General features: G+C 60.1%; 39 protein-coding genes and 4 pseudogenes. 14 read left to right on the top strand and 29 right to left on the bottom strand.

Annotated elements, in window-relative coordinates:
- Positions 1 to 716 precede the first annotated feature (716 nt).
- The 3 genes from AC0L2U_RS31215 to AC0L2U_RS31205 form a co-directional block, all read right to left on the bottom strand.
- Entirely contained in the window at positions 717 to 1,478 is a 762-nt protein-coding gene (locus tag AC0L2U_RS31215) for an enoyl-CoA hydratase/isomerase family protein (protein WP_473603227.1), read from the bottom strand.
- A gap of 246 nt (positions 1,479 to 1,724) precedes the next feature.
- On the bottom strand, positions 1,725 to 2,987 hold the full coding sequence (locus tag AC0L2U_RS31210) for a D-amino acid dehydrogenase (RefSeq protein WP_473603226.1): 1,263 nt from the start codon (positions 2,985 to 2,987) through the stop codon (positions 1,725 to 1,727).
- Positions 2,988 to 3,091: 104 nt separating this feature from the next.
- Entirely contained in the window at positions 3,092 to 6,673 is a 3,582-nt protein-coding gene (locus tag AC0L2U_RS31205) for a hydantoinase B/oxoprolinase family protein (protein ID WP_473603225.1), read from the bottom strand.
- Between the two features lie 1,395 nt (positions 6,674 to 8,068).
- Between AC0L2U_RS31205 and AC0L2U_RS31200 the strand changes: the two genes are divergently transcribed.
- The 7 genes from AC0L2U_RS31200 (at position 8,069) to AC0L2U_RS31170 (ending at position 15,217) form a co-directional block, all read left to right on the top strand.
- Positions 8,069 to 8,902 carry an ABC transporter permease gene (locus AC0L2U_RS31200; protein ID WP_473603224.1) on the top strand — a complete coding sequence of 278 codons (834 nt, stop codon included), beginning with the start codon at positions 8,069 to 8,071 and terminating at the stop codon, positions 8,900 to 8,902.
- Entirely contained in the window at positions 8,899 to 9,711 is an 813-nt protein-coding gene (locus AC0L2U_RS31195) for an ABC transporter permease (protein WP_473603223.1), read from the top strand. The genes AC0L2U_RS31200 and AC0L2U_RS31195 overlap by 4 nt, the downstream gene beginning before the upstream one ends.
- Before the next feature lie 35 nt (positions 9,712 to 9,746).
- Positions 9,747 to 10,826 carry a hypothetical protein gene (locus AC0L2U_RS31190; protein ID WP_473603221.1) on the top strand — a complete coding sequence of 360 codons (1,080 nt, stop codon included), beginning with the start codon at positions 9,747 to 9,749 and terminating at the stop codon, positions 10,824 to 10,826.
- Entirely contained in the window at positions 10,814 to 12,415 is a 1,602-nt protein-coding gene (locus AC0L2U_RS31185) for an AMP-binding protein (protein WP_473603220.1), read from the top strand. Before AC0L2U_RS31190 ends, AC0L2U_RS31185 begins: the two co-directional genes overlap by 13 nt.
- Positions 12,412 to 13,200, top strand: a complete 789-nt coding sequence (locus AC0L2U_RS31180) for an SDR family NAD(P)-dependent oxidoreductase (RefSeq protein WP_473603219.1) — start codon at positions 12,412 to 12,414, stop codon at positions 13,198 to 13,200. The genes AC0L2U_RS31185 and AC0L2U_RS31180 overlap by 4 nt, the downstream gene beginning before the upstream one ends.
- Entirely contained in the window at positions 13,193 to 14,290 is a 1,098-nt protein-coding gene (locus AC0L2U_RS31175) for an ABC transporter ATP-binding protein (protein ID WP_473603218.1), read from the top strand. Before AC0L2U_RS31180 ends, AC0L2U_RS31175 begins: the two co-directional genes overlap by 8 nt.
- A 126-nt stretch (positions 14,291 to 14,416) precedes the next feature.
- Positions 14,417 to 15,217 carry a GntR family transcriptional regulator gene (locus AC0L2U_RS31170; protein WP_473603217.1) on the top strand — a complete coding sequence of 267 codons (801 nt, stop codon included), beginning with the start codon at positions 14,417 to 14,419 and terminating at the stop codon, positions 15,215 to 15,217.
- On the opposite strand, the gene AC0L2U_RS31165 is transcribed toward AC0L2U_RS31170, so the two are convergent.
- From AC0L2U_RS31165 to AC0L2U_RS31100, 14 genes and pseudogenes are all read right to left on the bottom strand, one after another.
- Positions 15,180 to 16,592, bottom strand: coding sequence for an FAD-dependent oxidoreductase (locus AC0L2U_RS31165; RefSeq protein ID WP_473603216.1), 1,413 nt, complete (start codon positions 16,590 to 16,592; stop codon positions 15,180 to 15,182). The genes AC0L2U_RS31170 and AC0L2U_RS31165 overlap by 38 nt on opposite strands.
- 11 nt (positions 16,593 to 16,603) lie before the next feature.
- Positions 16,604 to 17,536: a hypothetical protein gene (locus AC0L2U_RS31160; RefSeq protein WP_473603214.1), complete on the bottom strand. Its 933-nt coding sequence runs from the start codon at positions 17,534 to 17,536 to the stop codon at positions 16,604 to 16,606.
- 96 nt (positions 17,537 to 17,632) lie between these two features.
- On the bottom strand, positions 17,633 to 18,688 hold the full coding sequence (locus AC0L2U_RS31155) for an ABC transporter substrate-binding protein (RefSeq protein ID WP_473603213.1): 1,056 nt from the start codon (positions 18,686 to 18,688) through the stop codon (positions 17,633 to 17,635).
- Positions 18,689 to 19,547: 859 nt separating this feature from the next.
- On the bottom strand, positions 19,548 to 19,913 hold the full coding sequence (locus AC0L2U_RS31150) for a TOBE domain-containing protein (RefSeq protein ID WP_473603212.1): 366 nt from the start codon (positions 19,911 to 19,913) through the stop codon (positions 19,548 to 19,550).
- A gap of 97 nt (positions 19,914 to 20,010) precedes the next feature.
- Positions 20,011 to 20,664: an ABC transporter ATP-binding protein gene (locus tag AC0L2U_RS31145; RefSeq protein WP_473603211.1), complete on the bottom strand. Its 654-nt coding sequence runs from the start codon at positions 20,662 to 20,664 to the stop codon at positions 20,011 to 20,013.
- Positions 20,657 to 21,058, bottom strand: coding sequence for an extracellular solute-binding protein (locus AC0L2U_RS31140; protein WP_473603210.1), 402 nt, complete (start codon positions 21,056 to 21,058; stop codon positions 20,657 to 20,659). Before AC0L2U_RS31140 ends, AC0L2U_RS31145 begins: the two co-directional genes overlap by 8 nt.
- A complete protein-coding gene (locus tag AC0L2U_RS31135) occupies positions 21,058 to 21,798 on the bottom strand; it encodes a twin-arginine translocation signal domain-containing protein (protein ID WP_473603208.1) in 741 nt (246 codons plus the stop codon). The genes AC0L2U_RS31140 and AC0L2U_RS31135 overlap by 1 nt, the downstream gene beginning before the upstream one ends.
- Positions 21,799 to 21,897: 99 nt before the next feature.
- Positions 21,898 to 22,650 (bottom strand): ABC transporter permease, encoded by a 753-nt coding sequence (locus AC0L2U_RS31130; RefSeq protein WP_473603207.1) that lies wholly within the window; start codon positions 22,648 to 22,650, stop codon positions 21,898 to 21,900.
- An 837-nt stretch (positions 22,651 to 23,487) separates the two neighbouring features.
- On the bottom strand, positions 23,488 to 24,372 hold the full coding sequence (gene purU / locus AC0L2U_RS31125; RefSeq protein WP_473603206.1) for a formyltetrahydrofolate deformylase: 885 nt from the start codon (positions 24,370 to 24,372) through the stop codon (positions 23,488 to 23,490).
- Positions 24,373 to 24,441: 69 nt separating this feature from the next.
- Positions 24,442 to 25,329, bottom strand: a pseudogene (locus AC0L2U_RS31120) (bifunctional methylenetetrahydrofolate dehydrogenase/methenyltetrahydrofolate cyclohydrolase).
- Complete coding sequence (locus tag AC0L2U_RS31115) at positions 25,326 to 25,919, bottom strand: sarcosine oxidase subunit gamma (RefSeq protein WP_473603205.1); 594 nt, start codon at positions 25,917 to 25,919, stop codon at positions 25,326 to 25,328. The pseudogene AC0L2U_RS31120 and the gene AC0L2U_RS31115 overlap by 4 nt, the downstream one beginning before the upstream one ends.
- On the bottom strand, positions 25,885 to 28,818 hold the full coding sequence (locus AC0L2U_RS31110; RefSeq protein ID WP_473603204.1) for a sarcosine oxidase subunit alpha family protein: 2,934 nt from the start codon (positions 28,816 to 28,818) through the stop codon (positions 25,885 to 25,887). Before AC0L2U_RS31110 ends, AC0L2U_RS31115 begins: the two co-directional genes overlap by 35 nt.
- The gene (locus tag AC0L2U_RS31105; RefSeq protein ID WP_473603203.1) at positions 28,815 to 29,105 is read right to left on the bottom strand and encodes a sarcosine oxidase subunit delta; all 291 of its coding nucleotides are present in this window, start codon (positions 29,103 to 29,105) and stop codon (positions 28,815 to 28,817) included. Before AC0L2U_RS31105 ends, AC0L2U_RS31110 begins: the two co-directional genes overlap by 4 nt.
- 9 nt (positions 29,106 to 29,114) lie before the next feature.
- Positions 29,115 to 30,365 carry a sarcosine oxidase subunit beta family protein gene (locus AC0L2U_RS31100; RefSeq protein WP_473603202.1) on the bottom strand — a complete coding sequence of 417 codons (1,251 nt, stop codon included), beginning with the start codon at positions 30,363 to 30,365 and terminating at the stop codon, positions 29,115 to 29,117.
- Between the two features lie 125 nt (positions 30,366 to 30,490).
- On the opposite strand from AC0L2U_RS31100, the gene AC0L2U_RS31095 reads away from it, so the two are divergent.
- Positions 30,491 to 31,453, top strand: a complete 963-nt coding sequence (locus AC0L2U_RS31095) for a GlxA family transcriptional regulator (RefSeq protein ID WP_473603201.1) — start codon at positions 30,491 to 30,493, stop codon at positions 31,451 to 31,453.
- A 74-nt stretch (positions 31,454 to 31,527) separates the two neighbouring features.
- Here the strand turns inward: AC0L2U_RS31095 and AC0L2U_RS31090 are convergent, their stop codons facing one another.
- Positions 31,528 to 31,785, bottom strand: a complete 258-nt coding sequence (locus AC0L2U_RS31090) for a hypothetical protein (protein WP_473603200.1) — start codon at positions 31,783 to 31,785, stop codon at positions 31,528 to 31,530.
- Between the two features lie 129 nt (positions 31,786 to 31,914).
- Positions 31,915 to 33,048, bottom strand: coding sequence for a KamA family radical SAM protein (locus tag AC0L2U_RS31085; RefSeq protein ID WP_473603199.1), 1,134 nt, complete (start codon positions 33,046 to 33,048; stop codon positions 31,915 to 31,917).
- Between the two features lie 1,477 nt (positions 33,049 to 34,525).
- Between AC0L2U_RS31085 and AC0L2U_RS31080 the strand changes: the two genes are divergently transcribed.
- Together AC0L2U_RS31080 and AC0L2U_RS31075 are read left to right on the top strand one after the other, a co-directional pair.
- A complete protein-coding gene (locus tag AC0L2U_RS31080) occupies positions 34,526 to 34,930 on the top strand; it encodes a hypothetical protein (protein WP_473603198.1) in 405 nt (134 codons plus the stop codon).
- Between the two features lie 580 nt (positions 34,931 to 35,510).
- On the top strand, positions 35,511 to 36,260 hold the full coding sequence (locus AC0L2U_RS31075; protein ID WP_473603197.1) for a class I SAM-dependent methyltransferase: 750 nt from the start codon (positions 35,511 to 35,513) through the stop codon (positions 36,258 to 36,260).
- A gap of 183 nt (positions 36,261 to 36,443) precedes the next feature.
- Here AC0L2U_RS31075 and AC0L2U_RS31070 read toward each other — a convergent pair whose 3' ends face one another.
- The 7 genes from AC0L2U_RS31070 to AC0L2U_RS31040 form a co-directional block, all read right to left on the bottom strand.
- The gene (locus AC0L2U_RS31070; RefSeq protein ID WP_473603196.1) at positions 36,444 to 37,934 is read right to left on the bottom strand and encodes a M81 family metallopeptidase; all 1,491 of its coding nucleotides are present in this window, start codon (positions 37,932 to 37,934) and stop codon (positions 36,444 to 36,446) included.
- 141 nt (positions 37,935 to 38,075) lie between these two features.
- Positions 38,076 to 39,119 carry a C45 family autoproteolytic acyltransferase/hydolase gene (locus AC0L2U_RS31065; RefSeq protein WP_473603195.1) on the bottom strand — a complete coding sequence of 348 codons (1,044 nt, stop codon included), beginning with the start codon at positions 39,117 to 39,119 and terminating at the stop codon, positions 38,076 to 38,078.
- Between the two features lie 117 nt (positions 39,120 to 39,236).
- Positions 39,237 to 40,277 carry an ABC transporter ATP-binding protein gene (locus AC0L2U_RS31060; RefSeq protein WP_473603194.1) on the bottom strand — a complete coding sequence of 347 codons (1,041 nt, stop codon included), beginning with the start codon at positions 40,275 to 40,277 and terminating at the stop codon, positions 39,237 to 39,239.
- The gene (locus AC0L2U_RS31055; RefSeq protein WP_473603193.1) at positions 40,274 to 41,296 is read right to left on the bottom strand and encodes an ABC transporter ATP-binding protein; all 1,023 of its coding nucleotides are present in this window, start codon (positions 41,294 to 41,296) and stop codon (positions 40,274 to 40,276) included. The genes AC0L2U_RS31060 and AC0L2U_RS31055 overlap by 4 nt, the downstream gene beginning before the upstream one ends.
- A gap of 1 nt (position 41,297) precedes the next feature.
- Positions 41,298 to 42,179, bottom strand: a complete 882-nt coding sequence (locus AC0L2U_RS31050) for an ABC transporter permease (RefSeq protein WP_473603192.1) — start codon at positions 42,177 to 42,179, stop codon at positions 41,298 to 41,300.
- Between the two features lies 1 nt (position 42,180).
- On the bottom strand, positions 42,181 to 43,122 hold the full coding sequence (locus AC0L2U_RS31045; RefSeq protein ID WP_473603191.1) for an ABC transporter permease: 942 nt from the start codon (positions 43,120 to 43,122) through the stop codon (positions 42,181 to 42,183).
- Positions 43,122 to 44,735, bottom strand: a complete 1,614-nt coding sequence (locus AC0L2U_RS31040; protein WP_473603190.1) for an ABC transporter substrate-binding protein — start codon at positions 44,733 to 44,735, stop codon at positions 43,122 to 43,124. The genes AC0L2U_RS31045 and AC0L2U_RS31040 overlap by 1 nt, the downstream gene beginning before the upstream one ends.
- Before the next feature lie 419 nt (positions 44,736 to 45,154).
- Between AC0L2U_RS31040 and AC0L2U_RS31035 the strand changes: the two genes are divergently transcribed.
- Positions 45,155 to 46,174 (top strand): D-alanine--D-alanine ligase family protein, encoded by a 1,020-nt coding sequence (locus AC0L2U_RS31035; RefSeq protein ID WP_473603189.1) that lies wholly within the window; start codon positions 45,155 to 45,157, stop codon positions 46,172 to 46,174.
- A gap of 854 nt (positions 46,175 to 47,028) precedes the next feature.
- Here the strand turns inward: AC0L2U_RS31035 and AC0L2U_RS31030 are convergent.
- A pseudogene (locus AC0L2U_RS31030) lies at positions 47,029 to 47,607 on the bottom strand (DDE-type integrase/transposase/recombinase); the annotation flags it as partial.
- A 387-nt stretch (positions 47,608 to 47,994) separates the two neighbouring features.
- On the opposite strand from AC0L2U_RS31030, the gene AC0L2U_RS31025 reads away from it, so the two are divergent.
- Positions 47,995 to 49,017: a D-alanine--D-alanine ligase family protein gene (locus AC0L2U_RS31025; RefSeq protein ID WP_473603188.1), complete on the top strand. Its 1,023-nt coding sequence runs from the start codon at positions 47,995 to 47,997 to the stop codon at positions 49,015 to 49,017.
- A 191-nt stretch (positions 49,018 to 49,208) separates the two neighbouring features.
- A complete protein-coding gene (locus tag AC0L2U_RS31020; protein ID WP_473603187.1) occupies positions 49,209 to 49,613 on the top strand; it encodes a hypothetical protein in 405 nt (134 codons plus the stop codon).
- A gap of 307 nt (positions 49,614 to 49,920) precedes the next feature.
- On the opposite strand, the pseudogene AC0L2U_RS31015 reads toward AC0L2U_RS31020, so the two are convergent.
- Positions 49,921 to 50,105: pseudogene (locus tag AC0L2U_RS31015) on the bottom strand (transposase); the annotation flags it as partial.
- A gap of 293 nt (positions 50,106 to 50,398) precedes the next feature.
- Between AC0L2U_RS31015 and AC0L2U_RS31010 the strand changes: the two are divergent.
- Positions 50,399 to 50,677, top strand: a pseudogene (locus AC0L2U_RS31010) (transposase); the annotation flags it as partial.
- Here AC0L2U_RS31010 and AC0L2U_RS31005 read toward each other — a convergent pair.
- Positions 50,653 to 50,778, bottom strand: a 126-nt coding sequence (locus AC0L2U_RS31005) for a transposase domain-containing protein (RefSeq protein WP_473603228.1), incomplete at its 5' end; no start/stop codon positions are given. The pseudogene AC0L2U_RS31010 and the gene AC0L2U_RS31005 overlap by 25 nt on opposite strands.

Raw genomic sequence — 50,778 nt, 5'->3', positions numbered from 1 at the left:
ACGTATGACTCCAAGGGCGTGAAGGTCGTGGGCGGCCACATCAAACTGCCGGAAGGCCCCGGCCTTGGGGTCGTGCCCGAAGATGGGATTTTTGGCGAGTCTGAACTTTCCTTCAGCTGAGTTTGCCAACGCTTCAAATTGAAGTTCGGCAGAGTACGGGCAAGCCGGGCCGGGTGTCACGCGGTCGAGGCCTTCTCTCGAAGCGGCTGAGCCGGGCGAAGGTGCTCGACTCCTTCGCTGCGCAGCGCCATGCACCGTGGCTATGGAAGCCTGCGGCCGTGCGCATCTTTGGGGCCGTCGGCCGCGTACAGGGTTCGGGACAGTTCCTCTGCACGCCGCAGCCCGTCTGAGCCATTGGCTCGCCTTACTTGCTGGATTCGCGATCAGCTTCTTTTGGTGCAAGCGATGCAGAGGAGCAGAGGATCCCAATCGGCCCATTCCAGCGCTTTCGGGCGCGCCCTTTCTCCATGCAGCGTTAGCCAAAGAAGGCCCCAGAACGGCACTGTCAGGCGCTTCTACTGTGAGAGCCACGACCAACTCCGGCAGCACCTTCCCGCGCGGTCGGATGGTAAGGAAACAAATCTCATCTTAAGGGCCGGTTCACTCCTGCAGATAGTCCCCCCGGTGAGGAGACACCGGCAAGACGTGCCGCGAAAGGCCGGCGGCGAAGGGACCGGACAGCGGGCAAGGATATCCATGGCTAAATGGTCGTTTTCTCACGACGCATCCTGGGACAAAAACCTTTCTATCATCTGTCGCGATTCACCGGAGCCATAGGCTTCACGATGAATGCGCACCGCGGCCTCAAGGCACTCACGGAATCCAACCTCGGTCATTTCTCGCAGCCTCTGCTTATTCAAACGCATAGCTGTCGGAGGCTTAGCCGCGAGCTCTCGCGCTAACGAGAGGGACACCTCCATTACCTTTTCCTCTGGAACAATCTTGTTGATGATCCCAATTGAATGACATTCAGTTGCATCCATTAGACGGCCGCTCAGGGTCAAATCTGTCGTTCGGGCAAGCCCAAGGATTTCCCTCATGATCCACGGCCCTGTCACACTCGCTATGCCGGAGTTGACTTCGGGTTGACCCATTCGGACTCGTTCATGGCCAATTCGGAAGTCACAAAGGAGCGCCACTTGAAATGCTGAACCAGCAGCGACTCCGTTCAGGGCCGCGATGAGCGGCTTAGTGAGCGAGCGAATTACACCATACAAGCGTTTCCACTCACCGATCCATGCGGCCCCCTTGTCGCCGTCAAAAGCCATGGCTTCATTGAGATCTTGGCCAGAGCTGAATGCGCGACTGCCAGCTCCTGTTAATATAATGGCGCGCACTGTTTCGTCTCGCTCCAGTTCACTGAAAGCATCAACCAATTGACTCCGCATTGGTGTATGCCAAGCGTTCAGGATCTCCGGCCTGTTTAGAGTAATCACAGCGATGTTGTCATGCCTTTCGAGGAGAATGTAATTGTCCATCTCTGTCCTGTTCTATTTGAATCGCAATGCAGCACGTTCTTGGTCGGCCGGCCGTTCAGGCCAACCGTCATTCCCCGCTCGATAGCTGATGTCCCGGTTTATCGCGCTATCGCGCGCTTGAAATGAAATCGAGAGGCGGGTAGGCTTCCGATTGCCGATCGCCAGTAGCCACCCGGTCTCGACGGGTCGTCGCTTCCCAATTGCCTTCGCGTTGTATGTTGCCGCGCCCAATGCGTGTCGCAATAGCTAAAGCACATAGTTCGCTGGATCGACTCGATTGTTCAATACACGGCCGTGCGTGATGAAATCCGTAATCAACTTTGCTGATCCGCAGGCCATCGTCCATCCCAGTGGTCCGTGACCGGTATTCAGGAAAAGGTTAGTGTAAAGCGTTGGTCCAACGAGAGGTGGGCCGCCAGGCGTCATCGGGCGTAAGCCGGACCAGTTAAGCACGGCATCTGCGTCGATGTGGGAGGCCAAGGCAGGCAAGATTTTTAGAACGTCATTCAGAACGCGCCATCCTTCTTTGGCATCGACGCGCGTATTGTATCTAGCAAATTCGGCTCGGCCACCCATGCGTAGCCGATCACCCATCGGCACCATCATCGCATGATACCCATCATCCATGACTGGTCGCGTTGGTCCGCCTCGCCAGCCGTTTAATGCCACTGTAACAGAGTACCCTTTAACGGGGAGGATCGGTAGCTTGATACCGAGAGGTCGGGCTAAGAACGGACTGTAGCTACCAAGCGAAAGAACAAACGCATCGGCGCGGATGTCTCCCTGTGAGGTGACAACATGTGAGATCTTCGTAGAAGAAGCTTTGGCGATCCGGAGAACACTGGTGTTCATCAAGAACTCGGCGCCCAATTCGGTTGCCAGGCGAGCCATTTCGTTCGTGAACTTGTGTGCGTCCCCACTTTCGTCGTTGGGAAAGAATACGGCACCAGCGTAGCGATCGATAACGGGACCAAGACAGGGTTCTTTCTCAAGGATTTGACCTTGATCGAGGGTTTCGAATTGAACGCCCCATTCCTGCATGTCGCGGCATTTTTGAACGAACTCAGACTTCCGCCCACCGCGCGGAAATAAACGCATTGTGCCTCGTGTCGTCTGATCATAGTTAATGCGAGTTGTTTCGCGAATACTGCGGAGCGTATCCAAACTCAGGCTGGCAAGCCTGATGATTGCAATCATATTGCTTTTGTGGCGGTCATAAGTTGAGTTAGCCAGAAATCTAAAGCCCCAGCCGACCATAGAGGGTACCGCCCCCGGATTGATTTTGAGGGGCGAACTGCTGTCAAAAAGCATTTTTCCCAGACGCTTCACTGTCCCTGGGGAATTCCAAGGACTAGCGTCGCTTGGGGTCATCAAACCGCCATTTGCGAAACTCGTTTCCATTCCTGGTCGACCACAGCGATCAATCACTGTTACGTCATATCCATCTTTCGCAAGCATATAAGCCGTTGCACTACCTACTACGCCGGCACCGAGCACAACAACTTTCATCTCTTTGAGACCTTAAGCTTTCTTCTGGTCCGAGCAGTACCCGGAACTACTGACGAGTTGTGGCGGCACGTCATCGGAGCCCAAGCCGCCGGGAGAGGCGGCGCTCAAGGCGCGCCGTAGCCGCCGCCACCAGGCGTCTTAATGATGCAAATATCGCCCGCGCGGACTTCGCAGGAATCGTTGCCGGCAAGGATTTGCGTTTCACCGGAGGCACGCTGAACCAGATTCTCGCCCGGCTGGCCGGGCTCGCCGCCGGCAAGGCCAAAGGCACGTGTGCGCCGGTGAGATGACAGCACCGTCACCGTCATCGGCTCCAAGAAGCGCAGCCTGCGAACCGCGCCGTCGCCGCCGCGATAGAGGCCTTGGCCCCCCGAGTCTCGGCGTACGGAAAACTCCTCGACACGCACCGGGTAACGGGTCTCTAGCACCTCGGGATCGGTCATTCGGGTGTTCGTCATATGCGATTGGACCGCGCTCGCGCCGTCGAAACCATTGCCCGCGCCGGTGCCGCCACAGATTGTTTCGTAGTTCTGATGCACGTCGTTGCCATAAACGAAATTGTTCATTGTGCCCTGCGAACCGGCGAGAACGCCAAGGGCCCCGTATAGTGTTTCGGTGATCCCCTGGCTGACCTCGGTATTGCCGGCGATAACCGCCGCTGGATAGCGCGGGTTGATCATTGTGCCTTCCGGCACATTCAGGCTAATCGGCTTCAGGCATCCCTCATTCATGGGAATATCCGACCCTACCAGCGTGCGAAAGACATAGAGGACGGCCGCCTTGCAGATCGCCAGTGGTGCGTTGTAGTTGCCATCGTCCTGAGCTGAGGTTCCGCTGAAATCGATGCTCGCGGAGCGTTTCTCGCGGTCGATCCGAATGGCGACGCGGATGACCGCACCGCCATCGAGTTCATAGGCGAACTCGCTGTCGGTGAGGACCTCTATGACCCGCCGCACGCATTCCTCGGCATTGTCCTGCACGTGCTTCATGTAGGCGTGCATGACGTCGCGGCCGAACTTGGCGAGCATCTTTTGCAATTCGCGCACGCCCGTAGCGTTCGCCGCCACCTGGGCGGCGAGGTCGGCGATATTCTGGTCTATGTTGCGGCAGGGATAGGGACCGCTGGAGAGCAGTTCGCGGGTTTCTTCTTTGCGGAAGCGACCATCGCGGACGAGGTAGAAATCCTCGATCAGCACGCCTTCCTCGTCTATATGCTTGCTGTCGGGGGGAGCGGAGCCTGGCGTGCGCCCCCCGATATCCGCATGATGGCCGCGCGAGGCAACGGCAAAGAGGATACTCCTGCCTTCTGCATCGAATACCGGCGTGATGACCGTCACGTCGGGCAGATGCGTGCCGCCATTGTAAGGATTGTTCATCATCAAGACGTCGCCCGGGCTGAGCTTGTCGCGATGGTTGCGCAGCACGGTGCGAACACTCTCGCCCATCGATCCCAGATGTACCGGCACATGCGGTGCGTTGGCGACGAGATTGCCCTCGGCATCGAAGATTGCGCAGGAGAAGTCAAGGCGCTCCTTGATATTTACCGAATAAGCCGTGTTCTGTAGCGTTACCCCCATTTGCTCGGCGATCGACATGAAGAGATTGTTGAAGACCTCCAACATCAGCGGGTCGGCCTCTGTGCCGATTGCCTCCGCCCGTTTCAGCGGCACAACCCGGCGCAGCATCAGGTTTCCGTAATCGACAATCTCTGCCTGCCAGCCAGGCTCGACAACATTGGTGCCGGTCGGCTCGGTAATGATTGCGGGGCCGTCCACCTTGTCACCAATGGAAAGAGCCAGGCGGTCGACCAGCGGTATTTTCAACCATTCGCCCGCGAGAAAGGTGTCGATCGTTTCTCGGTCGCGCGGCGCCCCGCCTCCATTGATGACGTTCGTCGCCGCCGTCACACCAGTCGCGAGGATCGCCTCGACGGTGATCAGCTCGACGACGAGATCCGCTCCCTCAGGGAAATAGCCGAAGCGACTGTGATGGGCCTCGCGGAAGGCGGCACGCATTTCGTCCGGCGACCCGTACGCGATGGGGAGCGCCTGATGCGCGCCGGCGGTACGGATGTGGGCGGCGGCCGTGAGGCGAATCCGGGCCGGATCGGCGCCTTGCCGCTCGACCTCCGTCAGCGCCTCCGCCGAGAGGGCAGCGACAACCGTCTCGAAGACGTCCACCGCATCCAGCGGTTCATTGACCTGCCGTTCGCGCATCGCCCTGATATCGGCGAGCCCCATGCCGAAAGCCGACAGCACGCCGGCGAATGGATGGATGAAAATGCTTTCCATGCCCAGCACGTCGGCAACAAGGCAGGCGTGCTGGCCACCAGCGCCGCCGAAGCAGTTCATCGTGTATTTGCTGATGTCGTGGCCGCGCTGGATGCTGATCTTCTTGATCGCGTTGGCCATGTTCTCGACCGCGATGCGCAGGAAGCCGTCGGCCAACTGCTCCGCGGTCTTATCGAGCCCGGTCTCGCCGGCGATCTCGCGCGCGAGATGAAGGAATTTGCCGCGCACCACCTCGGTATCGAGAGGCTGGTCAGCATGCGGGCCGAAGATATGCGGGAAAGCGCTCGGCTGCAACTTGCCGAGAAGCACGTTGCAATCCGTCACCGTCAGCGGTCCACCGCGGCGGTAGCTCGCCGGCCCGGGATCGGCGCCGGCACTTTCCGGACCGACCTGCATACGGCCGTTGCGGAAGCTCAGGATCGAGCCGCCGCCGGCAGCGACGGTGTGAATGCTCATCATGGGCGCACGGATACGCACGCCCGCAATCTCGGTCTCGAAGTCGCGTTCGTATTCGCCGCCAAAATGACAGACATCGGTGGAGGTCCCACCCATGTCGAAGCCGATCAGCCGGTCAATACCGACCGCCGCAGCGGTCCTCTCCATGCCGACGACGCCCCCGGCCGGTCCCGACAGGATCGCGTCCTTGCCCTGGAACAGGCGGGCATCTGTCAAGCCGCCGTTCGACTGCATGAACATGAGCGAGGTGGCGGCACCCAGCGCGTCGCTGACCTGGTCGACATAGCGGCGCAGCAACGGCGAGAGATAGGCGTCGACGACCGTGGTGTCTCCGCGCCCTACCAGCTTAATGAGACGGCTCGTCTCGTGGCTGAGTGAGACCTGCGAGAAGCCGACCTCACGGGCGATGCGACCGACGAGAATCTCGTGATCGGGGCTGTGGTATCCATGCATGAAGGCAACCGCGACGGAGCGGAAGCCGCGTGAATGAGCGCTGCTGAGGACACGGCGAATTTCCTCCGCATCCGTTGCAACGAGTACCTTGCCGTCGGCAGCCACGCGTTCGTCAATCTCAACGACCTCCTCATAGAGAAGCTGCGGGAGCTGAATGTGCAAATCAAACAGGCGAGGCCGGTTTTGATAGCCAATGCGCAGCACATCCCCCATGCCGCGCGTAGTGACGAACAGCGTCCGCTCGCCTTTGCGCTCGAGTAGCGCGTTGGTGGCTACCGTGGTCCCCATCCTGACTGACTCAACGGCGAAGTCGGGGATCGGCTGGCTGTCCGCCAATCCCAGCAGCTCGCGAATGCCCTGAATGGCGGCATCGCGGTATTTCTCGGGATTTTCGGAGAGCAGCTTGTGGGTCTTCAGCTCGCCCTCCGGTGTGCGCGCAACAATATCTGTGAAAGTGCCGCCACGATCCACCCAGAATTGCCACATTCGCCCGCGCTCCACTTTTTTCGACGATCAATCTGTCCGTATACCTAACGGATACCGGCTGGAGGAGTCAATGGCCTAGGCAGCGACGGATCCACGGCAAGCCCCCTCGGAGTTGACATCAAAGTGCGAACGCCGCGTCAATCAATCAGGATGAGAATGCCGGCGGCGTTCCTTTCGGGGCCGATCACCAGATGAGGCTTTTCATGAAGTTCCGGCGGACCCATACGACAGCCGTCGCGGCGGCACAGGCGTCGATCAGCACGGCCACGCCCACTTGCCTCTTTCATCTGCGATGCAGCCTACGATCAAGCGGACATCTACGGCACCGTCACCCAGCGCCATGCTGATGCTCAGGTGATTGTTCCACCCCGATCAACAGCGGTATCAAGCGATATGGCGGAGAGCGCGCCGACCCGCCGCGACCGCCATCTCCAATGCATTGCCGAGCATGGACGCGAGGGATACACTCGTCGCACCTGGAGGCCGCCATCGGCTGGCTTAAACGGATCGGTTGGTGAACGCACCGACGCAGCCTAGGCTTTCTTAAGCGATGCGGAAGCACTTCGGGCGTCCCAGCTAGAGCATACAGCGATGGTGACCCAGTCATATGACCTCGGTCCATCCGTAGCGTAGCGCATCTCCAATCACTCGTGCAACGCAGTCATGAGCTATTCCTGCGCGGAACCGCCGATTTCAAAGATCGCGCACACCAGAGGGCGAGTTGAGGACCCACAAGCTGCTGTCCGAAACCCCGAGAACTCGCCGGCGTGCGTATCCGTGCGCCCATCAAGCATTCACACCGTCGCAGCCGGCGGCGGCTCGATTCTGTGATGGTCGACATCGCGCCCTGCGCGCATGACTTTTGAGCCATCAAGGATTTTGGGCGAAGAAGGCCACCTAAAACGATACGTGCACCAACAGGGAATTACTCATGCGGCACCGCCTTCCTGCCACTTACCTGGATATTGTAAATTTCGCCCGCGCTCCACCATTTTCGACGATCAATTCTTCCATCCGTATACCTAACGGATACCGGATGGAAGTCAATGGCCTAGCCGCGACGGATCCCCGGCAAGCCGCCCCGGAGTTGACACAGTATCCAATTCGTGTACAGAAGTTGGCGAGTATGTAGCGGGTGCCCAAGGTCGTTTCGACGCCAGCGGAGCGAGGAGTTCGAACGGCGAAGGACCGCCCCCCCCCGGTGGAATTTGCCGGGCAGATTAACCGCTGCGCCTATGGTCGCCGCATCAGAGTCATAATTGCGAACAGGCCGCGTGAATCCGCTCGTCGCTTCGTGGAGATCGTTCCAGCAATGGCAAGTCGTCACTTCCAAGAAACCGCCCGTGCCGGAACCCCGCAACCCAAAAAAAATGCCACCAATGCGGCGATACGACCATGAGTCGATCGCAGAACATCCGCGCTGCATTCGTGTTCGTCTCGCCGGCGGCGGCAGTCGCCTTGGCAATCTCGGGGCTGCCGCTGATCTACATCTTCTACACCAGTCTCGACGGTCCGAATTTCTCCCTAACCTTCTTCGGCGAGGTGCTGAGCAGCAGGCTGTTCTCCAAGACGCTCTCCACAACGCTAGAAATATCGTTCAACTCCTCGACGCTCAGCCTGCTCATCGGCTACATCGTGGCGCTGCATCTCGCACGCCAGTCGCCGAGCCGGCGTACGCTGCTGCTGACGCTGGTGCTGCTGCCGTTCTGGACCAGCGTTCTGGTCAAATGCTATGCCTTCACCGTCATCCTCGGGCGCACCGGCATCATCAATTCGCTGCTCAGCTACGCGACAGGGACACAGGTCGCCATCCCTCTGGTGCTGAACCGGGTCGGCGTTATGGTCGGCATGACCAATTATCTGACGCCCTTCGTCGTCTTTCCTATACTCGCGAGTCTGCTCGCCATCGACTCTTCAGTCTATCGGGCTGCGCAGATCATGGGCGCTCGACCGGCGCGGATCTTCTGGACCGTCACCCTGCCGCTCAGCATGCCAGGGGTGTTCGCGGCCGCTTCCAGCGCCTTCGTGATGGCGCTCTCCTTCTTCATTATCCCGGCACTGCTCGGCGGTCCCAAGGACGCCATGCTGTCGAACCTCGTCGACTTCTACACACGCGAGACTCTCGATTGGAACATGGCATCGGCAGTCGGCGTGCTGCTGCTCGGCATGGTGCTGATCGTGGCCGTCCCGTTCCTGGTCTGGAAGCAGCGTGCGGGTAGAGTGGGATGAGCGAACATCTGCGCGACCCGCTGCAAAAGCGCCATGAATGGCTCGGCACCCTGCTGGTGATCCTTTGCTATGTCTTTCTGCTGGCGCCCATCATCATCATCGTACCGATCGCCTTCGGTTCGGCCGACGAGCTCTCTTTCCCGCCGCGGCAATATTCGCTGGACCTATTCCATATCTTCTTCAACTCGGCATCATGGACCGACCCGCTGTTTCAGAGCCTGAAGGTGGCAGTTATCAATACGGCGGTGACACTCCTGACCGCAGTCCCCGCCGCTTACGGGCTCGCGCGCTATTCCTTCCCGGGAAAGCGCCTCATCTCGGCGCTGATGTTCAGCCCGCTGATCGTGCCCACGATTATTACCGCGCTCGGCCTCTACCTCTATTTCTCCTATCTGCACATCACCGGCACGACCCTCGCGCTGGTACTCGGTCATGTCGTCCACACCACGCCCTTTGTGCTGGTGATCATGATGGCCGGCGTACGGAAGCTCGATCCAAACCTCGAATTCGGCGCCCAGCTTCTCGGCGCGGGCCGCATTCGTATGTTGATCTCCGTCGTCTTGCCGCAGCTTCTACCCTCGCTGATCGCCGCGGCGCTGTTCGCTTTCCTGATCTCCTTTGACGAAGTGGTGATCTCGTGGTTCCTCTCCGGCTCCTCGACCACCACTCTGCCGGTGAAGATGTTCAGTGCGATCCGCTGGGAGGTATCGCCGGTGATCGCCGCCGTCTCTACGCTGCTGACGGCGGTTTCGCTGGTCGTCTGTCTCATCCTCGCCGCCTTCAAGAACTCCTCGCCCATCCAGAACTGATCCGCTCGGCGATCATATGAAGAAAGGAAGCCCGCATGACCATCCCCTTGACGCAAGTGAGAACGGAAGAGACGCTCAATGAGCTTCGGGAGCGCACCGCGCTTGCGAGCAAATTCGCCTGGTACATGGTCTCCGGGATCACCTCGATGGTCTTTCGCGAGAAGGGCGAGGCCGCGCTCAACGAGATCTGGCGGCGACTGCTTTCCTCGGAGCAGAAGGAACGCTTCCTCGAAGCGCTGGACAAGCTCGAGATAGCTGGGAACCCGCCCGCGATTACCGCCGCGCTCTACCACTATTTCAGCAACGCGATCGGCGGGCTGAACATGCAGGTTGTCGTCGAAAGCCCAAAGAAGGCGTGGATACGTTACATGGCGCCCTGGGGCTCCTATCCGGGCATGGCGGCCCTCACGGTTCCGCCGTCGGTGCGCCGCACGATCCTGTCGACTTGGCATCCGCGCAACGGCGAATTCCTGAACTGCCCGCGCCTCGGCTGGGTGGCGACCAAATTCGTCGCCGAAGGCCACCCGTATGACGAGGGGTACTTCTTCGAATACGACCACAACCTGCGGCCCGAGGAACGCTTCCGCGTCGAGCATGTTGAGCACAGCCCGGAATTCATTCCGGAGAAGACGCCCAAGCTCAATCCGCAGACCTGGCCGGAAGCGCGAATCCTGAAGGGCGGCTATAATTACAGCGTTGACTATGTCCGCCATGTCATCTCGATCGTCTATAGCCTGTTCGACGCCTACGAGTCCTGCAACATCATCACCAAAGCCATGCGACTGCTCGGAGCCCAATTCACCGGGGAACTCGCCAACGCGACCGGTCACAAGGGCACCGACCCCAAGAGCATCGCCGACATGTTCGGAGCGATCTTCGCCGCCTTCCGCAACCCCGTCGAGATAACGGCGCAGGACAACACCGCGACGCTGACGCTCGGCGGGCTCGTGCCCTTCACCAGCGAGGCCGATCCTGAGTTGCGGGCCGCGGTCTTCGAGTTCTTCATCATGGCGGTGCGCCAGCGCAACGGTCACCTGTCCATCACCCGCAGCTTCGACGAGGCGGCGCTTAGTGAACGGTGGATCATCAAGGACGAAGGAGAATGGCTTTGGTAAAGCTCAACCGCGAGAGCGGCCCACCCTATTTCACAGACGACGAGACTGTCTCTTCGCTGCTTAAGGCGGCAGCGCGGGCGCGGCCTAACCACGTCTATCTGCGCTGGGCCGGCGGCAAACTGACTTGCGCGGGGCTGGAACAAGAATCCGGACGGCTGGCTGCAAGTATTGCTAGCCTCGGGGTGAAGCCTGGCGAACGCGTTGCGGTCATGCTCGGGCATCATCTCGATCATGTTCTTGTCTTCTTCGCCCTGATTCGGGTCGGTGCAGTACTCGTACCGGTAAACACGGCATTGAAGGGACCAAGCCTCAGCTATCAGCTAGGCCATTCGCAGCCCGCTCTCGTCATTGCCGACCGGGAGTTTGCCGAGGTACTCAACGAGCCCGTCGCGACAGCAAGGGTTGCCCAGGTTCTCTGGCGCGATGGCCCGGGCGACTTCACCGGAAATGATGGGGTCAAAATCGGCCCGGCCGGCGACCATCCTCCTGAAGTCCCCTTCAGATGGGACGACCTTCGGATTATCCTCTACACGTCGGGGACTACCGGCGCTCCAAAGGGTGTGCAGATGTCGGACCGCATGCTGCTCGCAAGCGCTCTAGGCTCGATCTGGATCTCCGGCGTCGAGCCCGGCGATACCTTACACTTCTGGGATCCGATCTATCATGTCTTCGGGGCCGAGGTGCTGGTGCTCGCGCTCATGGTGCCGGTGACCCTGTACATGGTACCACGCTTCAGCGCTTCACACTTTTGGCAGCAGGTGAAGGAAGCCGGTGCCTCGCACATCCATTATGTCGGCGGCGTCTTGCAGATGCTGCTGAAGCAACCCGAGAGCCCGCTCGACAAGACGCATGGGGCGCGCATCGCCTGGGGTGGCGGCTGCCCCGCTGATATCTGGACGCCGTTTGAGGAGCGTTTCGGCGTCGCGGTCCGCGAGGGCTACGGCATGACCGAGACCTGCAGCTTCTCGACCATCAACACCGAGGGTCGACGCGGCTCGACCGGCAAGGCCGTCGACTATTTCGAGGTTCAGATTGTCGACGAAGAGGGCAAGCAGTGCCCGCCGGGAGTCGCCGGCGAGATTCGGGTGGCTGAACGCGAGCCGGGCGTGCTCACCGTTGGCTATTTCGGCAACCCCGAGGCGACCGCGGACGCGCTGCACGACGGATGGCTCTACACTGGCGACCTAGCGACGATGGACGCGGACGGCTTTATCCGCTTCCACGGACGCAAGAAGGACAGCCTGCGGCGGCGCGGCGAGAATATCTCGGCCTGGGAAGTCGAGCGTGTGCTTAACGATCACCCGGAGGTCGCGGAATGCGCCCTCATCGGCGTTAAGAGCGATGTCGGCGACGACGATCTGAAGCTCTTCGTGCGGCGCAACGAGGGAAGCCGGGTCACGGCTTCCGAACTGCTCGAATGGAGCCGGGAGCGCCTACCGAAATTCCAGGTGCCGCGCTTCTGGGCGTTTCTCGACGAGTTCCGCAAGACGCCTACCCAGCGCATCCAGAAACAGTTCCTGTCTACCAGCATCGAGGACTGCGACTTCGATGCGGAAATCACCAAAGCGCCCGGAAGGATAATCAAATGAAGCTCGAAGGCAAGGTCGCGATTATTACCGGAGCGGCACAGGGAATCGGCGCGGGTGTAGCTCGCGAATTCCTCGCCGAAGGCTGCCGCGTCATGATCGCCGACATCCAAAAGGACAAGGGAGCGGCACTCGCAGCAGAACTGGGCGGCAGCGACGTCTGCCGCTTCTGCGAATGCGACGTAACCCGCTCCGACCAAGTGCAGGCCCTGCTGGATGCCACCGTAGCGGCATGGGGTGTGTTGCATATAGTCGTCTGCAATAGCGGTATCAGCCGCAACGGCACCATCCTTGAAATCACCGAGGAGGACTTCGACGAGGTGATCGCGGTCAACCTTAAGGGCGCCTTCCTCGTCGGCCGCGCCAGCGCACGCTGGATGGTCGACAACGGCGTACATGGCGCGATCATCAATATGAGTTCGATCAACGCCGTCATATGCAGCCCTACCATTGTTCCCTACGCGGTCAGCAAGGGTGGGCTCAACCAGCTCACCGCCGTTATGGCCCTTGGGCTCGCGCCGCACGGCATCCGCGTCAACGGCGTCGGCCCCGGCTCTATCGACACCGAACTGCTGAGCAAGATATTCAGCACCGATCCGGATGCCATGCGCGGCATACTCTCGCGCACGCCAATGCAGCGGCTAGGCACGGCGAAGGAGATCGGTCGCATCTGCGTGTTCCTGGCATCCGAGGATTCCAGCTACATGACGGGCCAGACAATCTACGCCGACGGTGGGCGGCTCAAGCTCGCCTATAATGTGCCGGTGAAGGAGCAGGCTGATGGCTGATGGCGCGCCGAGCGGTGACGCCCGACACAGCATTTCGCTGCGGGGACTGTCCAAATCCTTTGGGCAGATGACGGCGCTGTTACCCACCGACCTCGACGTTCGTAGCGGCGAGTTCTTGACTTTACTCGGGCCGTCGGGATCGGGCAAGAGTACGCTGCTTAACCTGATCGCCGGTGCGCTGGCGCCGAGTTCGGGGACGATCCGGCTCGACGGCAAGGACCTGACCAATGTCCCGCCGCGCGACCGAGGTCTCGGCATGGTGTTCCAGAACTACGCCTTGATGCCGCATATGACTGTCTTCGACAATGTCGCCTTCCCGCTGAAGGTGCGGCGGCAGCCGGCCCATGTCACCCGCGCGAAGGTCGCAGAGGCGCTGGCGCGCGTCGGCCTTACGGGTTTCGAGAAGCGCAAGCCGAAGCAGCTCTCCGGTGGCCAGCAGCAGCGCGTCGGCATCGCCCGTTGCATCGTCTATTCGCCGGCCATAATCCTCATGGATGAGCCCCTGGGCGCTCTCGATAAGAATCTGCGCGAACAGATGCAGGGCGAGATCAAGCGCCTTCACCAGGATCTCGGGACGACCTTCATATATGTGACGCACGACCAGGAGGAGGCGCTCAACATGTCGGACCGCATCTGCCTGATGAGCGTCGGGCGTATCGCGCAGCTGGGTACGCCCGATGACCTTTATTTCAGTCCCCGAAGCCGCTACGTTGCCGAGTTCCTCGGCGAATCCAACATTATCACCGGGCGGGCAGCCGGCAAGGCGGAGCTCACCATCGCCGAGGACTGTAATCTCGGCACTCAGCCGTTCGATCATCCAAAAGGGACCGAACTCGCCACTATGTTTCGCCCGGAGAAGCTGCGCATCCTGACAAACGGGGAAGAGCCGAGGCACGGCGAGAATACACTTTCAGGCTCCGTGAAGGAGATATCCTTCTTCGGCCGCTCGACCCGAATCTGCCTGACCACCGACGTCGGGTTCCGGCTCATCGCCACCGCGGCCTCGCTGCAGTCGGATGCGCGCCCGGAAATTGCCAGTAGGCTGCGCGTGAGCTGGAAGCCCGAAGACTCTGTCATCCTCGATCAATGATGGGCGGCGCACCTGAAAAGATGCATGCCAAAATAAAGACCAGCGCTGCCGGCGTGTTACGGCCAGATTCGTTTGCATCGACGGTCGCGCCGGAATAGTTTGCCTCCACGATAGGGGAGCGACATCATGAACAGGATCGTAAAAAGCCGAGACGGCAGCAAGGTATTCGACACACTGCGCCAAGACATCTTGAAGCTTACCTTGGCGCCAGGCACTGTTATCGACGAAGCCGGCATTGCCAGACGGCATTCGGTTTCGCGCACGCCCATCCGGGAAGCGATCATTCAACTCATCTCGGAAGGGCTGGTCATACGCGACCGGCGAGTCGCCCGCGTCGCGCCGCTCAACTTTGATGACCTGCCGAGGATCTATGACGCTTTGGTGGTGTCGAGCCGGATCGTCCAGCGGCTCGCAGCCGAGAAGCGCACCGAGACGGATCTGGCGGAGATTGAGCAGCGGATGCGCGAGTTCGACGCGCTGTGCGACGAGGGCAACGGTGTGCAGCGCCAGGACGCTAATGTCGCGTTCCACATGAGTATTGCGCGCGCAGGGCGCAACCACTTCTTCTCCGAATTTTACGAGCGCATGCTGCTGACCTCGAGCCGACTGTCGCGCGCCTGTTTCTCCAGCGAGGGAGACTCCGAGGGGCAGGGCAATGGCGATCTCAAGCAGCACCTGACGGAGACAAGTCGTCAGCACCGGCTCATCTTCGAGGCGATCAGGGATCGCGATGTCGAGGCCGCCGACCGGCTGGCCGTCGAGCACCAGAACCTGTCCTTCGCCAGGCTGAAGGTGGCAATCTTCTCGCTAGCCTCCGAGAGCTCGATCAAAATGCCGCTGGACATTGCAAGCAGCAAAACACCGTCGGAACGGGTAAAGCATGTGCGTTCTAGTCCTCGTAGCCGAAACGCTCGGCCAGCATCTTGATGTAGCCAGCAACCAGCTTTTCGGCCGACGCCCCCCCGCCTTGCAGTTCGGCGGCAGCCCGCGCCGCCTGCGATAGCCCAAGGTCGGCGCTCCATCCGACCCCCGTGCGGCGGAACAGGATGTCCTCGACCGATCCGGGCATGTCCTGCACCGATTGCTCCGACCGCCGCGCGCGCCTTTGCCGCGGCCCCAAGTACTTTCGCGCCCGCGCCAGCATGTCTGAAGCGGTGAAGGAATGATCGGCGAGCCGTCCCCACGAGACACTTACCATCGGCGCGTTATCGCGGGTCAAATGCTCGTAGATCGTGCGCCGCCATGATCCGCGCGGATTGCCCGGATCGTAGGTCGCCGGCCGCAGTCCCGCCCAGGCGAACATCACGTCGCTCTTCGTGAGACCGAGACTTGGCAGCGTCGCGTTCGCTTGATCGAGAATAGATGCCACATCCTCCTCGCCTGCGACGGGGTCGCGCACGAAGCCTTTGAGCGGCGTCTCCGTCGGCCCGAGTATGTGGAAGTTCTTCCACGGCACGCAGAGGAAAAGGTGACCCAGCTCGTTGCGGCTGATCACGCCGGCGCCACGGAATTCCTCCGGCAGCCGCACCGCTATGTGGCACCCCTTGTTCGGCGTCACCGTCCTGCTGTCTGACAAGCCACAGGCCGCGTTAACGAGATCGGAACCGGGGCCCGCGAGGTTCAACAACAGCTTCGCGTCGATCTCCGCCGTGCCTCCCTCTCCTTGCCTGTCGGCGAGCGTAACGCGCCACCGCCCATCGCCGCTGTGTGCTGCCACCAGTTCGGTGTAGTTGCGGATCGTTGCGCCATAAGCGGCCGCGTCCAGTACGTGATTGACGCAGATACGTTCCGGCCAGTCAAAGACATATTCAGTGAAGGCTGCGAGCCCGGTGAGGCCGCCGCCGAGATAGCGGGTGATGCCGATATGCCCAAGTTCATCCTGCCGGTAGCGCCGGTAATCGAGAGTCGAATCCCAGCCCGACAGCGCGTTCAGCACGGCGAAGGCCAGATCGTATTTCCACGGGGCTACCGTATTCCCGGCGCGTAGTGGGATGTAGAAGGTATGCGGCGAAATCCGCCGCCCCATCACCGAGCGCAGGCGCCGGCGCTCGCGCATCATCTGGCCGGCGAGGGCCACATTGCTGATCTTCGACCTGATAGTCGTCGCATCGGCAGCGGCGGCGAGATAGTTGAGGCCGCAATGCATGATGCGGCTCGAGCGGCTGGAGCTGCCAGATCCGAAATCTCCCGCTTCGATAAGTAACACCTCGTAGCCCGCGCCGGCGAGGCGATTGGCTGACGCCGCGCCGTTTATGCCGCCGCCGATGACGACGGCATCGAAAATCTTGCCGTTCAGCTCCAAAAGCGTCGATCTCACGCCCGTGGTCCCTTCGATAACTCGAGAACCTCCCGCGCGATTGCGATGTCGATAGCGCCGAGGCCGGTGGGAAGGAACACCTTCCGCCGCCCATCCGCGGCGAAGTTGCGGTTCTCGGCCACGAGTTGCTGGAGGGAGAGCGCCTTCACAGGCGCATACCGCTTGAGGGCGCCATTGGCCATCAGCGCCTCGAATTGGACAAGATCGTCGACGAAGAACTGCTCGCGCGGCGACAGCGCCATGGTGTTTATGGTCCGGCCGAGATCGACGAGGCTGATGAAAGCACCGGGAGTGAACCATTCCGGCTCGATAAGAATTTCGGTCGGCGCCGGACTCGTGGTGACGACGATGTCGGCACCCTCCACACACTCGCGCAGCCCCGCGTAGGCCTTCGCCTTCAGCCCTATGTCGCGCGCTTTGGCCGCGAGCCGCTCGGCGCTTTCGATGCGGCGACTGAAGCAGGAGCACTCCTGCAACGGAAAGGCTTTCGAGAACAGATCGAGGTGGTATTGCGCCTGCTCCCCGCATGCGATGATTGCCATTCGGGTGCTTGCCTGCCGCGCCATCCGCTTCGCCGCCACCAGGCTGACCGTGGCGGTCCTGATGGCGGTTATCCAGCGGGCGTCTAGCACGGCGAGCAACCGACCGCCCTTGAGCGCGCTGAGGACGATCGAAGCTTCCAGGTTTTGTTGGCCAACTGCGGGGTCGAATGGCTCGATACTGAGCCATTTTACCCCGGCCACACCGTCGTTCTGCAGCAGGGCAGGAAAGGCCATGAATCGGGTGCCGTTCGCCGCCTCGATGACCGGTCTGGGGGCCATCCTTGCGGAGCCGTCATGCAGCGCCGCAATGGTGCGCTCGGCAATCTCCAGCACCTTGCGCCTGGACATGGAGAGCGAGGCGATATCGTCTGCGGAGAAATACTGCATTCGTTTGCTATCGTCTCAGTAGGGTTCGACAGATTTCGCGAAACAGCGGAGACGGGTCTTCAGAGCCGCATCCGCCGTCGGCGGGGATTCTCCGGATCAGGTGAGAATCCACTCCTTGAACCGGCGAGAGATCGTTTCGAAGTTATCAGCCCACCAGTTGTCGTTCAGGATGACGTTCCGTGGGTTGTTCGAATCCGGCAGCCACTTGCGGGCGCTATCGGAGAGCATTGTCAGCGACTTCTTGGAGTTTGGATTGTAGCCGAGCTGCTCCATCAGCGGCGCCTGGGCTTCAGGCCGCAGCGCGTAGGACACAAACTTGAACGCGTTCTCTTTGTGGGGCGCGCCCTTGACAACCGCGAGATACTCGGTGCCGATCAAGGCCTCGGCGAAGGAGAAGGATAGGGTCTTGTCGCTTGCCTGAGTCGCCTTCACGCGGGCCGAATAGGTGTAGGAGAAATCGACCTCGCCGCTCTGCAGCAGGGTGACGGTCTGCGGCGTAGCGGCGACCCAGGAGGCGACATAAGGCTTGATGGTATCGAGTTTCTTGAAAGCACGGTCGACGTCCAGCGGATAGAGTTCGCTGGGCGATACGCCATCGGCCAGCAGGGCAGCTTCGAGGGTCTCGCTGGGCCGATCGCGGAAAGTGCGCCGGCCGGGAAACTTCTTGTAGTCGAAATACTCCGCGAAGGTGGTCGGATGCTTGCCTTCAGGGAACTTCGCCGGATCCCACGCGATGCCGCCGGCAAAGGTGTAGAAGGGGACACGGTCACGATCCGCTGGCAGCGCCAGATCATCGGCATCGAAGAGCGCCGGGTCGAGGGGTTCCCAGTAGCCCTCCTTCGAGCCCGACGCCCCGAGTGCGCTCGGCGCGTCGAACACGTCCCAATCGACATTTCCTGAGGTGACCTGCGCCTTTACCTTGGCAAGGTCGGGCGTATCGATGACGTTCACCTTGATGCCGGTCTCTGCCGTGAAGGGCTCAATGACAGCTTTTTGGACGGCTTCCTTGTAGGCTCCGCCCCAAGTAACGAAAGAGATTTCGCCGCCTTGGGCGAAGGCGCGGTCTGCGCGTATGATATACGGCGCCGCCAGCAGGACACTGGCCGCCGAGATTAGGCCGCGGCGAGAAATCTTGCGTTCGTTCAGTTGCATACGAATTCCCCCTGAGATTGCTGTTCTTCTCACCGACGCCAGATCTCCGGGCGCGGTATGTATCCGTCGTCACCAATCGAAGAAAGGCGGCGAGCCCGGTCCCTTTTCATAGACTTCCGCTCCGTCCCAGTCGAGCCGGGCTAAACGGCGTTTGCTCAATGGACGATTACATTCAGCACACAAATTGGATACGGAGTCAAGTTGGATACGCGTTCCACCTCCACAAAACGCGGACCTTCCGCAGCATCGGCGGTCGGCGCGCAACGTCCGCAGCGAATCTTCACCGAGATGTGCTGGGGCTCGCTGGCGAGCGCGCGCAACTCCGTCTCCGGCGGCCCGCAGGAGCACAGGAGCGATAGCGGACATGACCAGACAGGACCGCCGCGTCGACAGGCCCAAAGGCGGACCTCAGATGCCCCGACTGCTTCGCGTTTCCCTGCGGCCCCTACCATTTTTGAAAGAAGCTCGCGCCGCGCCAAAGCCTCGAGCACGTAGCCGACCGAGGCAACGATTGCCCAGATGCGGGCCTCAAATTACGCCAATCATAATCCATGTGCCAATCTAATCGCCAGGCGCAGATCTTGAGCCCGGCAGGTAGCCAAACATCGCCACGTCTACCTGGGCCAACCTACAGCAGCTGTGGGGATAAGTACTTCTATGAAGAAGAGATTGCGGTCGAAATAACGGAATACAACTTCCGGAAAGATATCGAGGCAAACGGACCCACTAGCTTAATTCGCACGCGTTGCCGATTCGTGTTCTGGTCAATCGGCAATTGTGCAGATGGTCCCGCCATAGCTGAAGTAGATATCCATGAGTCGACTTGCCAAAGACCCAGAAGCGTCGAACGGGCTCCAGACTAGGCGATAAGAAGTCGATGTTCATCAAGCAACACACAGGCAGAGGCGTCGAAGCTGATGTCGATCGTCTCACCCTCGCGCGCGACCTGCCCATTGATCATCGTACTTGCGCGAACCGGCAAACCTGTTCCGATGTCGATCTCGTAGAGGGCACTTCCGCCGAGGTAGGAGGTGCACACCACTCTGCCCTTCAGCGTATTCGCATAAGATCTACAACCAACGGCAATCTTTTGCGGACGGATCACGATCGTAAGGCGCATGCCAGAGTCAAGGCGCGTCGGCGCGATGACCTGTATCGATTGACCGCCAGCAAGCGTGATAGACGCGACCTGCCCATCCAAAGCTGACACGACGCCCTGTAGCATGTTGGCCTGCCTAGGAAGTCGGCCACGAAGGCAGTCGCGGGTTGTTCATAAACCTGTTCGGGCGTGCCAATCTGTTCAGCCATCCCGGCATTCATCACTACGATCCGATCCGACATCGACAGTGCTTCTTCCTGGTCATGGGTGACGAATATCGCGGTGATGCCGGTCTCATGTTTGCGTCGAGAGCCGACAGCGGCTCGTCGAGCAGCAGCACCTGCGGCTCGAACACGATGGCGCGGGCGAGCGCGATGCGCTGCTGCTGTCCGCCCGACAATTGCGAGGGCAGTTTCTTTTCGCTGCCTGGAAGCCTGACCATCTCTAGCGCCTTGCCGACCTTACGCGCGATGTCGGCCTTGGGCACGTCGTGGTATTTTAGGCCGAAGGCGACGTTGTCGAAGACGCTTTTATGCGGAAACAGCGCATAGCTCTGGAAAACCAGGCCGATGTTGAGGTTGTAAATAGGCACGTCGTCGACACGACGACCATCGATCATGATCTGGCCGCCCGAAATGTCGACCAGCCCCGCGATGGAGCGCAGGATCGTCGTCTTGCCGCAGCCTGACGGCCCGAGCAGCGTGACGAAGCTGCCCTTGCGGATCGACAGCGAGAAATCGCGCACCGCGACGAACTTGCCATAGGCGATGTCGATGTTGCGGAACTCTACCGCCGGGCGTTCCACACCTGCGATCGAAAGGTCCGTCCCAGCCGACCTCGGCCGGGACGGCTGCATGGTTTCAACGCACTCACGCACCTTTCGAGATCCTGTTCCACTGCTTGGTCCACGCCTCCTCGTTGGTCGCCCAATAGACCGGATCGGCGAAGGTCAAAGACTTCATCATGCCTGTCGAGTCGAAGGCCGGTAGCTTCTCGATCTTCTCGGTGAGCTTGACCTTCGTCGGATCCAGCGACGGCGGATAGCCTTGGCCCTCGGCCACCGCGATAGCAGTCACCGGGTCGAGCATGAAGTTGATCAGCTCCTCGCACTCGGCCATCGGCGAACCCTTGAGGACGAGCATGTCCTCCATCCAGGCGTAGGAGCCGGCCGGATCGAGATAGCCGATCGGATGGCCCTGGTCCTGCAAGGCGGCGACGCGGCCCGACCAGGCATCGGTCACCACGATCTCTTCCTTCGACAGCAGATCCATCAGCTCCGCGCCGGAGCTCCAGAACTTTTTGACGAGGTCGCGCGTCTCGCGCACCTTTTGGCCCAGATCATGTCCATGTCCTTGATGTCGTTGGGGTCCTGCCCGGTGGCCAGAGCCGCGTACCAGACGCGCGTGACCATGCCGTCCGCGCCGCCGATCTTGCCCGCATATTTCTTGTCGAGCAGCAGGCCCGCACCTTTCTCCTTCGCCTCCTCCGGCGAGATCACCTTGGTGTTGTAGGCGATGCCAGTGGTGCCGTAGTCGTAAGGCACGGCCGAAAGCTTCGGCGTCAGCTTGCGGAGCGGCTCGATCATCGGCTGCAGCACATTCGCCATGTTGGGAATGTTGGCCTCGTTGATCTCCGAGTTCATCCCGGCATTCACATATTTGATGTAGTAGTCGCCGGACGAATGCACGATCTGGAAGTCGCCGGGCTTGGAAGTCTTGATCTTGGTGATGATCTCTTCCTCGCCGCCGAACGTGCCCTGGACCACCTTGATCTTGGTCTTGGCCGTGTAGGGCTGGAAGGCATATTTGTCGATCGCCTCCTGCACCGTGCCGCCCCAGCCGTCGAAGCGCACTTCTGAGACAGCGGCTAGCGCGCGTCCCATCCAGGGCATGGACAATCCGGTGGCGGCGGCGGCCGCCGCCGTCAGCGTCAGGAACGAGCGCCGGCTGATATCGCCGTTGACATAGCGGTCATTGAGCCGCTCCAGTCGTTTGGTGTTGGTCAGTTTCATTGCAGTTCTCCCATTTGCGTTGCTTGACGAAGCCAGTCAGCCGCCAGGCCCATCTGCCTTCCTCGCTCCGCCGCCCCGCCTTCATTTGCCCAGGCTTCATCATCCACCCAGTCCTTTGACGATCTGCGACATGCCCATGTAGCGGGTGTAGATGGCGGCGAAGAAGCCGAGCACGACGAACAGGACGATCGAGAGCGTGGCACCCATCGGCCAGTTCAGCTCGCCCATGATGGTCTCGGAGATGAGGTTGCCGAACAGCGCGTCGCGACCCGAGCCGAGCAGTTGCGGCGTCACATAGCTGCCGGCCGCCAGCACGAAGCAGAGCAGCAGGCCCGCCGCGAGGCCGGGCAGAGAGAGCGGAAGCGTGACCTCCCGGAACGCCTGCGCGCTGGTGCAGCCCATCGAGCGGGCCGCAGAGATCAGCGTGCGGTCGATGCCCTCGAGGCTCACATAGACGTTGAGGATCATGTAGGGCAGCAGGAAGTGCAGCAGCCCGAGGATCACCGCGCCCTCGTTGTAGAGCATCGGCAACGGCTCGTTGATGATGCCCATTTTCAGCAGCGCAACGTTGATGACGCCCTGTTCGCCCAGGATATTGATCCAGGAAAAGGTGCGGATGGTGAAGCTGATCCAGAATGGCACGATGAGCAGAAGCAAGAGCAGCCACTTGTGCTTGAAGCTGGTGGCCCAGATGAAATAGGCTGGGAAATAGCCCAACACCCCGCAGAGCAGCGCCATCATCGCGCCGATTCTCAGCGTCTTCAACAGAAAGCCGTAATAGTAGCTGTCGGTGAGAAATTCGTGCCAGTTCGCGGTGGTCAGCTTTGCGGTTTCGGACGCCCGCGGTGACAAAGGTAAAGAAGATGTAGATCGCCATCACGGTGATCGGCAGCATGAGAAGCACCAGGAGCAGCATAAGGGTGGGGGCAACAAGAATCCATGCTAGCCGCGTATCGTAAAGTTTCCACGCTTTGGTCATGTTGATGCTACTCTTTCCCCAGGCTCGCCACGTACATCACGCCATTTCGCCGGGCTGCTTCCGCCCATGGCCCAGACGGTACCTATGTTGTTTTCAGTTGCCGCAATCTCAACAATGGCGGCGTCGCAACAATGCCAGTGGCAAACTGACAGAGTTCCGCGAAGGCGATCGGAGCCGCACCACTCTAACCACCGCCGCAGATGGCGACCTCGAGTTCCTGCGCTCGGACCTCCACCACGCTGATCGCGATCAACGCCACTGCGCGTGCAATTCTACGCTGGCGGGATCCAGTCTATGATTCGTGTCCTCCTGGGCGCCGCATGTATCAATCGTCGTTTCGCCCACCCGAACGGCGGACAAGACGCCTTGACCCTTGGCCGCGCTTATTCAGCACAAAAATTGGATACGGAATCAAGCTCACACATTGGATACTGGGATACTGGCGACGGAGGGGAACCGGGGAACGCGAGCGCGGCTGCGTAGCGAGGCCGAGCGGGATGTAGCGGTGGCGGAAGCGGCCAATGCGCAAGCGAAGCTTTCCAGTACCGAAGCGCTGATCGCGTAGTTGCAATTGCAGATCGGAAAGCTGGAGCGCGAGAAGCACGGGCCACGCAGTGAGCGGACGCTACGCCGTAGCCTGCGCAATCGGAGTGCTTTAAGCGCCGGCGCGTTGTTGCCCGACGACAGGATCAGATCTCATCCGTATGCCCTCATCCCATACGTTCTGAGGCATAGGAGCCTGGCGAAGCGGGGAAGACCACCGTCTTGTTCCCGTTGAGGAAGACACGGTTGTGGATATGGGCATGGATCGCTCGTGCAAGAACCTGGCTTTCGACGTCGCGCCCGAGCGATATATAGTCGGATGGGCTCTGGGCGTGGGTGACGCGCACCGTATCCTGTTCGATGATCGGCCCCTCGTCGAGATCGGCTGTAACATAATGCGAGGTCGCGCCGATCAGCTTCACCCCGCGTTCAAAAGCCTGCTTGTAGGGGTTTGCCCCCTTGAAGGAGGGCAGGAAAGAGTGATGAATGTTAATGATGCGGCCGGACATCTTCTCGCACATCTCATCCGATAGCACCTGCATGTAGCGGGCAAGCACGATCAGCTCCGCTCCGGTTTCCTTGAGGACCCGCATCTGCTGCGCCTCGGCCTCGCGCTTATTCTCCTTTGTCACTTTGATATAGTGGAACGGGATATCGTGGTTCACGACTGGCTTCTGACAGTCCAAGTGGTTCGAGATCACCGCCACTATGTCGACTGGCAGCGCTCCGATGCGCCAGCGGTACAGCAGGTCGTTCAGACAATGGCCGAAACGCGAGACCATGATGATCACCTTCATCTTGCGGCTCTCGTCATGGAAGGCGAATTCCATTCCGAACGCATCGCCGGTGTCGGCAAACCCGTTGCGTAGTGTGTCGAGCCCAATACCCTCTTCGGAACTGAAGCTGACGCGCATGAAGAAGTTGCCGGTCTGCGTATCGTCAAATTGCGAACTGTCGGTGATGTTGCAGCCGTTTTCTGCGAGGTAACCTGCGATGGCGGCGACGATCCCGCGCTTCGACTTGCAGGTGACGGTTAGGCAGTGTTTTTCCATATCGATTTTCTCGAGTGTGCAGAACAGATTCGTTCGGCGTGTCAGTAGAATGGCGGACGTGGACAGGACTCATAAGGTCAGCCCCTCGGGCGCTGGCAGCCCGCGGGCACGGCACCAGGCGGGGACCGCGTTGGCGAGCAGACAGCGATGCTCATGGGACCGACGCCTCCCGGCACCGGCGTTATGGCGCCCGCTATCTCGGCCGCTCTGCTAAAATCCACGTCGCCCACCAGTGTTGTTTGCCGGCCCGCGTTATCCGATTGATGCCCACGTCGATTACCGTCGCGCCCGGCTTGATCCAGTCGCCGGCGATCATTCTGGGCGGTCGACGGCAGCCACAAGAATGTCAGCTCGACGACAGATTGAGGCCAAATCGCGCGTACGCGAATGAGCCATGGTTACGGTGCAGTTGTCGCCGAGCAGAAGTTGCGCCATCGTCTTTCCGACGATGTTCGAGCGCCCCACGACCACGGCTTCGAGCCCGGACAAATCGCCGAGATGGCCGCGCAGCAACATTAGGCAACCCAATGGGGTACATGGCACCATCGCATTTTGTCCCGTTCCCAAAAGCCCGACATTCGAAATGTGAAACCCATCGACATCTTTTGCCGGGTCGATCGCATTGATCACCAGATCGGCGTTCAGATGCCTGGGTAGAGGGAGTTGGACGAGGATACCATGAATATCCGGATCGGAATTCAGCTGCTCGATTAGAGCAAGCAGATCGGCGTGAGATGTTTCAGTGGGCAGCTTGTGTTCAAGGCTGCTCATGCCAGCTTCGATCGTCTGCCGTCCTTTGTTGCGCACATAGACTTCCGACGCCGGATTATCGCCTATCAGAACCACACCCAGGCCCCGCGTAATGCCGTGCTCCTCCTTGAGCCAGGCCACATGCCCAGCAACCCTCGAACGTAGCTGCGCCGCGGACGCTTTGCCGTCGATGATCTGAGCAGTCATGTTGCCCTTTCCTCTAGCCGCTTCGCCGCCGTTTCCAGCGCGTGCCAGAGCGATCCGGCCGACGAGCGCGCGCCCAGCACGGCGACATGAGCGTCGCTGCGGCGGATGACGAAACAGCTCATATGCTCAAGGCCGGTACGCGTCGCAAGGCCCGGGCCAAAGTCCGCGAGATCGACGTTAACAAGCTTCGACAGCAATGCCTCGACAGGCCTTGAGCCGGCCGGCGAAACGATCTCGAACGCGACCCAGCCATCGGTCTGCTCCGTTACCGAGCAGCCGGGAGCGAGTTGCTTGAGCTCGGCGGCAAAATCCAGTTCGGCGCGGCCTTCGTACTCGATCATCCACTGATCCGGTCCGGTCCACAGCGCGGCAACCCTCTGCCCTGCAACCCAACGGCCGGGTCCGGGAAGAGTGAGGCCGAACGGCTTGGGCTCAACGGTTCCGTGGCGCAGCGCCAGAGAGGCAAGCGCGAGCCCCGTGTTCTCGCGGATCTCCAAGGCCCCGAACGACGGGAGGCGTGGTAGCGCGGCACCGAGCGCGGTGATGGGTCTCAGGTCACTCACGAAGACGTGCTCCTTCAGGATCGACAAAATGCGCCGGCACGACGCGCAGGCGCGCGCTTTCGCCTTCGAGCGGGTTCGCGGCCACGATCACCTCGCCCAGCCGTTCATCGCCGTTCTCGAGGAAACCGAGCCCGATCATCGAGCCGACATGCGGACTGTAGCAGGCCGACGTGATCCAACCCTGATCGGTATCGAATTTCCTCGGTGCGCCTTCCGCAAAAAGATGCGAGCCGCTGACCACCTTCCCGGCAGGATCGACGGGCCGCAGCCCGACCAGGCGTCGCCTGTCGCCCGCAAGGCCCTCGCGCCGCGACATCACCGCGCCGACGGAATCCTTCTTCTGCGATACCATACTGCCAAGCCCGACCATGAGGGCCGTCGCCTGTCCGTTCAACTCAGGGCCGGCGGCGTGTCCCTTCTCGATCCGCAGGACCCCCAACGCCTCGGTGCCGTAGGGCGTCGCTCCGAGATCGGCTCCCAGTTCCATCAGCCGCTCCATCAACGCGTGGCCGTATCGTGCGGGAACCGCGATCTCGTAGGCGAGTTCGCCCGAGAAGGAGATGCGGAAGAGCCGCGCGCGCAGGCCCTCGCAGACGGTGAGCTCCGCGCAGGCCATGAAGGGGAAGGCCTCGTTTGACAGGTCGAACCCGTCAACGATGCGGGCGAGCAGAGCGCGCGACTTCGGCCCGGCGACGGCAATCTGCGCCCAGGCATCGGTCGTGGAGATGATCTGGACCTCGAGTTCCGGCCAAAGGCACTGCCGGGCGAACTCCATGTTGCGGTAGACTAGCCCCGCATTGGCCGTGGTCGTGGTGACCAAGTAGTGATCATCGGTAAGGCGCGCACAGGTGCCGTCGTCATAGGCAAAGCCGTCTTCGCGCAGCATCAGCCCGTAGCGGACTCGACCGACTTTCAGGGTGGCCATCATGTTGCAATAGAGCCGGTTGAGAAACTCGCCCGCGTCCGCGCCCTGGACATCGATCTTACCGAGCGTCGTCACATCGCACTGGCCCACTGCGCTGCGCACGGCCCTGGCCTCGCGGTCCACGCTCTGCCGCCAATGCGTTTCGCCCGGACGCGGATAGTATTGCGCACGCATCCACTGGCCGACCTCGACGAACACCGCGCCTTGCGCTTCTGCCCAATGATGAGTCGGCGTCAGGCGGCGGGGTCGGAAATGCGGCCCTATATCGCCGCCGCCCAGGACCGAGATCGTCACTGGAGTGTAGGGCGGGCGGAAGATCGTTGTTCCCGTTTCCGGGATCGACTTCCCGGTTAGCTCCGCCATCACGGCAAGCCCGGTCACGTTTGCGGTTTTGCCCTGGTCCGTCGCCATGCCCAGAGTCGTGTAGCGTTTCAAATGCTCTACCGGCCGCATGTTCTCGGCATGGGCGAGCTTGATATCCTTCACTGTCACGTCATTCTGGAAATCGACCCAGGCGCGCTTCTTGCCCGGTACATGGAAGACGGGCGCAACCGTGTAGTCTGCCTCCTCGGCGCGCGGCAAATCGGGCAACGATGCCGCGATTCCAAGTTCGCCCATCGCACGCTGTGCGGCTTGCGAGCCGGAACGCATGGCGTCGGCGGTGGAAAATTTGCCCGCCGCCGCACCTGCCGGAATTAGTCCTAGAGGCCCATCCTCCCCAGGCAGGAACGCCTGCAGCGGTTCATTCCAAACAGGCCGACCGCGATGATGCGAAAAGAGATGCACATTCGGGTTCCAGCCGCCTGAGACCCCAAGCGCGCCGCACTCGATCCATTCAAACCTGCCGTCTGCCTGAACCTCGATCGACTTCAGGCCAAGCTGGCCGCGTGAGCCAGTCACCATGCCCCCCGCGATCAGCCGGTAGTCACCGCGAGCCTTCGCCTCGGAGCGCACGTCGATGACGGCGGCGATCTGGACATCCTTGGCGGCGAGATCGCGCGCGGTGCGATGACCGTCATCGTTATTGGTGAAGACGGCGACCGTCTCGGACGGACATGCCGCCCAGCGATTGGCGTAGGCGCGCATTGCGCCGGCGAGCATGATTCCCGGACGGTCATTGTCGGCAAAGGCGATGGGGCGCTCTGTCGCGCCCGCCGCCAGTACCGCGCGTTTCGCCGTGATACGCCAGAGTGTCTGGCGCACACGCCCGCTCGCCTCTGGTAGATGATCGGAAACGCTTTCCACCGCGCCATAGATGCCGTGATCATAGACCCCGAACACCGTGGTGCGACGCATCACGCGAATGTTCGGCAGGCCCTCGATTTCAGCCTCCAACCCTGAGATCCAGTCGGTGGCTTGACCTCCGTCCAGCGTTTCTGTCTCGGACAGAAGCCGCCCGCCCAGGCGGAAATCCTCATCTGCCACTATCACGCGCGCGCCTGAGCGCGCCGCTGTCAGCGCCGCAGCCAGTCCGGCTGCCCCCCCGCCGATGACCAAAAGGTCGCAATGCAGGAAACCCTTGTCGTATGTATCCGGGTCGGCCTCCATGGAGAGGCGTCCGAGGCCCGCCGCTTTGCGGATCGCCGGCTCGTAGAGCTTTTCCCAGAAGGCTTTCGGCCACATGAAGGTCTTGTAGTAGAAGCCGGCGGTGAAGAAAGGCGACAGCAGGTCGTTCACTGCCAGTGCATCGAAGCCGAGTGAGGGCCAGCGGTTCTGGCTTCGCGCCTCCAGACCGTCGAACAGTTCCACCGTCGTCGCGCGCGTGTTGGGCTCCCGCCGCGCGCCCGACCGCAGTTCCACCAAGGCGTTCGGTTCCTCCGAGCCGGCAGAAAGCAGCCCGCGCGGGCGGTGGTACTTGAAGCTGCGCGCCATCAGACGAACGCCATTGGCCAGCAGCGCCGAGGCGAGCGTGTCGCCGGGATGGCCCTGGTAGCGCTTGCCGTCGAAACTGAAGTTCAAGGTCTGCGAGCGGTCGATCAGCCCTCCGGACAGCCGTGTCATTTGCTGCACCTCGTCCGCGAAAGGGCGACGTCGCGGGCCAGTTCCGCACCGAGGACTTCATGGGTGACCGTGTCGCGCGTCACCACCAGCCATGACCGGTCACCCTGCTCGTGGAACCACAGTTCGCTGTGCACGCCTGAGGGGTTGTCGCGCAGGAAGACGTAATCGCAAAAGGCGGCCTCGGCATCGGGCGCGGAGGAGTCTGGACGGTCGATGAGCCGCGCGTCGCCCAGATAGGTGAATTCCTGAGCATCGCGCGGGCCCAGAAGTGGATGTGGGATCAGCATTGGACCGCCTCAGTGGAGATTGGGCTGGGCACCGGCGCCGCGCTCGTCGACCACATGGCCGCGTGCGAAACGGTCGATACGGTAGGCGCGCGCGGTCTCGTGCGGCGCGCCGGTGGCAAGAAGATGGGCGAAGGCGTAACCGCTGGCAGGCGTCGCCTTGAAGCCGCCATAGCACCAGCCGCCGTTGAAATAGAGGCCATCAATATGCGTGCGGTCGATGATCGGCGAACCGTCCATCGACATGTCCACCACGCCCCCCCACATGCGCAGGAGCCGCGCCCGCCCAATTATGGGCATCAGCGCCATGCCGCCTTCCGCGACATCCTCCACCACCGGCAGGTTGCCGCGTTGGGCATAGGAATTGTAGCCGTCGATATCGCCGCCGAAGACAAGGCCGCCCTTGTCGGACTGGCTGATGTAAAAATGGCCTGCCCCGAACGTGATCACACCGGGAATGGTGGGTTTGAGCCCCTCCGTGACGAAGGCCTGCAAAACATGGCTTTCGATCGGAAGCCGCATTCCAGCCTTTGCCATGACGCGGCCCGAGGAGCCCGCCACCGCCACCCCGACGTTGTCGGCGGCGATATAGCCGCGCGATGTCTCCACGCCACGCACCTTGCCGCGATCGAGCCGGAAACCGGTCACCTCGCAATTCTGGATCAGGTCCACGCCGTGGCTGTAGGCCCCGCGCGCATAGCCCCAGGCCACGCCGTCGTGCCGCGCGGTGCCGGCCCGCTGCTGCATCAGGCCGCCTTTGATCGGGAAGCGCGCGTTCTCGTAGTTCAGGAACGGAACCATGGCGCGCAGTTCCTCTCGACCTAGCAGCCGGGCGCCCGCCCCCGCCAGCATCATGGCGTTGCCGCGGCGGCGGAAGGCATCACGCTGCGCATCCGTATGAAAGAGGTTGATGATGCCGCGCTGGGAAACCATCGCGTTGAAGTTGAGCTCCTGCTCCAATCCTTCCCAGAGCTTCATCGAGAACTCATAGAAGGGCTCGTTGCCGGCAAGCAGGTAGTTCGAACGGATGATTGTCGTGTTTCGCCCGACATTCCCGGATCCGAGCCAACCCTTCTCCAGCACGGCGATACGGGTTCGCCCGAAGGTCTTGGCCAGGTAGTAGGCCGTCGCCAGGCCGTGGCCACCTCCGCCGACAATCAAATAGTCGTAGGAAGACTTTGGATCGGAATTGCGCCAGAGCGGCCGCCACCCGGTGTGCCCCTTGAGCGCTTCAGCAAAGACGCGGAAGCCCGAAAACTTCATATCAAGAACTCCCTGGACTGCCGAGACTATGTCACGGCAAAGGCAGTGAGGTGTTTTCAAAATTGACTCATGTGTGCTTTTGCCGGACATGTGAGGGCGATGTGGACGATAGGATTTCCCACGGGATGATTGACGGGAATCACGGCAGCGCGCGGCGATACGGTTTCCTGCTGATCGATGGCTATGCCCTGATGTCCGCGGCCTCCGCGGTCGAGCCACTGCGCGCCGCCAACCTGCTTAGCGGGCGGACCCTTTACGATCTGACCTTCATCTCGGCCGAGGGCGGGTGGATGCGCAGTTCCGTCTCGGGCGCGTTCGAGACCGAGCCTGTTTCAGAAGCAGGCACTAATTTTGACATTCTGTTCGTCGTGGCTGGCGGCAATCCGCTAATGTATCGAGACGACAGGATCCTGGGCTGGCTGCGCCGTCTTGCTCGTTCGGGGGTGCCACTGGGCGGGATCTCAGGCGGGGCGGCAATCCTGGCCGCGGCCGGTGTAATGTCGTCACGTCGGTTCACGATTCACTGGCAGCACATTGATGCAATGCGGGAGATGTATCCCGACGCACTCATCGAACGGCGGCTGTTCGTCATCGATCGTGACCGATTTACCTGCGCGGGCGGCATGGCCCCCCTGGACATGACGCACGCGCTGATCACTTCAGATCATGGTGTGAAACTGGCGCGCGCGGTGAGCGACTGGTTCATTCACACGGGCATCCGGCAGGCCGAGGCCCCGCAGCAGGCGGACCCGATGCGCAAATACGATCTGCACCATCCCGCCTTGGTCGCCATAGTCGAGCTAATGACGAGCCACATCGCCGACCCGCTGACGCTGCAGGATTTGGCCCTTCTGAGCGGCATGGGGGAGCGGCAATTGGAGCGGCTGGCAAAGAAACAGCTGGGACAAAGCGTGATGCAATTCTATCGCTCTCTGCGACTGGAGAAGGCCGACGAGATTCTTCAACAGTCGAACCTCCCGCTCATCGAGGTGGCGCTTGCCACCGGCTTTCGCAACCGCAGCCATTTCTCACGGGCCTTTCAGGCCCACGTTGGCGTAGGCCCCGCCACCCGACGCAAACGGCGCTGAGGCAGCGACAATTGGCAGCGTCCCTGTAATTGCTTTTGCTCCGTTTCCTCTCGCAATTGAACACCTTGGCATAGTCACCTTGCGAGCTTGATAAAGCATTTGTGCAGCACCTCGAACCCCATGTTGGATTTGGCCGGGTGACGAGGAGGCTTTGGCCTTGGCGATCGCCGGCCACCGCCGTAATGGCAATAGCCATTGTCAAACACATAGGTGGCGCCCGTCCCGATGGTGATCGTGCGGCGTATCTCGCCGTCTCCTCCAAGCAGCAGGCTGTCAGCGCCGCTTAACTGCACATAGGTCAGGTCGTAGGCGTCGCCGTCGTGGCTATGCACAATTGCCTGGAAGTGACGTAGAGTCGTAGAGTGATCGGTTAAACCAGCTTGTCAAGAATGCTATAGGCTTTGAGAGCAGCCGCGTCGCTTTCTGATTCTCGACAACCATGCCTCGGATGGAAACAGCGCTCACATCGGATCGAGTCTGTCCGGATCTTTCCAAGTTCTCCATTCGTAGTTGCGGAGGACGATATATCCGGGTCCAGATCCTATTAGGTAGTCGGGATTGAGCGGCGTTTTGCCGAGCGGCGTGCAGATTACATATTGCGGCACGGCAAAGCCGGTGGTGTGCCCGCGCAAATTCTCAATAATGTGCATCCCAGTAGCAATTGATGTTCTGAAGTGCTCAGCGCCCCGCACCAAGTCCGCATGGTACAGATAGTACGGTCTCACACGTGCCATAAGGAGTTTGTGGACCAATTCTTTCATAACCTCTACCGTGTCGTTAATTCCTCTGAGGAGCACGGACTGATTCCCGACCGGAACGCCTGCTTCAAGCAACCGTTCGACGGCAAGCTTCGCTTCAGGAGTCACCTCATTGGGGTGATTGAAGTGAGTATTGAGCCAGATGGGATGGTATTTTCTGATCATCTGGCAGAATTCGGACGTGATCCGCTGTGGCATGGTCACAGGAGTTCGGGTGCCGATCCGGATAATCTGAACGTGCTCAAGTTGTCTGAGGCGTGACAGTACGTACTCTATCTTGTTGTCCCCTGTCGTCAGCGGGTCGCCCCCGCTTAACAATACATCCCGAATCCCGGGTCGCTCGGCAATGTACGCTATGCCTCTGTCGATCAGAGTTTGATCGCTAACCATTGAGCCCCGGCCCGCATGAACCTTACGCGAGCAGTGTCTGCAGTAGGTAGCACACAAGTTGGCAATATGGAAAAGTACGCGATCCGGATATCTGTGAATGATGCAACTCACGTCAGTATGTCCCTCCTTCCAAAGAGGGTTTTCGGAACCAACTTCCGATTGGTAGAATGAAGGGAGCTGATCAATATGGAAGACATCGTCAAGCTCCTTTATGTTTGGAATAGCCTGTAGGCGAACCGGGTCGCTCGGGTCGTTCTTATCCATCAGCGAGAGGTAATAAGGTGTCACGCGGAAAACATATCGCTCACCTACCCTGTGGAAAGCTTCCTCTTCGTCCGGCGTAATGCTTATATAATCCTTCAGCCCTTTGAATGTGGTGACGCTGTTAGCGAGTTGCCAACGCCAGTCATCCCAGTCGCTATTTCGTATACCTGTCGTTGCGATCATGCTAGAAACTCCAATTCGAATACTTATCTGTGGGTGAATTTTTGGTCGCGCGATGCACGGTTGACCTGGGAGCGGTCTCATCCAAGGTTCAACAAACGAAAAGCATATTGACAGCGGCCGTTAGTAAAATAACGAGATACGATACTTAGTTTGAAAGGCTTTTCCTTGTGGGCGGTGTTCTCATCGGGTCGCACCGGCTGCAGAACTCGGCCAGAACCTAAGACCAGAACCTAAGATAGGCCGAAGAGCGACGTAAACGGGTTCGATATTCCGGCCAATAGCACTTGGCTTCGGGATGCTTTTGGAGGATGCTTGCCATGCCGTGCCGGCAAAGAGGCGTCAATGACGTAATCACCGCGACGTCGATCTTGAGCGGTTGAGCGGCACACCCGAGCAAGGGTGTGTCGAGTGACCATAGCAATAAAGGCACCAACGAGGGTTGCCTCGAATCGTGTCAAATCGATATCCCGTGGTTGGCGGCTGCATTTCCAGGCTGTTGTGAAATATGATGCGATGCCGCACTGTTCGCGAAAGGCGTCTTGGGCAACAAAAGGCCTCATCATCGTGAATTCTCCAGCGCCGTGCGTTTCTCCTTGTCGCGTCTAGTCCTGTAATACCGTCAAACGTTTTAGCGGCGTCGCCGTGATCTCGGACCAGCTGCCAGGTGCCAGGTGCCATCCGACATGAATGTTTGCGCACAGCTACGGTGTCAAAAATCGTGCCAACTGCGGTGAAAGAACCGCAGATGAAATTGTCTTTATACTGATCAATGGTTTACATGAGAGAATGCAGACGCAAGCCGACCCCAACATCGCGTGTCGCGTACCTGACAAACCCGACAGCAGGCGTCGGAGGCGTTACTTGAGACCGCTATAGGTTGGCCTTGGAGGCCGGCGCCGCATAGGAGGCCAGCTGGCCCGAGCCGTAGCCCAAAGCTTGATGTGATGTCATCGTCGGCTGGGGAGACCACGGGCTCCCGACAACCTACTACCCCCTCCCCAAAAACGAACTCATTATCCGAAACGTCGCCTTTTTGAGAAGAACGATATCGGCTCATCCGTCGTACCACGAAGATCGTCCCCTCGAATTACCTCCTGGTAGGCAATAATCTATTCTCAATGAGCTGTGGGGCGGGCTCGAGCAGGATTTGAATTCCAATGCTATGGTATCGCAGCTGAAACCCCTACCGACGCGCATCGCGACGCTACAGGCGACCGGGCAACGCGATGGTCATTTGTCGAATTCCCCAAGGCTCCGAACATCGGCTTGCAGCCTGTCAAGCGAACGGTTCCCTCGGGGGCAGAGCTTAATATAAATATCATGTGTAGGAATCATGAAGATTAGAATAAATCGTTGAAAGAACCTTAGCGCTTTCTTGACGCATTAGATCTGGAGGAAGTACGTTACCTGTGCAGGAGATGACCGAGTTGTTATATCTCAAGAATCTAATGATTTCTGAATAGGCTGTAAAATAACGATGTTTCTCAAAGCGGACGGGACTGAGGTGTGGCTGCAGAGCTCGACCAAGTTGCCATATATATCCCTCTCTGGATTCATCGAAACGTCGGAGGAGTATGCCACAATTCGACTAAGACTGCGCCAGGCGTATGAGCTGCTTTCTGGAATTGCCTCCGATGACGCATTCCTGGTTCAAGAACTCAAGGACAGCGGCGCTTTGGTCTTCTGCGCCCGGTCCGACAAAAACTGCGCCTTGCTGTTGCTGGGAAAATTTGATCGCGGCCGGGAAACGCGAAAACCGTGTGCTGTTCTCGAGAACCTCGTCGAAATGATCGAGAACAGCGTAGATGGAATCGGCCGGCAAGCGGGCGCGATCATCCGTCTAGAGGTCGTGCAGTCGGAATTGGCAGTGCGTTCCCGCTGAAGGCGGGCGCATGAGCCAGCACATCGTCTTCAGCGATTCCAATTCGCCAGCTTCGAGATCTTGCATTCTTGCATCTCACAAGGAAATGCGATTTGCGAGTTCTCCCTCACTAGATTGGCTTTGACCAGCGCATTGGCGGTAACGAAGAGCTTGCGCATAACCGCGACTATAATTTTGGCGGGTTTGCCCGATGCAATGAGATGCTGGTACTTTTCCCTGAGATCAGGGTTAAAGCGGGCAGCGACGAGAGCGGGCTTATTGAGTGCGCGTCTAACGTTAGCCCTTCCATCTCTGGATGAAGCTTCTGTTCTCCACGGCCCTGATGGCAGGCGACGGAAGCCACCCCTGCCAAGGGTCCGGGGCCTACTTCTACCGCTCGACACTTCTCAATCAACCGAAGCGTTCTGGGACCCGCCACAACGAAGCGGACGCCTGTACGAAGAGGAAGGTCAATCACCGCTGCCGAATATTGAATCCTCATAACAAAGTATTCACAAATGTTCACTTCTCAATCGCTATGGGCTATGCAATACGTTGCCAGATAGATCACAACATCAGCGAATAAACACGGAAATCCGAGATGAGCACCGCCCTTTCTTTGCCCGAGCTGGAGTCACACTTCAGCGAGGACTACCTGCATTTTAGTCATTTGATTAATCCGCCAGAGAGAAGTGACCGGGAAGCAGGAGCAATTTGGGACCTTCTTTCGCTCACACAAGGCGGCTCAGTCCTTGAACTCGGATGCGGTTATGGGCGGATCACCAACCGATTGGCGGAAAAAGGAGCGCGGGTAACTGGACTGGATATGTCGCCAATCTTGCTAAAGAAAGCCGAGGCGGACGCGGCTGAACGCCGGGTAGAAGTGGAGTATGTGCTTGGCGATATGCGCTCCGTTCCTTGGCGGGATCGGTTTGACGCAGCTTTTCTTTGGTACTCGACCTTTGGCTATTTCGATGAAGCGGATAATGAGAAAGTTCTTCATGAAGCCGCATCTGCACTTCGAAAGGGCGGGCGTCTGTTAATCGATCAACTCAATCGCTTCGCTTTGCTACGCGATAGGTCATCTACCTGCCATGTTTTGGAACGTGATGACGATCTAAGAATAGATATACACAGTCATGATGCGCTCACTGATCGTCGAAACTGCGCAAGGATCGTCGTCCGCGATGGACGCGTTAGACGAACGCGTCTTTCTACCAGAATCTATGGGTTTTCTGAACATGTTCGTATGTTACGAAGCGCTGGGTTCGAGACTGTTGAAGCATACGGCCAGGAAGGCGAAGAGTTCACTTCCTATGGACCGCGCCTCGTGGTCGTCGCGCGCAAATAGGTGACCGATTGGGGCGATGGGGTATCACGGCGCGCAGCGCTCCATGCAGGCCTGAACATGCACCATGTCGGCGGGAAAGGCCACGGCAGGGTGCACCGCGCAAATAAGTCGCAGTCTTGGCCAATTAGTCTCGGTAACGATGCCAATAGAGCAGCATCACTTTCCGATCAGTTAAGTCAGCTTTCAAGCGTGTTCGATCTTCATCTCCCGGTCGATCGGGAAGATGGGCCGCGGCACTTTCCGATAAGGCAACTTGTCCAGATGAGTGGTGCAGAGTGCACCGCTGTCGCAAAGGATGATCTTGCCGGCGATCGGCTCGAAGGCGGCCCGGAAATGCTGCTGGGACTTGAGCGCGACTACGGTCTTGGCAGCGGGGTCGATGCCGAAAGCGCGGAACTGTTGCAAGTCCAGCATCTGTCCGCCCCCGCTCACTACTAAGATCTCGATGCCGCCGACCCGCAGGACCGCGGTCTCGCCCCAGGAAAAATGCAACCCGCCGATCTGCGGACCGTCGCCGGTGTAAGAGCCGTCGCTGATCAGACGAACCTCTCCTTCGAGTTCCAGCGGTGTGCCGCCGAAGCGCGGATCGGACTTGCCGCCCAGCTTCACCTTCACGTGGTCGCCCGCCTTGTGGCGATGGAGATGCTTGGCGGTCTCCGGATCGAACATCGGTCCGAAAGCGGCATCGGTGATCCCAGCGTCGAGGAGCGCCTTCAGCAGATTGGTCGAATCGCCATAGGCGCCGGCACCCGGATTATCGGCGTAATCGGCGATGATAAGAGGGCCCTCGTCACTCTTGTATCCTTTCGCAATGTCGGCCGCCTCCTCGACTGGCATGAAATAATCAATTATGTCGAAGCGCTTTTCCCAAATATCGTCAGCAATTGACTCGGCGAAGGCGCGATGATTGGCCTCGTTGCCGTCATAAGTGACGGTGACCGTGGGGCCGACCTCGCGGATGTCGGCACAGCCGAATCCGGAATTGATGCTGACGGCAAAAACGCCGGGCTCCTTCTCATAAGCGATGGCTTTGGCTATCCGATCGACCATCGGACCAACATCTGTCCGTCCGCTATTCGCCTCTCGTAGCATCGGTGGATGAACGCGCAAGGTGCGTGGGCGAATCTCGCCCTTCATCGCGCGCTGAAGGATGTCGCCAGCCTGGCGACCGACTTTGCGCATCTCAACATGAGGGTATGTTTTGTCGGATACGACGATATTGGCGAGCTCGCACATCTTGGACGTAACGTTGGCGTGGGGATCGAGCGTGATCGCAATCGGAATACTCGGACCGACCGCGGCGCGCAGTCGATCCAAGAGCTCACCCTCCCCGTCCTCGCAAAATTCCGTCACCATCGCACCGTGAAGGCCGAGTAGGATGCCATCAAGTTTCCCCCTGCGCTCCGCGGCCGCTGCGACGATGGCCCCGCCTAGGCGATCGAAAGCGTCGCGCGTCACAACGAAACAGTCGGCGCTGGCGCTGAGCACATGAATTTGTTTCCAGCTGTAGTCGCGCGCGCAATCCCCGAAGCCGGCAAGCTCGGTATTGGCGTCTCCACGCTCCTTTACAGCATTGTCCCCCAACAAACAGTGGAAGGCATCATAGTCGACGCGATTCTTATTGAAGGTGTTGGATTCAGTCGAGAATTCAGCGGTCAAAACAGTGAATGTCATGATGAAGTTTCCTGTCGGCAGGTGAATGCAACGGTTGTTGGTAGGCGGAGAAGTCGGTCACCGAACCGGCGGCCCTCGTAGGCTTAGCTTTCGCTCAGTGAGATCCGGAGTTGTTTTGTGAAAGCGTAAGGGTCCTTCGATTTAGATGACGCGCATCGTTCCGCTTAGCGTGTCGCGCTCGTGTGGCGCGGCGTGGATGCGCCATTCGATGCGATCAAGGAAAAGCTCGAAGACGCCCGTGGCCAGGGTGCTTCCGTTTTTTCCGTTCTTATAGATAGGAGTGGTCTCATCGAACAGCACCGTCTCCGCGCCGCCCGCAAGCGCGCCTTCCGCAATCATTCGGTCTGCCGCTTCCTGTCGATCGCGCGAAGAGAGACTGATCGTCTGCTTCAAGCTGTCGAATTCCCCACAAAGCATGTGGTTCGCGTGGGCTCGGGGCGAGGTGACCTCCCGAACGGCGCAGCCTGAGGCCGGCGCCTCGACGGATACGAGCCGACGCGTCTTCGCCTCACCGAGATTGTGATGGTAGCCGCTGGCGCGGTCCTTGCGTTTCAGAATTTCGATCGCTTCGTCCAGCCCTTTCGCGTCCAGCGTCGCGCGATTGATGAAATGCCGCGGCACACCAGGCTGATGGTCGTTGGGGTGTATGTTGTTCATAGCCTGGACGAGGCCGGCTTGGTTCAGGCCGAAACTCCCCGCCAGGTTGCCGGGATACGTGAAGCTGCTCCAAGCCAGGCCCTCGTCGGGATCGGCCTCGACCCAGAGACAGGCGCCGAGATACTCCGCCTCACCATCTTCATTGTGGGCGAGTATCGTCGGGCCGTCTCCTTCTGCCGGAATCAGGAGCGAGGTGCAGCCCATGGTGGCGACGACTTTCGTCGTCGGGGAGACGTTGTCGGGAAGCGGTAGGTCTTGCGCGCAGTTCCAAAGGAACATCGGCTCGAAATTTTGCCCAGCACCCGCGGCGATGCCCTCGATCTCGCGCACAAAGCGGGGATAGGCCGAGCGGGCCGCTGATTCAAGAGTCTTCAGATAGTCCGATCCGCGCCAGTGGGCGTGCAGCGCGCGAGATTCCTCGAGGCGCAGAGCATGTTCGAGAAAACCGGCGCTGGCCCGCCCGATCGCGAAGCCGATGGAGAACGCGTCGCCCTTAGCCCGAACGCGCGTAATGGTATTTGTGGACATAGTGGTTTCCGCTTTCTGCGAGGTTATCATGAAACTTAGATCTTCATGTCCCAGTCGATCGGGAAGATCGGCCGCGGCACGTTCCAAAGGCGCGAGCGTTTCCGAACACTTGTCTTACTATCGCCATGAGACGCTCCTTTCAGGTGCCATGCGGGCCCCTGCAGCGGGCGGGGCCGCGATATCTGTAGCCGGAGCGCGCACATGACAGGCCACGACGCGCCCGTCCGCCATTGGCACCAAAGGTGGCACTTCGATGCGGCAGCGCTCGACGGCGAGCGGGCAGCGCGGGTGGAACGCGCACCCGCTCGGCGGATTGATCGGGCTTGGCACCTCGCCCTCGACGGGCGCCTCCAGCCGAACCCGCGTCGGATCGGGCACCGGCGCTGCCGCGATCAGCGCCCCGGTGTAGGGATGGACCGGCTTGGCAAAAAGCGCCTCGCACGGCGCAAGCTCCACGATCCGCCCCAGATACATGACCGCGACGCGGTGGCCGATATGCTCCACCACGCCAAGGTCATGCGAGATGAAGACGAAGGCGATGCCCATCTGCTGCTGGAGATCCAGAAGCAGATTCAAGATTTGTGCCTGCACGGAGACGTCGAGGGCTGAGACGGCCTCGTCGGCGATGATGAGCGAAGGCTGGAGCGCCAGCGCCCGCGCAATGCCGAGCCGCTGGCGCTGGCCGCCCGACAGTTCGGACGGAAGCCTGTGCATCATCTCGGGCGACATTCCAACCTTTCGCAGAAGGTCCGCGGCAAGCGCGTCGCGCTTCCTGCGGCTCAGGCGCTCGAAGTTCCCGACCGGTTCGGTAATGATCTGTCCTGCGGTGAGCCGCGGGTTCAGCGACGAATACGGATCCTGGAACACCATCTGCATGCGCCGCCGCCAGTCCCGAAGCGTGTTCTTGTTGAGGCCCGCGATATCGGTGCCCTCGAGCAGCACGCGCCCGTCCGTCGGCTCCGTCAGTCGCATCAGCAGCCGCGCGACGGTGGATTTGCCGCAGCCGGACTCGCCAACGATGCAGAGCGTCTCGCCCGCCTCGACCGAGAAGGAAACATCCTGCACGGCCCGCACCACCGGGACCTCCTTGCAGAAGATCCCCGCGCCAAGCGGATAATGCTTGGTCAGATTCTCGACTTTCAGCAGAGGACCGTTCATGCGCCCATCACCTCTTCGGCGCGCCAGCAGGCCGCGGCGTGGCCCGACCCGACATCTCGCAGGGCGGGCGCCTTGTCGCGGCAAATGTCGATCGCGAACGGGCAGCGAGGCGCAAAGCTGCAGCCGACGATGGGCTCGCGCAGGCTTGGCACGATGCCGGGAATTTCTGGAAGGCGGCGCTGTCGGCCGCGCCGCCGGTCGGGCACCGATCGCATGAGCCCCTGGGTGTAGGGATGTGCCGGACGCGCAAACAGATCTATGACGTTGGCTTGTTCTACGATCCGGCCAGCATACATCACGATCACGCGCTGGCATGTCTCGGCGACAACGCCCAGGTCATGCGTGATGAACATCACGGCCGTTCCCGTGCGCTCCTTCAGATCGATGATGAGCCGCAGGATCTGCGCCTGGATGGTGACGTCGAGCGCCGTCGTCGGCTCGTCGGCAATCAACAGTTCCGGCGAGCAGGCGAGCGCCATGGCGATCATGGCGCGCTGGCGCATACCGCCCGACAGCTCGTGAGGGTAGTTGCTGACGCGCCGCTCGGGGTCGGCGATGCGGACGAGGCGGAGCATCTCTTCTGCCCTGGCTAGTGCAGCCGAGCGGGAGGCGCCCGTGTGGATTTCCACCGCCTCGGCGATCTGCCGTCCGACCGTGTGAACCGGGCTCAGGCTCGTCATGGGATCCTGGAAGATCATGGCGATCTTGTTGCCACGGATCCTTCGCATCTCACGATCGGACAGATCCAGCAGGTTGCGCCCGTGAAAGCGGACCGTGCCACCGACGATCTCGGCGGTCAGTTTCGGCAGCAGACGCAGGATCGAGAGGGCGGTGACGCTCTTGCCGCATCCGGATTCGCCGACCACGCCGAGCGTCTCGCCTTTCATCACCTGGAAGCTGATGCCGCCCAGGGCGCGGGTGACGCTCTCCTCGCCAAAAAAATGTGTCTCGAGATCCCGGACATCGAGGAGTACGTCATTCGCGATGGCTCTATCCTCCATGAAGTTCTGCATCAGCATCTCAGCGCCTCCGCTTCGCGCGGGGGTCGAAGAGGTCGCGCAGGCCATCCCCAAGCAGGTTGACGGCGAGGACTGTGACCGCAAGACAGATGCCGGGGGCGAAGACCGTCAAGGGCGCGATGGCGAGATAGAGGCGCGAGCCAGAAATCATGTTGCCCCAGCTCGGGATCCCCGGCGGCACGCCCACGCCGAGGAAGCTCAGCCCGGCCTCGGTCAGGATCGCGCTGGCGCAGACGGTGGCGCTTTGCACCATCAGCGGCGGAATGGTGCTCGGCAAGATATGGCGCCACAGGATCTTCGGCAGCCGCGCGCCGCCGCAGAGCGCGGCCTCGACATAGGGGCGCTCGCGCACACCGAGGACCACCGAGCGGACCAGCCGCGCGACGGCGGGCGTCTCGGGGATCGCGATGGCGACGATGAGGATGCCGATGCCGGGCCCTGTCAGGGAGATGAGCGCGATGGCCAGCAGGAAGGTCGGGATCGACATCAGCGCGTCCATGACCCGCATGATGACATTGTCGAATGCTCGGACATAGCCGGCGACGATACCGATCAGGAGCCCGGCACAAGCCGCCAACAGCGCCGATATCAGACCGACCAGAAGCGAGATGCGCGCCCCGAAAATGGTTCGGGCAAACACGTCCCGGCCGAGATTGTCGGTCCCGAACCAGTGTTCATCAGAGGGCGGCTGCAGGCGTTTGAATGGATCCATGTTCTGTGGATCGCCGGCGTAAAACGGCGCGGCCAGCGCCAGAAGGATCAGGAGCAAGAGGAGACCGCCGCCGATCACGACCAGCGGATGCCGCCTTACCAGGCGGGGAAGATCGGATCGCTGCAGCCGACCGATCGGCACGGCGTCAACCGGTGCGGAAAGAAGCGTCATATCAGTACCGGATGCGGGGATCGATCAGGGTGTAGGCGAGATCGACCGTGAGATTGATGAGGACGTAGAGACCCGACACCAGGATGAGCACGCTCTGGATGATCGGGTAGTCGCGGTTGTTGATCGCATCGACCACGAGACGCCCGATGCCGGGTAGGTTGAACACGGTTTCGGTGAGCACGACCCCGCCAATGAGCCAAGCGAAGCTCAGGCCGATCACGGTCAGGATCGGGACCCCGGCATTCTTCAGAGCGTGATGGAAAAGCATGGCATAGGACGAGGCGCCCTTGGCGGCGGCCGTCCGCATATAGTCTTCCGACAGGACCTCGAGCATGCTTGCCCGCGTGATCCGGGCGAAGAAGGCAATATAGCCGAGACCCAACGCCACGGTGGGCATGATCAGGTGCCCGAACCAGGGGCCGAGGCCGGCAGCGATCGGCACATAGCCCTGGACCGGGAACCAGTGCAATCTGATCGCGAGAAAGTAGATCAGAAAAAAGCCGATGACAAAGACCGGCACGGAATAGGCAAATGCCGAGAAGGCGGTGAGGATGTGGTCGATGAGACCGCCGGTCCGCCAGGCGGCGAGGATCCCGAAGCAGACCCCGACCGTCACCGACAGGATCATCGTCAGGATCGACAGGGAAAGGGTCGGTTCAAGCCGTTGCGAGATCAGCTCGAGAACCGGGCGTCCGGCAAAGATCGAGGTGCCGAAATCGCCGCCGAGCATGGCGCGCACCCAACGGATGAACTGAACCGGCATCGGATCGTTCAGCCCCAGTTGCTCGCGTATGCCGGCAATCATCTCCTCCGTCGCCGCCCGGCCGGCAATCATCGCCGCCGGGTCCCCGGGCGCCAGCCGGAGCAGAAGGAAGATGAAGATCCCGACCATCGCCATGACGGCGATGGCCGAAACCAGCCTGCGAAGGATATACGCCGCCATCAGTTAGAGGCTTTCTGCATATTCCAAAACGGGACATAAGACGGAAAGCCGATGATACCCGTCAGGGTCTTGCGGCGCGCGATTGGCTGGACCTGCTGACCCAGGGGAACCTGAGGCACGTAGTCCCACCATATACGCTGCATCTTGCGGGCCAGCGCCAAGCGCTCTTCGAGCGTTTCTAAATCTACCCATTTAGTTCGGAGAGCCTCATATTCGTCGTTTTGAGGCCAACCGTACCAAGCTTTTGAGCCATTCATTTGCAGGATAGGGTTGGTGGCAACTTGGGGCCAGTTCGCTTCAGCCTCGCCAGTAATGAAGATGCTCCAGCCTCCTTCTTCTACGGACTCTCGTAAATCGCGGCGCGCGACCAGCCCGCTCCAGTCGCTTGGCGCAAGCTCGGCATTGACCCCAATCTTCTGCAATGCAGCTGCCAGAAGCAGAGACATATTGCTTGCCTCCGCCCAGTCCGTCGACTGCAGGATCACGACTTTCTCGCCTGCATATCCCGCTTCCTCGAAGAGTTGCTTCGCTTTTTCTGGATCGCCGCCCTTCTTGTACCATTCTGTGTTTTCGTCGTTGGTCAGCGGCGTCTCGTTCCCAAACATCGACGTGACAGGTTTCACATATTTTGAGTCACCAAAGCCAGCGCGCACCATAGCCTCTTGGTCGATCAGATGAAGCATCGCTTGGCGTGCCTTCACGTTGTCGAAGGGCTTTTGCAGACAGTTCATGCGCAGGAACAGGTCCTGACCCTTTTTGTCCAGAACCTGGAGTTCAATGTTGGGATCGCTCTCGATGACACGCAAAAGATCGAGCGGCGGCGAAAACAAGAAATCAACCTCACCTGCTTGCAAGGCCGCAAGAGCAGTCTGCTGATCGGCGACCAAACCATTGTCCCAGATGACGTGATCGACTTTCACGATCTTCCCGCCGGCCAGTCCGTCGGCGGGCTCGTTGCGTGGAACGTATTTTTCATTGCGGTCGTACGTGAAGCTCGCGCCCGGCCTGGCAAGAGCATGATTGAAGGTGAACGGGCCCGATCCGATATTCGCGGTCACCGGCTCCGTTGGAGACAGACTTGCGTCCTTCTCGCGCATGATGAAGGGACCACTCAGGATGGTGAGCAGCGCCCCCAACGGTTCCTTGAGCACGATGACGAAGGTCCTGTCATCTTTTTTCGAGATGTCCTGGAGCCACGAGGTGAGCAGATGCCCGGCGGCCGTCTTTTGGCTCCAGCGACGGATCGAGGCCACGCAGTCCGCAGCGGTAACAGGGGTGCCGTCGTGCCACCCTAGACCATCGCGGAGCTCGAACGTATAGGTTTTCTTGTCGTCCGATACGCCCCAGTTGCCCACCATCTGCGGATGCGGCTCAAAGTTCGAGTCGGGCGCGAATAGTTTATCGTAAATCGCATAGGCATGCATGTGGGTAAAGTCGGACGTTGCAACGACCGGGTCAAAGGCACCCAGGGTGCCTATCACCATGCGCACTGTCCCAGCGTCGGCCGTCGGGGTTTGTGCCCGCAGGACCGATGGGATCGATAATGCCGTTCCAAAGGCTATACCTGCTTTCATAAGGCCCCGGCGAGAGATCTTGTGTTCGATCAGTTTCATAGGAATTCCCCTTTGATTGCTGTTTCTTCTCACTGACGCGAGTCGCAGCCGGGCCGCGTATCCGCCGGGTCCGGAACTTTATTATCGCGCCAAGCTCCGCTCCGTCGCTGCCGAAAAGCTAATGCGCCATTTCCCCAAAACCGGGCGCGAGTCATTCAGAACACAACTTGGATACACAGTCAATTCGTTTGTCCGATTTCAAATGTCTATGTTCGAAACCCGACACACTGGAGCGCATGTATTCCGCCGGCGCCGCGCGCGAAACATATGGTTGTCTCGCCTTGTCCCAAATCTCTTCAGTGGCACGCCGATTGCACGAGATCCGGTGAAGGCACGCGGGCACTAGACAATCCGGTCCAGTGATCAGCCGACTAAGTTCGAGCCAATGATAGCGGGCAAAAAAATCAAAGGAGTAGCTCATGCGAGTAGCCGTTGTTACGAACAGAGACGTTACGGGCGTGATTAACCGGTTCGGCCAGCCTCTTCCGCAGCCGCCGCAGCCTTGGCCAGAGTCGGACCGCGACAGCATGGTGGTGGCGGCGTTGCAAGAGGGGGGCCACGAGGTGCTGCTGTGCGAGGGCGATAAAGGACTGCTCGCTACGCTCGAGCGGTTCATGCCGCCCGATTCGCAAGCCCGCCCGTCGGGATTCGTCTTCAACTTGGCGAGTGGGATCCAGGGCGAGTCCCGTTTCTCCCAGGTTCCTGCCATGCTCGAGATGGCCGGCGTTCCCTACATTGGAGCGAGCCCGCTCGGACATGAGCTTGCCAACGACAAGGTGGTCACCAAGATACTTATCCGCGACCGCGGTGTGCCGACGCCAAACTTTCGGGTGATGCGTCGAGGCTCTGAAAATACCGGCGACCTGAGATTTCCATTAGTAGTGAAGCCGCCTCGTGAAGGTGACAGCCTCGGATTGCAGCTCGTCCATGAACCTGCTGAGCTAACGCGGGCCGTGGAAGTGATTGTCGAGCAGTATGCGCAGGATGCGCTCGTTGAAGAATACATCGAGGGGAGGGAAATCAACGTTCCACTGCTTGGAAACGGAGAACCCGAAGTATTGCCTCTTGTCGAGCATGACTTCGGCGACCGAGCAACGCGTCTTATGACCTGGGAAGCGAAATACGTGGCGGCTACGGCAGCGGCGAAGAATTGCCCGGCAGAGATCGGGGGCAGGCTTGCGACGGCCCTACGGGAAATTTCGATTGCGACATTCCGCGCTTGCCATTGCCGGGACTATGCCCGCGTCGACGTTAGGATCGACCGCTCCGGCCAGCCTTTTGTCCTAGAGATCAATGCCAATCCGTCCCTCGCAAAGGGCGGATCATATTGCGTGGCTGCGAACACGGCCGGACACAGCTACTCGAGCTTGATCAATCGCATCCTGGATGTCGCCCACACTCGCTATTTCGGAACCGCTACCCCCCAGGGCCGAACGTGACTCTGCGGGTAGCGCGGCGAGGCTGTTATTCTGCCGCATGGTGAGGTAGGCACGGACCATGGATTGGACGCTTCCTACCCACTCGGACGTGCACGCGCAGACGACCTGACCGGGTCAATGGACGCCGAGCTCGGTGGCGCAGAAAGTATCGACGATCCAGTTGTCTTGAACCATTGACCACGGAGGCCGTCCCAGCGGTGTCTTCGGATATGGGATCGACTGCGAGCGGCGGACGTAGCGCAAGGCGCTCCTAACGGCTTGGAAATTTTGGCACTCGCCTTCCCTCGTCGATTGAAGAGCGCCCTGCGTTCTGCGCCGGAGAATCCTTCCTCGGAAGGAAGACGCCGAGTATGTGGCCATGATCCGCCGGTAAGGCAGACTTGGATGGAATTGAGAAGCAAAGCTGGATGCGATAGTAAAGTTTCGCCGTTCTTCAGCCGGGCAACTCATCGTTCAGGGTCTGGTTCTCGGCGCGTAGCGCCTGGTTCACGATCTCAAGACTCTCCACCCAGGCTTGACACCTCGCGATCAGCGCAGCAATCAGCCCGCGGAGATGCGCTCGGAGCGATGAGGAGCACAGGATGGCAAAACACAACCGGCCATCCTACGGCCGCCTTGGTTCTGAACTCGGTCGAGCGGGACTATCTGGAGCGGCAGGTCCGGCGTCGGCGCGCAGCGCGATCGATACCGGAGCGGTGCCAGATCATTCTTCGATGGGCTGACGGTGTCCCCAGCAAGGTCGTAGCAGCCGAGTTGGGCGTGGACTAACACACGGTCAGCAAATGGCGACGACGTTTCTGTCAGAAGGCTGAGCAGACCTTATGTGGCGAACTTTAGATCATGAGTAGCATGCCCTCCTCCAGCTTTGCAGCGGCGTCGGCAAGGGTAAGGACCAGTGGGCGTTCAGGCACTCCGCCCTGAATCGGCCGTTGAAAGCTTCGATGTAGGTGTTGTCAGCGGGCTTTCCCGGCCTGCTGAAGTCGAGCGTCATGCCTTTCGCGTAGGCCGAGAGACGAACTCGGAGCCTTGGTCGACACGGATCGTCTTCGGATAGCCGATCTTCGGTCAGACCTGTTCCAGCGCCCTAAACCGCGGGTAGAGCACAGGCACATAACGGGAGAACGTCTCGACGACCGTCAGCATCTTCTTGCCCGTCGCGAGCTGATCGTGGACGAAGTCCATCGCCCAGACGTCGTTTGGGCCGACGGCTTCCTCCCGGCCTTCCCGCAGCTTCGCCTTCGCACGTGCCTTCGGAGTCTTGTTCCTGAACTGCAGGTCTAAGTCCCTGTAATTTGATAGGATCGCTTCATGTTGATGTCACAGACCCCTCGCGCGTGAGCACTACGTGCACGCGCCCGTATCCGGAAGCGGACCCGGGTGGCGCAGATTTCCTTGATTCGAGCTTCGATGTCGTCCTGATCACGGCGGCAGGAATAAATTGATCGTCTTCTGCTCCTCCCAGCCATAGGGATGTTACCGCGGAAAACTCCACTTTCGAACGATCCAGTTTTCAGGAACTGGCGGCGCTATCGGGATTGCACAACGAGATCGGGGCCCTATGCCCGATCGCCCCATGTGGGCGTTCCTCAATCTCTGCGCCAATCCAATGTTCCAAACCTTACCCACTGAGGCGCAAGTGTTCCGCCGGCGCGACGCGAAACACATGGTTCGTCTCCCTTGTTGGGGCAAGGTCTTCAGTGGCACGCCCATTGCACGAGACCCGGTGAAGGCACGCGGGCACTAGACCATCCGGTCCGGTGATCAGCCAACCAAGTCCGAGCCAATGAACTGATAGCAGGCAAAAATCCAAGGAGTAGCTCATGCGGGTCGCCATTGTATCGAACAGTGATTTTACGGGCGTGATCAACCGGTTAGGTCAGCCTTATCCGCAGCCTGAGGCGCCACAGCAGCCTTGGCAGCAGCCAGCGCACGGGACAGTCGAAATGGTGATGGCGGCCCTCCAAGAGCGCGGTCACGAGACGCTGTTGTGCGAAGGCGACAAAGGACTGCTCGCTACGCTAGAGCGGTTCATGCCACCCGACCCGCAAGCCCGCCCTTCCGGAATCGTCTTCAACCTGGCTGAGGGAATCCAGGGCGAAAAGCGTGAAACCCACGTTCCTGCCATGCTTGAGATGGCTGGTGTTCCGTACACGGGATGTAGCCCGCTCGGGATTGGGCTGACGTGCGACAAAGTCATCACCAAAATGCTCATCCGGGGTCGCGGCGTGCCGACGCCGAACTTTCGCGTGATGCGTTGTGGCACCGAGAGTACTGGCAACCTGCGATTCCCAGTAGTAGTGAAGCCGCGCCACGAAGGCTCCAGCTTCGGATTGCAGCTCGTACATGAACCTGCTCAGTTGAGGCAGGCAGTGGAAGTGATCGTCACTCAGTATGCGCAGGATGCGCTCGTGGAAGAATACATCGACGGGCGGGAAATCGCCATCGGGTTGCTGGGAAACGGAGAGCCGGACGTGTTTCCTCCGGTGGAGCACGACTTCGGCGACCGCGAAGCGCGTCTTATGACGTGGGAGGCGAAGTACGTGGCGGCCGCGACGCCGCCGCAGATTTGTCCGGCGCAAATCGGGAGCAGCCTTGCGACTGTGCTGCGGGATATTTCGGTTGCGACCTTCCGTGCCTGTCAGTGCCGGGACTACGCCCGCGTCGACCTCAGGATTGATTGCACCGGCCAGCCCTTTGTCCTAGAGATGAACTCGATGCCAGGACTCAGTATGCACTCCTCTTATGTCCTGGGCGCGATGACTGCCGGACACAGCTACTCGAGCTTGATCAATCGCATCCTCGATGTCACCCACACGCGTTACTTCGGAATCGGCATCCCCTAGGCTGAACTGAGGTTTCGGAAAGTCGCGGACACGAATTCCATTGGACAGCGATTTCACTAGGAGCGCCTTATATGACAGCAAGATCCCGTCGATCGATGATGGCAAGAAGATAGTGACGACTACGCTCTGCAGCGCTGCCACCGTACTCTGTTGCTTAGACTTTTGACCTCTGAAACAGCGGGGAGATCGAGATGTTTTATAAGGCGGACTTGACTGAAGTATGGCTGCGGAGCTCGACGAGGTTGCCGTATCTATCCCTCGCTGGCGTGATCGAAACTTCGGAGGACTATGCCACAATTCGCCCGAGGCTGTGCCAGGCCTATAAGTTGCTTTCCGGCATCGCCTCCGACGACGCATTCCTGGTGCGGGAACTCGGGGAAGGCGGCGCTTTGGTCTTCTGCGCCCGACCCGACAAGAATTGCGCCTTGCTGCTGCTGGGAAAAACTGACCGCGGCCGGAAGTGGCGAAAACCCTGTGGTGTTCTCGAAAACTTCGTCGAAATGATCGAGAACAGCGTAGATGGAATCGGCCGGCAAGCCGGTGCGACCATCCGTGTGGAGGTCGTGCAGCCCGAGTTGGCAATGCGTGCCCGCTGACGGAGAGGTTGTGAGCCAGTACATCGTCTTCGTTAACCACCAATTGGCTGGGATCGAGCATGCATCTCGCCAAGCAGCGCATTGCGGGCCTCTCTTACCAGATCCGGCTTGTCGAGATGGAGCGCGTCAAGTCATGGTGCCTGCGTTGACGTGGGACGAGGACTGGATCTGGACCAGGGAGCGTGGGATCAGGGCCTCATGTTCGGGTCCGCGCGGCCTTCTTCGGCAAGGCTTCGAAGGACGCGCTCGGCGAGAGCTAGACCCACGGGGACTGTCAGGAATGTCTTGTGCGTGAGGCCGGTTGTCATCATTGGCTGACGAACCTTTCGCCGAAGACGGCGGCGAATTGTGTCCTAGCCTCGAACCCCTCGCGCGGGGCGCGTTTCCATTCCTCGGCGGCGTGGTTGAGAACCCGATATAGAGCTTCATTGCGGCGTCGTCATTGGGAAAGTGACCGCGCGTTCGCACGGCCCGCCGCAGCTTTGAGTTCAGCTGACCTGCCACTGAGAATTTCCTCCATCTGAGATCAGAGTCCGGGCCTCGATTGAAGGACGGACTGATGAAGAGAAAGCGGTTTACGGAAGAGATGGGGTATTCGGTTCAGCTCCCTGAACATCTGGCCCCTTTTCGGATCATGACGTTTGTCTGATGCTCAGAGCCGACCTTGCAAGAGGAGATTGGCATGAGCGTTTATGCAGGACTGGATACTTCACTCGACGCGGTAGCTATTTGCGTTATCGCCGAGACCGGCGAGATGCTGTGGCAGGGGAAGGTGCTCGGTGACCGGTGCGTATCTCGGCCTCACACCGCGAAGATACCAGTCTGGAGAAGTCGACAGGGTCGGTCGCATCACCAAAGTGGGTGACAGTGAGACGCGAACGGCCTTGTTCGAGGCGGCCAACGTCATCCTGCGCCCGACGACCCGATGGTCGAGCATGAAGGCTTGGGCAATGAAGATTGCCAATCGACAGGGTGCCCGACGTGCGAAGGTCGCCCTGGCCAGACGAATGGCAGTCATCCTTCACCGTAAGCGATGTTCTCAGGCCACTGCGCTGAGTTCGTGAGCCTGGATGTAGGCCCATGGCAAGAGGTCGTCGATCTGGCTGTTCGGGTGGCCATTGACGATCCTGGTGAGGACATCGGCGAGATAGCCGAGGGGCTCGAC

Source organism: Mesorhizobium sp. WSM4808 (assembly GCF_055811675.1).
This window is presented reverse-complemented; position numbering and strand designations above follow the sequence as displayed.

Coding starts and splice junctions, on each gene's coding strand:
- AC0L2U_RS31215 (WP_473603227.1), bottom strand. CDS start 1,478: ATGGACAATTACATTCTCCTCGAAAGGCATGACAACATCGCTGTGATT.
- AC0L2U_RS31210 (WP_473603226.1), bottom strand. CDS start 2,987: ATGAAAGTTGTTGTGCTCGGTGCCGGCGTAGTAGGTAGTGCAACGGCT.
- AC0L2U_RS31205 (WP_473603225.1), bottom strand. CDS start 6,673: ATGTGGCAATTCTGGGTGGATCGTGGCGGCACTTTCACAGATATTGTT.
- AC0L2U_RS31200 (WP_473603224.1), top strand. CDS start 8,069: ATGAGTCGATCGCAGAACATCCGCGCTGCATTCGTGTTCGTCTCGCCG.
- AC0L2U_RS31195 (WP_473603223.1), top strand. CDS start 8,899: ATGAGCGAACATCTGCGCGACCCGCTGCAAAAGCGCCATGAATGGCTC.
- AC0L2U_RS31190 (WP_473603221.1), top strand. CDS start 9,747: ATGACCATCCCCTTGACGCAAGTGAGAACGGAAGAGACGCTCAATGAG.
- AC0L2U_RS31185 (WP_473603220.1), top strand. CDS start 10,814: ATGGCTTTGGTAAAGCTCAACCGCGAGAGCGGCCCACCCTATTTCACA.
- AC0L2U_RS31180 (WP_473603219.1), top strand. CDS start 12,412: ATGAAGCTCGAAGGCAAGGTCGCGATTATTACCGGAGCGGCACAGGGA.
- AC0L2U_RS31175 (WP_473603218.1), top strand. CDS start 13,193: ATGGCTGATGGCGCGCCGAGCGGTGACGCCCGACACAGCATTTCGCTG.
- AC0L2U_RS31170 (WP_473603217.1), top strand. CDS start 14,417: ATGAACAGGATCGTAAAAAGCCGAGACGGCAGCAAGGTATTCGACACA.
- AC0L2U_RS31160 (WP_473603214.1), bottom strand. CDS start 17,536: ATGCAGTATTTCTCCGCAGACGATATCGCCTCGCTCTCCATGTCCAGG.
- AC0L2U_RS31155 (WP_473603213.1), bottom strand. CDS start 18,688: ATGCAACTGAACGAACGCAAGATTTCTCGCCGCGGCCTAATCTCGGCG.
- AC0L2U_RS31150 (WP_473603212.1), bottom strand. CDS start 19,913: ATGCTACAGGGCGTCGTGTCAGCTTTGGATGGGCAGGTCGCGTCTATC.
- AC0L2U_RS31140 (WP_473603210.1), bottom strand. CDS start 21,058: ATGGATCTGCTGTCGAAGGAAGAGATCGTGGTGACCGATGCCTGGTCG.
- AC0L2U_RS31135 (WP_473603208.1), bottom strand. CDS start 21,798: ATGAAACTGACCAACACCAAACGACTGGAGCGGCTCAATGACCGCTAT.
- purU (WP_473603206.1), bottom strand. CDS start 24,372: ATGGAAAAACACTGCCTAACCGTCACCTGCAAGTCGAAGCGCGGGATC.
- AC0L2U_RS31110 (WP_473603204.1), bottom strand. CDS start 28,818: ATGACACGGCTGTCCGGAGGGCTGATCGACCGCTCGCAGACCTTGAAC.
- AC0L2U_RS31105 (WP_473603203.1), bottom strand. CDS start 29,105: ATGCTGATCCCACATCCACTTCTGGGCCCGCGCGATGCTCAGGAATTC.
- AC0L2U_RS31100 (WP_473603202.1), bottom strand. CDS start 30,365: ATGAAGTTTTCGGGCTTCCGCGTCTTTGCTGAAGCGCTCAAGGGGCAC.
- AC0L2U_RS31095 (WP_473603201.1), top strand. CDS start 30,491: ATGATTGACGGGAATCACGGCAGCGCGCGGCGATACGGTTTCCTGCTG.
- AC0L2U_RS31085 (WP_473603199.1), bottom strand. CDS start 33,048: ATGATCGCAACGACAGGTATACGAAATAGCGACTGGGATGACTGGCGT.
- AC0L2U_RS31080 (WP_473603198.1), top strand. CDS start 34,526: ATGTTTCTCAAAGCGGACGGGACTGAGGTGTGGCTGCAGAGCTCGACC.
- AC0L2U_RS31075 (WP_473603197.1), top strand. CDS start 35,511: ATGAGCACCGCCCTTTCTTTGCCCGAGCTGGAGTCACACTTCAGCGAG.
- AC0L2U_RS31070 (WP_473603196.1), bottom strand. CDS start 37,934: ATGACATTCACTGTTTTGACCGCTGAATTCTCGACTGAATCCAACACC.
- AC0L2U_RS31065 (WP_473603195.1), bottom strand. CDS start 39,119: ATGTCCACAAATACCATTACGCGCGTTCGGGCTAAGGGCGACGCGTTC.
- AC0L2U_RS31060 (WP_473603194.1), bottom strand. CDS start 40,277: ATGAACGGTCCTCTGCTGAAAGTCGAGAATCTGACCAAGCATTATCCG.
- AC0L2U_RS31055 (WP_473603193.1), bottom strand. CDS start 41,296: ATGCTGATGCAGAACTTCATGGAGGATAGAGCCATCGCGAATGACGTA.
- AC0L2U_RS31050 (WP_473603192.1), bottom strand. CDS start 42,179: ATGACGCTTCTTTCCGCACCGGTTGACGCCGTGCCGATCGGTCGGCTG.
- AC0L2U_RS31045 (WP_473603191.1), bottom strand. CDS start 43,122: ATGGCGGCGTATATCCTTCGCAGGCTGGTTTCGGCCATCGCCGTCATG.
- AC0L2U_RS31040 (WP_473603190.1), bottom strand. CDS start 44,735: ATGAAACTGATCGAACACAAGATCTCTCGCCGGGGCCTTATGAAAGCA.
- AC0L2U_RS31035 (WP_473603189.1), top strand. CDS start 45,155: ATGCGAGTAGCCGTTGTTACGAACAGAGACGTTACGGGCGTGATTAAC.
- AC0L2U_RS31025 (WP_473603188.1), top strand. CDS start 47,995: ATGCGGGTCGCCATTGTATCGAACAGTGATTTTACGGGCGTGATCAAC.
- AC0L2U_RS31020 (WP_473603187.1), top strand. CDS start 49,209: ATGTTTTATAAGGCGGACTTGACTGAAGTATGGCTGCGGAGCTCGACG.